This window comes from Pseudoalteromonas sp. MMG033 (genome assembly GCF_057197785.1).
In genome coordinates this window covers 1-50278 of sequence record NZ_JBXVAL010000003.1, presented here as the reverse complement: position 1 = coordinate 50278, position 50278 = coordinate 1, and the positions used below count along the sequence as shown (strand labels likewise).

The window sequence follows — 50278 nt, the reverse complement described above, 5'->3', positions numbered from 1 at the left end:
TACCAATGTATGTAGTTAATCTTCTGGTGGGGAACCAGTGATCTCTCTTATAAATCCAAGCTCTTTATTTACCATGCTAGTAAATACATGATCAGAAATGCAAAGAATGTCTTTACTTAACTCTTTTATGACCCTAGATTGGGCTATTGCTCGTTGCTGCTCTCTAGTTTTTCCGTGTAGTTGTCTTTTTAATTTAGCCAATGCTTGCGCATTCTTTCTGCGAGCAAAAACCTTCTTCCTGTAGGCGTGCCTTTCTAGGGCTTTCAATTCATTTGAGCTAAGGGACAGCAACTCAGATTCGGTGAGATTTAAATAGGCTCTCTTAGACAAATACTTAAGCCGATTTTGCCTTACTTTCTCTAATCGCTCAGGGGATATACCAAGCATTTTAAAAAATAGCGGCGTCACTTCAAATACTTTATCAATCCACTGCCCTCGCTGCTCATCCCAGACCTGCCAATCTTTAGGAGCATTCAATATACACAAATCCTCAACCATATCCTTGAACGCACGGCTCGCACGAGAAATAGAAACTTTAGGGGTGTAAAGGGGATCTTTTTTCGCTTTTTCTAACTCAGCTTTAGAAGTCGTGGTAAGGCCACACGCATCGCTGGCATTTCTCAGGGAAATCTGAACTTGACCAGTTAAAATATTTACGTGACGCGCAAAGCATACTATCAATTCACTTATAGACTTAACTCGATCTGGATAATATGCCTTTTTTCTTTCACTGTTTGCTCTTGCCCACATAGCCACATCACTATGCAATAAATCTCTTTCTCTTGCTTGCTCAACTAGATCAGTGACAAATTTTGGAGGCGGAGCATAAGATCTTGACTCTTCAAATTTAGGGTTTGGGTTTCTGGCTTTGTTACAATAGCCTAATCCGTTGATTATTTTTGTATTACTATCCATTTTTTAACCAAAAATATTGCATGGTGATATAAGGTTTAGTAAAATCAACGTTGATTTGGTTAAAGTTAAATTCGCTTTTTTCGACAAACTTTATTGTTGATTTTGATTTTACTTTTACCGTAAAGAACCGTTAGCGCCAACTAACGGTTTTTTTTTGCCTAAAATTATTTAAGATAACAAACTGTTATCTCGTGATAATTCTGATTATAAACACAATACGTGTTAGTGTCGATCTCTTTATTTATAAAAGCACTCCATTTCATCGCTTTCTTAAGGGGTATTATGCGGAGCACTTCGGCACACTATCAACACTTGTTGAATTTCCATCAAACCTCAGTTAATAATGACTAACTTTTAATGCCAGTCTTAGCATACATGTACGCTTCTCTCGCGCCCCAAAATTTCTCGCGGAAATCTAGCCATTGATCCTCGGTTTCAATAACAACATGCTTTCCATTCTCCAAAAAGAAAGGGAAAGGCTTAAATTCAATACCTTTCCCTTTCAATTCTTTGAACCGACTATGAACAATTTCTATACCGTTCTGGTCTGACTCGGAAATTGAGCAATTAATCTCATTAAAGAAGAACCCCGCCATTTTCATCAATTTATGCTCAAACGGTTTTAGAACCTCATCCACTGTTTTTACAGAAGAGGCTGTAGGCTCTGTCGGTAATAATTTAGGCTCTGCTTTTATTTCATTACCACTTTCGTCATAACCAACGATAGGCAAATTATCGTTGTATTTCTCAACGCCGGATAACTCTTCGAGATAGTCAATGTATTGTTTTGCAAAATCCCACCGCGCAGCCTGAACGTGTTGCTCAGCGTGCTTTTCAAGTGCCTCTGTTTTCCCAAGCTTAATAAGCCGCTCTAAATCTCGCACAGGGGGCCTTGATACCAAAGCAGGTATGCCATCTTCATTTAAGGTAGGCTCACCATTCTCAAGCTGAATAAACTCATAAATTTCGTCTAGTTTGTTTGTCATTTTAAATCCACCCCAGTGATTGTGTGATTTGCGCAGCGCCAAAAATGACATCATTACCGTTATCATCTGGCATAGTTGATTGCGCATTTACATTGTTTATTACACCATCATCACCCCAGTCAGTACCGTTGTGATCTAGTTCTGTATATGCATAGTTAAAAAATGCTTGACCGTTATGTTTAGTTACATAGATCAAAGCTTTAAATGCAGGGCCGTTATTAGTGGGAGGTGTTAAGTCGATTGGGCCGTGCATTGCAAAATCCAGCTTTTTATCTTTCAACGCAGATGATGAAAGAGCATACTCTTTATGCGTTTCAGGGCCGGCGCACGTCATGACTTTGTTTATTAAACTATAACCTAGTAATGCCCCGTGTGACGCTTTGTAAGATTTAGATACAAAAACGTCCCCAAGCCCATGCTTTGCGCCATGCACAACAGCGCTGTTCGCAGGCTTAGTTACCTTCGCTTTTGTTGTATAGTTGTAAATGTAAATTTGGTTCAGAGTCTTGCTAAATGTTCTGGCGTTATTAGCTGCATCGAAATTTGAGGGCGCCGTGCTAACCATAGTCCACGTAGTGCCATTGTCGTCAGTGCTACCCCACGACAAAAAGCTATTTACTGGCGCAGTAAACGGGTATTCTTTGACGTTATTGTTAGGTATCTCTGGTACCCAACCGCCAACCCAACCGTTTTTTAAAGCCTCACATAATAGAATGTTTGCAGGCGGCCCAATCACATCTGTGCGCACATATTCATAAGCAATTGAGGTATTGATATACTGCGGCATCCAATATTCCGCAGTGAGAGATGAACCCGCCGCCGCACCATCGTCAATCGGGTGAGATTGTTCGTTTAGTAAATTAGCTGTAATGTAAGAGGCATATCCTTTGGTTATTCTTGCGGCATAAAACTTATTAGTGCCGTTCGGTTTAACCCAAAATACGTCACCAATCGCGAGTTCATTACCTGCAAGAATATTTGAGCCATACAACACAAAATTGCGTTGTACCGCTGAATAAAAATACACAGTAGTATGTAATTCCTTTGGTGCAAATTTTCGCAAACGTTCAACGCCTCGATAGTCACCTGATTTGACCTGTAAGTCATGCGTTGCAAATTGCTCTAAGCTCAAACGTTTTGCGCTATAACGCATATCACGACACACGCCGCCTTGGCCGCTGGCGTAAATCACATCATAAAATCGACCGTCTGGCCTTCCGTTTGTATGTGTGTTACCCATTTTCCCAAAATTAGCATTCGTGTGGGAATTAGAGCCAAAGTCTCCAAAATCAAAGCACTGAGCCGTATTTGAGACACTTTTTGAATGTTCGCTAAACCATTTGGCTGAACCATTAGTTGCATTATCTTTATTCCAAAAATCAGCCGTGCCAAACTTATTAAAGCTTAGGTGGTATGCTCCTTTATTTAATCGATTTACAGTGCCACACGGCAAGAAATACACCAACTCATCGCTAGATGCAGAAATATTCCTCTGGCTAGTGTAAACGCCTTTATCTGCTGGATTTGTAGAATAATTACTGAGCGCCGAGAAGAAGCCACTTGAAGCGCTTAGATTTTTCTCGGCAGTATCCATTTTTCCATGAGCAGGTACTCTTGATGTATTGTGCGCATCGAAACCAATAACATAATTTAAATTTTCACCTGAATTTAACCAATCACCATTACCCAAACCAGCAAAACTTCGACCACGCACACATTGCTGATAAAACTTGCCCGTTGCGTCATCAAAATAAATCTTGTTGGCTGGGTCAGAGGCTATTGCCATGCGCTGTGCTTCGGTTGCAGTTTGCCAGTTTACCCCTCTACCACGACTCGTTGTATCACCCTCGTACCATGCAAAATATTCAATCTGGCGTACATTGTCATCAGATGTTGTAACACCATTGATGTTTGGGGCGCGGCTTTGAATCAAACCATGTCTATATACAAAAGGGTCGCTGTCGTTAATTTCGCGAAGAACACTTTCAAAACCCCACATATCAACGCGGTCAGTAACCACTTTGTTCGTTGCCGTTTCACTCGCAAACGCAATTGAAGGTGAGCTATGCGTCACTGGAATCCCCGTCGCGCTATCATACGTGCGCGTGCCGTCTTCTGCGGGCGGGAGTTTTATAAAAACATAATTAATATGACACAGTTGTTTTAAATCAAAAAGCAAGCCCGAGATGTGCAAGGTTGAATGCTTTGTTTTTGATCTACCTTGGCCACCAGAGTCAGTTTCAGCAACACCTAATGACATAAGGTTTGGTGAGCTTAACCACGTCCATAACCCCTCACCTGCGGCGGGATTGCTCGCTATGTCGATATGCAACCCCATATTCACAGACCCCGAGGCAGCATACTTTTCTAAGTTTTGCTGCCTGCGCGCTTCAAATTCGACTTTACGCATTGCCCAAGGGTAAGGGTTCACTGCTGCGATCTCACTTTGCAGTTGCTGAAGAGTCTTGATTGTGTGCGTATTTCCGTCCAAATCTTTAAACTGCACTGACCCGGTTTTTGTTTGCCAATCAACCATGGTTTTATAGTTGTCATTAACTATTTTTGATGCGTTATTAAGTGCTGAAACTGCGGCGTTGAAGTCTCCAGAAGTCGGCAGCACGACACAAGGCACTTGGCTTTGTGTCGCATTTGGCCACGGCTTGATAAGCTCGATAAACACACCGTTTGGCGTTGCATATGCTTTTGCAATTTCAACGGGTCCGAATGAACCCAACACCAGTGCGTCACTTGGCCTAATGTTAGCAACACTCTGATTATCATCAATTTTCACAACATTGCTACCGCTGGTAGCATTAGAACTTGCAGAGTTGAACCAAGTCATCTCGTTATCCTCTTAAATAAATTACTGCAACTTTTTTAATTTGATCTGGGGATGTGAATGTCACCGCATGGCGGGCCTGCGCTATAGTGAATTTTCGCTCATTGTCTGGGTCATTTTGCCGCATTGCTTTGCCGCGTTTGTCGCTAGCGCACAGATAGTCATCTGCCTCAATGTCTCCGTTTTGACCACACACATTAAGCGCCCCCTCACCTACCGCGTTGAGTTCGATAACATCGTGTGTATGTTTGTATTCCTCGAAGCGCAATCCACCTTTAAAGCCCTGAAGGCCCGCTGGTTTGTTCTGATTTGTGAGGGGTCGCCTACTCACATAAACCCCACGCACTCCGCGCTGTTCTGCTTGAGTTGAGGGGAACATTTCAAATATTGCGTTAGAATCATCCGCTATGTTAACTAAATGCGAATCGCAAACGATGTCACCCGGCACCAACTCCACGCCTATTGGAAGTAACCCCTCGTGCACGCCTGTGAAGGGCTTAAAACCACTTCCTGCATATACTTTAAGGCGTGTCCAAAGAGCAGTTGCCCCATGGTCATAAGCGGAAACATAAATCGCCGTACCATCGTGCACCCTTGCGTTGATTGCGTAATTGCCGCCGGTCACCCTTAAGCCATCACCATTTGTACTAAACAGCCTCATCGGCGTGGCGTTAACAGAATTACCTGTGTTATTTATGTGGCCTGCACTGTAGTTAGACGATGAACGGATTTTGAAGACCTCGGCAGTTTGGTGATCTGAAGTAATATTCAACGTTCCGCTAAAAGTTCCTGTCGCTGCTGCTAGCTCATTAGCTACCACAGTGCCATCAACAAGCTGATTCCCATGGACTCGCAGCGAGAAAGGCTGCCACCGCCCCCCAATCCATGCTTTAGTTGTCTGAATTGTAGGGTCGCCACTTTTATACAGCGTAACCACATCATGAACGACAGCGCGACCGCCTGTGCAAGCTGCATGAGCTACGGAGTCAGACCAGGCACCGGATGTCGTAGTAGAGACAAAACGGCCTGCACCTCGCGCACCATTCAAGCCGTTTGCGCCTGCTGAGCCTTTATCTCCTTTATCTCCTTTATTTCCTTTATCTCCTTTATTTCCTTTATCTCCTTTATTTCCTTTATCGCCCTTGTCGCCCTTGTCACCTTTAGCGCCGGGCTCACCATCAACACCATCAACACCATCAACACCATCAACACCATCAACACCATCGAGGCCGCGAATATCTCTCTCAGATTCAATCGTGAAATCCCCTAGCTCTATACGTCCACGAAAGACGTGTACAGGGTTAACTGGGTCGCGGTTATCTATGTATGATGTGGGAACAAAAACACCGTCAACCATGACGCCTTGGCGGATGACATCACCAACCAAATCGAGGTTGCCCACCTGCCCATCATTCAACCCGACTATGCCTGTCGAGCGGCCTTGATTGTCGATGAGAAAGCCCCCACGGGCTAAAAGCCGCCCATCTTCGGATTGAAAGGCTTGTCGTATATCTGAAATACTCGCAGCATTGCCTGTCGCATCTTCAATCCGTAGATTTCGCACATACTCAGCTATCGGCCCTTCAATCCAACTGTGACCCGCTGAGACACATAACACCGCGTCATTTTCGTTTGTAATATCGCCATTTTCGTTTACACAATATCCCACCGCTGATCGGGTGTAGCTAACGGCGCTTGCAAGTGTTGCTGTATCGTCTTTCTCGATTTTTGCAATTAAGTCTTGCCGCTGCTCTACCAGCGCAAAGTTCAGCGAAGAGATCAGGCGCGTTGACTCTTGTAGCGCTGCTTCAGCATCGGCAGCAAACGCAGAAAATACTTGATCACGGGCGATATTGGCACTATCGAGTTCAGCAAATGCCTCTGTTACATCACTAAACGCCGCTGTCGTTGTTCGCGTATGAGCCGCAAAGCGCTCGTCCCGACTTACGTTGGCGCGTTTTTCGCTCGCAAATGCTTTGGCAACTGTGTTAATCACAGCACTGTTTTGTTCGTAAAAAGCGCCAAGCTCTATCGTGTGACTTGCAACACTTTCAAGTTCATCTGTCGTTGCTTTTAATTGCTCTTGAGCAACTGCCACCCTCACATCTAATTGCTGTAAATCATTGTCTTTTAGCAATGCGTTATAAGCAGATAAAACCTCGTCTAGCCCCTTTTCATCACTTGCGAGCTGAAGCCCTTGTATTTGTGAAACACTTTGATTAATTTCCCCTTTTATCGCGTCGAGTTTTTCGGATACATTTGAGAACTTTTCATCTACACCATCTTCTTGGGCATTGAAGATGGTTATCTGGTCTTTGATGTAGCCTTCGGCCCCCGCGACAAAGCGAGAGGCCGCGTTCGCCTTTTCCAACGTTCCATTTTCATCAAAAGACTGGAGCGCTGCGGTAATGCCATGACTAGCATCAAACGTAGAAATAGCCTGATTTACTTGGCTAGACGTTTGATAGCCTTTTTCATCGACTTTTAGGGCCGCAAGATTGACAGAACGCTCAACAACGGGGCCATCTACCCACGTACAGCCGCTAGCCTCACAAGCCACTGCATCGTGCACATCAGTGCGATTCCCCTCACTGTCAACACAATGCCCGGTGATTGCTCGTGTAAACTCTTTAGCTTGTGCAACAGATTTATGTCCTTCACTTGTAATTTCAGCGCGTAACGTTTCTGTGCGTTCACTGCTCGCGTGGCGTTCGTTCGCAAACGCACGACCCAAACTGTCGAGGCCCGCAGCGCTTTGATTGTGCAGCGCGACTAATTCCGTAGATTGCGTTGATAACGCACTGACTTCATCTGTGACCGCAGATAATTGATTACTGGCGTGCGCAAGCGTTACGGACTGTTCCGCTAAATCTTTATTGCGTAACAGCTTGTCGTACTCTTCAAGCACTTGATTTAAGCTTTGGTTTTCTAATTCAAGTTGAATGCCCTGAACCTGCGTTACAGATTGCTGTAATTCACCCGATAAAGCATCTATGTTTTGCTCTGCCGTGGCCAACTTTTGATTCACGCCGTTGTCTTCATTTAGATAATGAATAACTTGGTCTCGAATCGCTGAATTTGCGCCATCAATCCACGACTGCGCCGCGTTTGCTTTGACTATCACATCATTTTCGTTTAGCTCTTGCAAAGCCGCACTAATGCCATATTGTGCGTTAAACGAGTCAATTAGCGTTTGTACATTGCTCTGTGTTTGATAGCCATTTTTTAGAACCCACGCAGTCGATGCATACTGCGTCATTCGCCCCGTTCCTGCATCTAAATCTTGCTCAATTGTTGTCGTGCGAGCTGTAATGTCTGCCAGCGCTAAATCATTTGCCCCGCGCTTGCCGATTTCAATAAAATCAACATCACAGTACCCGAGCGAAAATTGCAGCCATTTTATGACGCCCGTGTAACCTGCGGTGCCCGTTGCGTCGATCTGCAACACTTCCCAGTCATGGCCTGCCGGCACTGGTAAGAACAGCTCCCCCCCACTGAAGCGGATATGACCAAACCATGGCTTGTCCGGGTGACGCCTCACTCTCACTCTAAACATGGGATTTTCAAGTGCATCAAGAGCTGTTACAGGACTAGAAAGCGTGCCATGACAAACTAAGTATCCTAAGGCATGGTGACTTTCAAAGCCCACAAAACCTTCAGGCCCACTATTAAACTGCCAGCTATACGCTGGCGTCAGCGCCGACAAAGCCCCTGCGATATGCGCATCAACTTCAGCATGGGTTGTACGTTGCTTGATTTGCCCAGCTTGTAGCTCAAGTTGCGCAGTAGCATCCGAGAGTTTATCTTCTGAATGACTAATCCTACGGGACGCTAAGCTAATGCGCGCGTTCACTCCATCAATTTTGGTCTGAGCTTCACTGAATTGCTTGTCTGTGTAAGAAAACGCGCGATTTACAATAGTGCCCGATTCAGCATCGACAAATACCGCAGCATCAATTAAACGCTCATTGTTTAACGCTCTGCGCTCGTATTCATTACGAAAGTTTGTATAGCCAGCGGTGACATCAAATACCCTTTTCTGCATGTTTAAAAGAGAAAGGGCTGTCTCATCGAGTTTAATTTCATTCAGCTTAAGCTGGGCTGGTATGCCATCGACAAGCGAGCTATCTAAAATCTTTGTAACGTCCTCCAAACCTTGAATTTGCTCGATGTTTTTAGCAACGATAGAAGGGAGGTTATTCTGAGTTTCAGGCCGCAATCTATCAACCTGCGTGTTCAGATCATTAATCAGATTTTGAGCTTCTTCGCTCAATTTAGTCAGCGGAATGCGCTCAATGTGTTCGAGCAAATCACTTTCGCCCGTACTCGCACTAAATTGATACCAAGCGCTTTGGCCAGCGGGGTTTTTAGCGCGAACCTGAAAATCATATGATGTTTCAGGCTGTAGGCCCGTAGTTGTGTAAACATGACCTTGCGCAATCGATGAGGGCTGTGGAGTCTCACCCGTTGTACCCAATCGTTGCCACTCAAACACAGTCCCAATACCTGCATACGCAATCGACGCTTTGAATGATAACGTGTTATAGCTGCGACTATCGATTGATACAGTGGGTAGCGATGGCTGCATTATATCAAATGTAAATGTAACCCATTTTGAAAAAAAGCCGAGGTTAGACTGTGCCCTCACATCAACTTCATAACTGCCCGCATCCAGCGCAGTAAATAAATACTCTGGCTGTGTCGTCTCTGCTGTAAAAATGATGCGATTGGACTTATAGACTTGAATCCCAAACACCGGGTAAGGGGATTGCCATTTTATTAATAGCTGGCCATCGTCTGCCGGCTGCGCAGTGAACCCGGTCGGCACTGACACGTTACGCGGATTGGGAAGACTAGTATCGGGAATAGGCGGGCGGACATTCCCATTTAGCCAGTTGTAAATATACGGCTGGTGCTCACGCAAAGTTACTTTATAAAACCCACTGGACAGACGCGTGCTTTTAACTAAGCGAAACGGTTTTCCCTCAAGCCCAAGCTTGTCATGAAAAACAGGGATAACATCCCCGATCACGTATCGCATGGCAATTGGCTTAAGTGTGCACTCTAGCGCAAACGCTTCACGCGAGATCATAACCAATAAGCGCGCCATTTGGCGCGCTTCATAGTAGTTGGTGATGGTGGGGAACTTTACCCGCTTTTCTAGCAATTCCCCGTTATCTTTGGCTAACCACTCTGCGTACAACTCACTGTCAGGCTCAGGGTACACGGCCTGCTGCGCACTGTAGCGCTTGTCTTCATCGTCAAATTCAACGATGACCCGGTTAAATCGCTTGGACTTATCAGGATCATCATGTTTAAGAGTATCAACAAAATGGTGTTGCAAAATCGGTTTATCAACCGGCGGATCATCTTGCTCAATCACCAGCATTTGCTGGCCGTTCACTTCCGCCAACGAGCCACGCATACCAGATAGTAATATATTGGTGTTATCTAGTAGCGTCTTATCTGTGTCTAGTTGCACATTGCACGTAAACAGGGCTTTTTTGTCCGTTGCGTCTTGATGAACGGGCACCAAGGTATTACAAATCTTTGCCCCCCGAACAAAAGATTCTTTATCAATATCACCGCTTTTTAGGCGCTTGCCATACGGGAAATTGACCAGATAATCATACAGACATTCAGCGGGGTTTGAACTGGCATGCATTCCGCCACTGACAAGGTTTTCAACTTTTCTCCCGGTAATATCCGCTTTGATGTCTGGCTCGCCAGAAAAGGGCGCGTTCTCTCCCGGATACCACTCCAACCTAATGTAACTACACGCCACATCATCAAGGCGGTGAGCTTTGGCCACTGGGTCCCAGCCTGCATGAATTAAATATGGGTCTTGATACCCATCCATGCCCTTCGGGAAATGCTGAGCTTGAGCCCACCAACCACCTGTACTGACTTTAAATCTATCGTCATCAATCGGCGTATCACCCAAATATATTTGGTCAATACTGGTGCACGCTTCACCCCACACAATGATTAAATGTAACAGGTCATTGGGCACCTCATCGCCGTCAGCATCGTTTGTGGCCTTAAAAACAATGGTGCCCTTTTTGGCCCTGACATTGCCGTAAATCACATCAAGTGCATCATTACTACTGGGTTTAGATACCCTAGCGCCACGGGCTTGTCTTTCATTTTGAGGCTGCTCAGGCGCATCAATGAGCCAATTAATTGCGCCGCTAAGAATATTTTTAATAAATTTCATAGTGAATACTTCTTATTTAATGCTTTTCGTAGGGCTGCTCTGCACCACTACCCCGACTGCCGCCACCTACGGCGCTTCCTGCGACTGAGTATTGATTGCTATCCCCTTGCCCCCACTCGATGTCTTCTTGGATCAGGCCGCAAAATTCAAAGCCTTTATCGTCTGGGTAATACATTTGCTGGCTGTTTAAGTTGGTATGTCGCCCTGGGGAGGACTTAAAATCGGCCCAATGTGAAGCAACTTTTAAAGTAAGCGTGGATTTATCAAGCGATATACTGCCCGACCTGCTTGCTATCCGACCCTTGTAAATAGGGAGCACACCCACCACCTCACAGGCCTTTGAGAAATAGACAACCTCAATTTTGACGGGGGCGTTTACATAGTTAGAAGCCAGAAACACGGCATTTAAATCATCAGTGACCGCATGAAAAGTCAGGTTTACGGCCCCCACTCTGGGCTCCCCAGTTTGATCAATTTGGGGAATACTGGAGATATGCCCCGCTTGATACGTCACCCCGCCATATTCAAAGCGCTCTGTACCCGTTGTGAAATACAATGTGCCCTCTGCTAATTCAATCGTAATGAGATGCACATGTGCGCCGCCATTTTCTAGCACGTCAGTCAGCGCTGAATTTAATTCAATCACAATAAGCGCTCCTCAAAATCTAACACTAAGGTTTGCAGACCAGTTCTATTCGTGGCATCGAGATTCAGTTTTTGCACATCTGTTTTTAGCGCCATCTGAAAGCGCACTTTATCTGCCGTCCAAACCCGCCGACCAACAGGGGCCTTTTGTCGCAAGGGCGGGCTAATTGAAATCGTGGTTAACCCCTGAGAATTAACGTTTACAACGTTTTGCACCATGTAGGCTTTTGGGTCCCCGACGAACAGCACAAAGTCGCCGGGTAAAAGGGCGTGAAATAAAGAGGCTGGTGCCCCCTGTACTTTGATTTGGTCACTATATTGCTCGGCTTGCTCTCGAACCGAAGCCGCCTCACCAAGGCCCGGCCCCAGCAATGGGAGCGGGTTTTGTATTTGACATACGTTAAGCCGACCTCGCATCGAGACCGAAAAAGCGAACAACGCCATTAAAGCGCGATACTCTAGGGGTGGCGTCGTTATTTTTAATCGCCACTGGTGAGGATGGCCAATTTGGCCCGCGTATTGCGAGCCGCCATGCGTGGGATCAACATCTGTTTCACTCACGCTTTCGAGTTGCGCCTTTTGGGGCGCAATGAATTGATTGTCTAATACTTTCATAATTTCATAGTTACAACGGCGTGTTTATGTGTTCTTGAATGTCTTGAATAATGTCAATGCGGTTTTGCTCAAACCATCTGTCAAAGCCGCCTGTATCCGTGGCGGTGACATTGAATTGAACGTGTACGTTTTGCGTATTTCCAGCGGCGGCGGGTTGCGCTTTTAACGTGGCAATGTCTTGATACATCTGATCGATTTGGGTAGCGCTGCGCTGCGTGTAAACACGCTCCCCCCTGTCTAGTAGCCATGTGCCTTCTCTTGGCACGTAATCAATACCACTGTGCGCCATACCCATCATGCCGCCGCTGAGCCCTGCAATGGCGGCGGCCATCGGCTGTGTAATTGCAAGGGCGCTGCCCATTGCAGCGGGGGCCAATGCGGGGCCGACAATTGGGATCGCGGCGGTACTCGCAAAGGCATTCATACCCGCGGCTAATGCCATCGCCTGCGCCTGTGTTGTCATGACTGCCCCCGCACTGACCGCAGAGGTTTTATTGAATAACTTTTCCATGGCCCAGACCGCAGCACGTTTGGCGGCCATTTCGGTCAATGCGGCAATCGTGCTGTGTACAACCCCCCGCATGACATTTTTCATTGAGTCACTAAATGACTGCTGCGTCATGACGGCGTTAGCCACACTTTGTCCTATACCTTGCGTGAAGCGGTCAAACGTATTGCCCCACATCAAGTCAAAATTGCTCGTCGTTTGCTGCACCTGCTCTTGCAATCGAGCCATAAAGCCGCCGTGCTGGGCTTCGTACTCAAGTTCAGCTTGTGACTTCAACATTAAGTATTCTTGCTCATTCAGCAATTTCTGCTCGTTGGCCAGCTTGTATTCGTCCACTTTTAATTGCAGCAAGGCGCGCTCTTTGCTCCACTCGTTATCCCGCATCATTTGCGTCACTAAGTGAAACTCTTGCGCTTGCTCAATTTGTGCAGCGTATGGATTTTCAGTGGTGCTTATACTCTCCGCGTATTCTTGTTGCGCCTTGGCTTTCAGTAAAAAATACTCTCTATCTGTCAAGCGCTTTTCTGCGTTCGCGGCTTTGTACGCATCAAGTTCTACTTGCAACTGGGCGCGCTCCTGCGTCCAGCTATTTTCAGACATGAGCGACTTTAGCTGAAAATACTCCTCAGCTTGGGTAATTTGATTTGCATAGGGGTTATCAATGGGCCCCACACTCGAAGGGGGCTTAAAACTGGGTGATTCAACATCTTGAACTTCTGGGCTGTCTAGTGTGAATTGTGTGTTGTTCACCTCGGCCTTTAACTGACGCAACGTTTCAAGTGCGCCGGAAAATGGCTTAGCGATACCCTCTTTGTCTTCGAACGCGTCAACTTGAGCGCCCAAGGTTTCAAGGTTAAACCCGATTGCGCCGAGCTTACCTAGCTCTAAATCATAGCGAGCAATCACGGATTTAGCGCGGCGCTGCTCGTCTTGTGTTAAAGCTCGTGCGCCGGCAGCGTGATCACTTAAGGCTTGCTCAGCGAACTCATGTTCTTTTGTGAGACTTTGCAAGATTTGCTCTTGTGCTTCGTACTCACTGTTTAAATTCCTGAGATTGCGCTTTTGCGCTACATACCAGCCTTTATGCTGGCCCAGCACTTTATAAGAGAGCACTTGCGCATCATACAACATGGTGCTTATGCTCTGGGTTGCCGTTTCCATACTGCCAATGATTGACATCGCAATACTTTTACCGAGGTTCGCAAAGCCACCCTCAGCGGCAGCGGCCTCTTTTAGCCACGCTTGCAGCTCTTTAGTGACATATTTAAAAGCAGGGGAAGCCGCGGCCACTGTATGACTCCAAAGCCCGCCTAACATGGCTTTGAGTGTACTTATTTCACTGTATGTACTTTGGACGCCAGCAATAACGTCTGTGCTCATGACTAAGCCAAGCTCTTTGGCCAGATTTACATTTTGCGCAAATTCGCCTTTATTGCCGACTAACGTCCCGAACATTTGCGCTGCGCTGTCGTTTATCTCATCGAGAAAGAACAGCGCCTCGCTGCTGCTCAGTTTATTAATTTCTTCAACAAACCGTTCAAACTGCTGCGCGGGGTTCATCTGCTCCCACTCGCGCACATCTTGCCCCGTTCGAGCGAAAAAGTCCGCCATTGCGCCGCCACCAGTTAGAGCAAAGTCGGTGATTTTGGCGCTGAGGTCTTTTATGACATCCCCAAATTGCTCGGACTCTAACCCCGCCGCGCGGGTCGCAAACGCATATGCCTGGTATTCTGTCACTGGCAATGAAACATTGGCAGATTGACGCCTGACATCTTCTATTGATTTTAAGGTGCGCTCAACAGCAAATAGGCCCGCACCTAGCGCAATCGAGCCTTGTGCCAACCCTGTGCCAATGCTGCGGGCAGCACTGGCCGTCACCCGCGTTAATGAACCCAATTGTGTTTTAGCTGATTTGACAAACTCAGCGGTGGCTTTACCCGAGCGCTTTAACTCGTTACGTAGCACCGTGGAGTTAGCGCCCAGCATTAGGTTAAGACTGGCTAATGTACTCAAACTTTTTTGGCTCCCAATGACGTCATCAAATACGCCTCTGCCTGCTCGTTAGTCATGCGAGACTTAGAGGGCGCGGCAGATTGATTAATTTGGTCTAATTGAAGGTTTTTGAAAGCGATGATTTGGGCTAACTCAGGATAAGTTAGCCGCTGCTTAAGTTCTGACGGCAGGCAATTTAGTTCTAGCGCTAAATTGACGATAAACGCCTGCAAGCCGTCAGATTTTAGTTTTTTTCCGCCTCCTCTACGTCATCGCTTTGAATCCCGCACACTTTTTGGACCTCAGCGAGTAGCGGCGTTAGCGCCCCAGAATGACTCTCGCCTAGCGTTTTTATATCGCTAGGTGTGAAAACCAGCTTGCCGTCCTCATCACATACCGTGTGCGCAATGATGGCTGCGCTAAAACTGGCCTCTTCGTCTTGCTCTGATAGCACCGTTTTTTCAAGCCTCTCACGCGCGGAGATAGACAGCGGTTTGATGTGCACTGGACCAAAGCCTTTTACATCAAATGTGGTTACTTCACCAATTCCAACTGCGTTAAAAAACGCATTTTTATCAAATTTAGCCATGTTTAGATTGCTCCTGCTGTTTCTGTTTCAATTGCGACTTTAGCTAATAGCATCATTGCTTTGCCCGCTTCTGGCTTTTGCATGACGGCTTTTACAAAAAGCGCTGTAAATTCCCACTTTGCCAAAGCGCCCGGCAACTGGATCTGACACTTACGTCTGTCTCCCGCTTTACCCGCCGCAATGATTTGCTTTTGACCCTCATCATCGGGCTCATAACGACAAATCAAATCACGCTCCGATTCGCTGGCGCGCTTTGATACTACATGTCGCTTTGACGTGTCTGATAAGACTGTAGAGTCAACTAGCTCATAACTCAGTCCAAGTTGGCCAATGTCATCAAAGCCCTCTACAAGCACCATATTTGCAGCGTCTCCGGCACCATCCGCAATGAAAAATTGTGTACCCTCTGGTAATGAACCTGACATATTTACCCCTTATATGAGATGTTAAAATTTAAAATGCGGCGATGAATGCCGCTCCCACTGTCAAATGTGGGCGTTTCTTCAGTTTCGACAATGCCGCCAATTTGAACCCCGCCGAACACGCCGCGAAAGGACGGCAAGAGGTTTTGAATAACGGCCGTCAATGCACCTATTTTCGCCAAATCATCCCCCACCACTTGCACTTCAAAGGCCGCTTTTCTAGGGCCGGTTTGGTCAATGGTATGATCTGGTCTTGATGCAATGACGCGGTAACTCAGCGCGGGATAATTGCCCCCCTCGGAGATAACATTGTGATGCACGCCGCCAACCGACAACGCCGTTATGCTTTGACTAAAAAGCAACTCGGTTATGGCTTTTTCAAGCATGAATTACCCCGCCTTTTTAAGTGCTGCATCAATGCGCCTAGACAATTCAGCACGGGTTGTATTAATTACCCGGTCATCATTTTTTAAGAGCGCTGGACGAATAAACGGCTGCCCTGCAAAGCCCGGGTGAAACCCGTTCACCCCGTCCCCAACTTTGCCGCGGGAACGTTTGGAATTTAGGTTTAAGTCGTGGGGCTTAACTCCTGTTTCCAACCAATAGGCATACACGGCCGCGGGAATGTCTGAGCCCGATTGCTGCTGAAGCGATTTAACGTTGTAGACCCCAACATACACCGCAGCGTCATACAGTTTGTGCGTCTGTTTTTTATTTAGGGTGGATTTCATGCGTACTGAGTTAGCAAGCAACCCTGTGTCTACCCCAAAATTTTGAGTCACGCCCGTTTCAACAGCCCCTTTTAAAATTTGACCGCCGGCTTTCAAGGCACTGCGAAGTGATTTGGGGGCCACGCTCGAATCCAGACTTGCGAGCGCTTTTTCAAGCTCAGCAAACCCTTCAACCCCGCCCCACATTTCCGTCATTGGTTTAACTCCAGCTCAAACGCTAAAGTTAAATTTCTTTGCTCGATATTGTTAACGTGCTTAACTCGGTACGTTTCGTTATGCACTTGGATACACTCTATATCCGCTAGGTCCGCACGATAATCACAGTAAAAAGTGGTGCGCTCCGCCGTTACTTCTTGCGATGCAATATTGATCAGGCCGCCGCTGTGCTGCCTGAACTTACCCCATTCGATACTGTGCGTGATGAAGGTTTTCTTTGAACCAAACTCCCCCTGCACACTTTCGGTGCGCAACATCATTGCGCGGGTAGTTTTATCTGCTGGAGACAATCGTTTAAAATTACTCATGCTCACCCCACAAAAACCCGCTTAAACGGCTTTATTGACGCCTTAAACGCAAGAGATTGCTCTGGCGGCTTCTCCGTTGTAGCCTCGGGACTTACCCATAGCGTTGTCAGCATTAGTAATACAGCGCTTTTTAAACTCCACTGCTTAACCTCCGTTAGTTCTTCGTAAACAATGGCGTCCACTGCGTTTTCAGGGACTTCAGCGCTGGTCATGTAAATATCTCGGCTAATCTCCGAACAAACAATCCCAACCGCCGAGTTTAAAAGCCCCTTAATTTGTTCATCACGGTAAGTGTCTGTTACGCCAAGCTGGCGCTTACCTTCTTCTAATGAAACAAACATAAATACCCCCAATAAAAAAGCCGATAGGTAGATCAGGACCTATCGGCTTTGGCTTACTCTAAAACAAGCTTAAATAAATTCAGCTATCCCAGCGTCAACCAGCTCTTGCGCCGTATCACGCTTGCGCCTTGTTTTATCGCCGCTCACATAGCTTTTATAAGACTGCACAAACACGATACCCACCATTTCAGCCGCCTCAGAAGTAGGTTGATCCAAGCTGGTTGAATCATCTAGTTGGGATTGTTCTTTAGTCACAAACGCCCACGCTTCGCTAAGCTGCTTTGAAGAGGGCTTTAATTTTTTAGGCTTGCCATCTTCGCCCCACATTTCCACCTCTAGCTCTGAAACTTTCGGTTTTTCTTTGAAGTCCCCAGCGATCAACTTGACCACAAAAGGGGCAAGCGCCAAATCAAGCCCAGATAGGTTTTGGGTGACGCTTTCTAACACGGCAGGTTCAGGGTTGATCAGTGTTTCCGACAACTGCTCTCTAATGTCGTTATTGTCCATTGCGATTCCTATTTTTTCTAATTCAATGAAGGTTATTGGTTGAGGTAGTGTGTTGAGTTAAAGGTGACTTTATCCCCTAAAATCAAGCCTTCTAAGTGCCTAAAGCCGATGTCATTTTCATTGACAAGACGTAGTAAGCTCATGTTTTGCTGGTATGCAAATTGTATATTCCCGTGCTCGTCTTCATAGGCAGTCTCTGTACTAAAGTCCACCTGCCATGACCCTGTTTCACCGATGAGCACATCATTAAAATCAGCCAGTACAATCTCGGACTCATTCCCATTGAGACCCAAATCAGCCGGAATATGATTGGTGGTTGCATAAGGCAACCCCTTTAAAAACCCGTTGTCCATTTCAGGGTATTGGTTTTTACCACTGGCGTTTTTCAAGTCTTTTAAAAATCGCGCGGTACGTGGCGCAAGCGCCCACCCCGGAGTTTCCATATTTGAATCAGCTTCCTCTAACGCTAAAAGAAGTGCCCCCAAGTATTCATCAATATTGGTCGCAATGATCTCACCTGAAAACGAAATGACACGCCCCGCATCTAGGGCCGTTTTACGTAAACCAATGGGAGATTCATTCGACCCGTCCCCACGTAAAAATGCTTTATCTTGCGCGCCAGCGGTGGCTCTTACCATGTCATTTAAAACAAGCTGCTCAGTTCTATACCCTGAGCGACCAATTAATCTATTCGAGATTGGTACAAGTGTGATCTGTTCTTTTGCCGTCATTTTCAAAGAACCAAATTTTGACTTTGATACCTTCCCTTTTTGGGTTTCCCCTTTATAGTGAGACTGTGCGCCCCCTGTTTGGCGCGGCATGGTTAAATTACCATTGGGCAAATCAATCACCCTTGCCCCTAATTTCCTGACGACATTTTTAGGGGTTAACATTTCTATCAGTTCATCCGCGAAGTTTTCAGGAACTAATGAACCGCCAGAATCCGCGGCGGTGGTCACAGCCATCGCCACATCTTTATCCCCGATTTCATGTTCCGCGAAGTAGGCCGCATCACTGAGATTACCCTTGCCCGCCGCAACGGACATCGCCAAACGGGCAAACTTCGCGCCCTTGTATTCTTGTAACTCTGGCTTAGTGTGGATTGCAGGGCCGCTCTGAATGCCTACAGGCGTTGCTTTTCCGGCAGCCAAGGCTTGAGCGGTTTCAGCACGCTTGAGCTTGGCCTTATCCTCGGCAATTTCAGCTATGAGCGTGTCAAAATTCGATAGCTGGTCTTCATTCAGCTGCCCCTCGCTTGCCTCAATGTCAGCCAGCGCCTGAACTTTTTCAATTTTTTGATTTAACGCTTCGCGCAAGTCATTTAAGTTAAATTTCATTGGTTTTCCTATATCGCAGACATAAAAAAAGCCGCTTACTAGCGGCTTTGTTTAAACTTGTTTTTAATTTACAGCGCGGCGAGCGCTGCCTGTGCACGAATGCTTCTAGATGTTTTTTTTGTTAGCTTGGCGGCAATTGTATTGATTGCCTCTTGAGGGGTCATAAGGTGATCTGCCAGACCTATCTCAATGGATGATTTCCCCAAAAAGGTATCGGCCTCAGTCTCGATGACGGCTTGACGCTCTAGCCCTCTAAACTCGGCAACATAATCAACAAACATCTGATACGTAACCTCCATAGATGCCTCAGTTGCCTCCCGTTCTTCATCACTGATCTCTATGTCGGGATGACCAAATGTTTTAGTGCCCCCTCGACTGAAAGTGTGGATTTTAATTCCCTCCAGCTCGTATTTTTTAGAAAGGTCTAATCGCTTGTAGTAAACACCAATTGACCCCACCCCCCCTGTGTCACTGATATAAATATCTGTGCAGGCAGAGGCAAGCAAATAAGCCGCGCTAAATGCGTTGTAGTTAATAATGGCGTGTATTGGCTTAGTCTTTGAGGCATTTTTAATAAATCGCGCACACTCAAACGCGGCTTGTGCAGATCCCCCACCAGATTGAAAGTCCAAAACAATGGCCAATGTTTTGCTGTCATTTACCGCTCTAGAAATCTGATTTTGAAGCCGCTCATAAGACATCAACTCTTCACAGGCATTGATCACCCCAGCACGAGGAACCAAAATCCCATGTACTTTGATCACCGTGATTTGGTTGCCAACCTCGGGATCACCTATTGGGTAGGATTGTGGCTCTTTCGCTGAGAGTTTCGCATCACCAGAGATAAGCCCTAACACTCTGGGGGCCATAAACCCCGCGATAGCTTCGGCAAGCGTGTCTTTTGCCATCAATGGCGTGTTAAACACCATTTGCGCTAGGTTCGGATAATTTACTAATTGCATATATCGTTAATCTCCTCTAATTGCTGCTGTGATGCTGTTAGCTCCCCCTTCTCTTGCTGGCGCTTTTTCTTGCGCTCAGCTAACCGCCCTGACTCTTCCATATTCATAGGGGAAAGATAAATATTCCCACCTTCAATGGGAGGTAAATTCTCCATTCTGCGAATGTCGTTAACACTTAACCAGCCCCCTTGTCGGCCCAATGCATAACAATCGTAACGGGTTGCTATGTCGCCTCTGATCAGTGAAGACACATTAAATTCTATGTACAGCTCTTGACGTTCTTTTGCCAAAAGCAAATCACGCATCATTGCCATTTCCCAGCGCCTGATCCACGGCATCATTCCATAGATTAAATAGTTCAATGTGGTTTGTTCGACACTCTTATAAGACTCGCCATCACTGAGCCCCAACATACTCGGCGGCACACCGTATAAACGCGCAATGTCTAGCGCGCTCAATTTGCGCGCGTCTATCATTTGAGCTTGCTCATTGGTCATCGCCATTTGGCGATAGGTCATTCCCTCTTGCAACAACCCAACTTTAAACTTGTTGCGTATGCCGCCTGAATGGCGCGCCTCAAACGAGTTGATAACTCTATCAATGCCGTCTTGCGTATCTATTGGCTCCGCGTCTTTTGGGCGCTCAATAACGCCACTCATTGTCGTACCTTGACTGAAAACCGCGCTTGCGTGCTTTTCAGTTGCCAAAGCAAGCCCAATTGCATCAGGGGCCAACTGAAGCGGAGACGCGCCTGTGAACCCATCTAAACTGAACCCTTTGACATGGTGCATCACTTCGCGCCCAACGACTTGCCCCCCGCCCTCATCTTCACCATTGAGCAAACGATAGTAAGGCAGGCCATCCGAGCCTCTTAATGTCTGGACTTTATTAGGGTGAACCCAAATAAGCTCTTTAACACTGAAGTCCTCTTCACGCTCCACAAGGGCAAAGTGATTACCACCCAAACCCAAATGACCCTGACCCGTTTCAAAGTATTCAAAGGCGGTGTCTTTTTGGTTCGGCTGATTCTTCAGTAAGTCATAAAGCGGATGCTTAGTCGCCTCCTCCCTAGCCCCCCCATCTTGGCGACGATACAAGACACAAGGCAGTTGCGCTAAAGATGTTGCGTTTAACGTGACACAGCGGTTTAAGGGGCTGTTATTCATTGCCGTTGTGGCGTTAACCACCTCGCCACTTGTCGCGGTGCGACCTCCCCCACCAATGAACGACCCTAGAAACGATGGTGAAGAGCTGCCCGAAGTGCTTTTGTTAAATTGACTGGGTGAGAACATTATTGCCCCTTCTTAAATGCAATTGCACGGGCTGTGATATAGCTATGCGCTACGGCAAACCCCCCCGCGGTGATCCAAAACGCGGGCGGGTATACTTGACCTGCACCATAAGATATTGCACCAACACCTAACCACCCCATAAACCATCCAAAAATTTGTTGATAAGGGATGGTAAAAAGCAAGGCTTTTACTCTCTTTAACATCCGACCCCCTTCTTGTCGTAAATTGATCCACTTTCTTTTGTGGGCGTACGAATTAACATCATCGCTTCACCGATGGCCATGATTAACGCCACGGCTCCATCTATCTTGTTCACCGCTCTATTTTTAACTGGTCGTACAATGTCATCATTACCTTGCAAGTGCTTTCCAATAACATTGGAAATATGCCATGTCATAATGGGGTTGCCGTCATGATGGAAGCGGCCCGCTTCAATCGCAGCCTCTAATTCCTTCATGGGATCAGATAAGTTGGTGTAGTTTTGCGTAATAGTGACAACATCCAGATTAAGATCATCTATCAACTCATGACTTAAATTGGTTGCGCCGTGCGGGTCAATGGGCACACTTCTCACAGGAGCTTCTTTGTGAGCAGATTCTATGTCCGTTTTAATTTGACGAAAGTCAACCTCGGCCCCGTCAGTAACATCTAAAAACCCCTGTTCAACGTATTTTTGATAGCGCTCTCCAAGCGCCAGATTTTCGTTATTGAACACCTGTTCTTCAGGGACCCAAAACATAGGACTAATACAATACCAGTGTATTTTCCCCTTTATGATCCGCCAAAACAGACGCGGCCCGGCATTCATATCCAGCTTACGCGCCAAATCAAGAGCCAAAACACTGTCTTTACCCCTGAAAGTAGACACTTTCAGGTTTTTGTCTTCACAGGCTTTCCAACTTTCCATGTTGAAATAGGCGGATTTCGCGGTCGTCCACATGTTTAAATGCTTCACTTTAAATCTATTTGTGAAGCTCGCCCGGTTAATGGCTTTTTGCTGCTGGGCCAACAGATAATCAGCGCCAATACTGACCCCATAATTTGGGTTCGCTTTTTTCAATACCGCGGGATCAGTCCAATCATCATCCTCATCGATACCGTAAATAAGCGCAAAGAGCGCATCATCTTCCGCGCCTTGCAGCATTTCCACGCAGCGCTGTTCCATGTCATAACATGGGCCATCTATGACATACCCCGCCGTGGTGATCACCACCATCATGGCTTGGTCCCGAGACCCCATCCCCGTGTCAAACGTATCGTATTGGTCTGACGTAGGGTGTTCATGATATTCGTCAATAATGGCTATGTGGGGGCTAGATCCATCCCCCGGGCGACCTATTACAGGCTGAAATACCGCCCCATCACTTAGCGTTAGCTTTTTAGCGTGAACACTAATCCCAAAACGCTTGCGCAACGCCCTAGTAATTTCAACCATGAGCTTTGCGGGCTTAAACACCTCCCAAGCCTGACTTTCGGTGGTTGCTCCACAAAACACCTCGGGTGCCGCTTCACCATCGACACAGAAACCAAGTAACGCCAAGCCCGCCGCAATAATGGATTTGCCATTTTTACGCGGCACTTTTAAGTAAACCTCACGGTATCGCCGCAAGTTATTACTTTTTCTTACCCACCCAAATACATTGATAAAAAAGAAACGCTGCCACGGCTCCAAAGTGATTTTTAGCTTTTGCTTACGCCATTTACCTTTGGTGTGCGGTAGCTTTTGAATAAACCGGCACGCACGCTCTGCTTTGTCCCGATCAAATTTAAACGGGAAGTCTTTATCTTTGGATAGCTCTAAATCATTTAAGTGGCGCTCGCACGCTTGGCGCGTCAGCTTACAGACATCAATCTTTCCAGAAACGACATCGCGGGCATATTTGTTGGCAGTGTTTACATTGTTGTAATTGGGCGGGGCATATTTTTTGTTTTTGCGGCTTTTTGACATATCCGCTAACCCCAAAGAAAACTACATGAACAGCATTAAAATAGGAACGCTAGAAACCTCTTACGCGTCAAAACTCGTCAAATTCCTCATCCCCATCATTTTTATTGTCTTTCCCGCCAGCGCCTAGCAAGCGCGCCCTCGCCATTGGAGTTAAGCCAAGTCGATCACCCAATTTTTGCATTTGCGAGATATAAACATTTTGCGCAGTGATTAGCGGGTGCACTTTTTCACCTCCACTGGCTGTGATACTCACGAACTTAAGGGGATCTGACCCAATTTCGTCATCAATGGCCATTACCCGCTGAATAGCATTGCAATAAGAAATTAGCAGCGGAAAGTCTTCCGCCGAGAACGTTTTTCGCTCCCACATAATGCCAAGGTTAGAGTGCCACGCATCTATTGCATGTTTCCCCGTCAATCTATCTGTTGGCACAGGGGGCTTTCTAGTGAGCCGTGTATCACCTACCACAATACCTTTTTGTAAATTACCCCCTCCGGGTGCGCGAATATCAGACATAAAGCGACCTGCAACAAATGTTAATTTAATGATTTAAAAAGGATCTAATTTGGATCAATTTTGATTTCTTATTTCTTGCGTATAAAAATTTCACTGGATGGCGGTACTTATAGGGGGCGTTTTAGCTGGACAATTTCACCCCCCTACCCCTCTGAACATGCAGATTTATAGCGGTGTGTGCGTATTTTCGCCTAATCTCATCCACGCTTTTACCCTTTTCCCAATTGGTTTTTATTTTTGCGCAAGATTTACAGAAGCAAGATAGGTTTTCGAGGCTTTCACCACCGTTCAACGCCTTTGGGATTATGTGCTCGCACACCGTACCAGGTTTAACAATTGACGGCTTTGAGTACAAACAATTCAAACACAAATGTCCTGCGGCCTCTTTGACGCTGGCAGATAATTTCTTCCATTCAGTTGTTTGATAAACGCGGGGGCCTTTACGGCTTTGCGCTTGTTGATATGCGCCCCAGCTTGCCTTGCTTTTATGAGCTTCGCAGTAACCATGCTGAAGCGTTGTTTTATTTGGGCAGCCACGAAAGCGGCAGCGCTTAGGAGTTCTAGGCGGCATTGAATCACCTTTGATTGGGTGCCTCTCCTACAAGATGAGTACCTCAGTAAGCAAGCAAGGGATGAAGTAACTTACTCACTTTAGCACCTGACCGGACACGCTCAAACCGACTCATAGGAGAGACAAAATTAGTTATCTATAAGAACGTAAAACGCTCTTAAATATTTGTTCAAAAAATACAATAGATGTTGCGCCCGCATGACCAGCTATACCCGCCGCAGCCGCAGTAACTAAAGGGGACGCACCGAACTCTTTACAAGCCAGCACTGTAATTACCCCAGCAAAGCCACTTATCACCCATTCCGCGCATAGCTCTCTAAGGTTAAAGGGCTTCTCTGATAATTTGCGTTTACGTATAAAGTTCGCTGTTCCTCCCCATAGGGCCAAGAATACAAAAATCATGTAATCGCTTATAGCTGATAAATAGCTAAACTCGTTATTCATTACAGTACCAGTTGCCTATCGTTAAAAGTTAAAAGAAAGGATCAAGTCGTTCACCAATCCACCTCAACTGCGGCACCGCTATTGAGTTACCAAGAGCCCTCAAGCGCGGATGGATAACGCACTGTTCCGCTGGACGCCCCCGATACGGGATGCGTGTATAGTTATCCTCAAACCCGAACAACCTTTCTTTTTCTATCGCTGTAAATGCCCTGAGATAATCACCTGATAAAGTCGGGTAGCCAGCTTCATTGCAGACAACCACCTGATTATTTGTGACGGTAAGCAAGTCCTTTTCTGTATGAGATGTTATGCATCCTGAGTATGTCTTGCATATGCCTTTTGAAGCGCTTGCATGACATTCGAAGGAGCTTTCTTCTTCGTCTTCAGCAGCCTTTGATAAATAGAACTTTGCATCTGATCGCTGAAAAAGTATCGGCGTTCGATTTGCCCAGTTTCCAAAATCTGCAAGAGCGAACACTCTACGGCGTTGCTGGGGCACTCCGAAATATTTAGCGTCAAGAGTCCGCCACTCAACGAGTGATTGCTTGTCACTGTATGCAAGTCCGGCATTTTGCCACCCTTTTTTTGGGACTGGGAACTCTCGCCCAACAAGAGCCCTGAGAACTTCAGAAAAGTCTCGGCCTTCGTTTGAGCTGAATGCACCTGTGACGTTTTCCCAGAGTGCGAACCTTGTTTCACAATGCTTTTTACACCAATTGATGATCTCAATCGCTTTGTAGAATAAACCAGACCGTGTAACCCCATCTTTAAACCCCTCTCTCTTTCCCGCAATACTTAAATCCTGACATGGTGAACCGAATACAACGACATCTATGCGGCCAAGTTTCTTTATACACTCTTCCGTTATTTGTGTTATATCTCCAAGGTTTGGAATGTCAGGATAGTGATGCGCCAAAACAGCGCAAGGGAAAGGGGCAACTTCTGAAAAGGCCACCGGTTGCCACCCCAAAGGACGCCAAGCAACCGTTGCGGCCTCTACTCCGCTAAACAAGCTAAGATATTTTACTGCCAATTTTGCCACCTTTTATACATTGATGACGCTCTTGGCGTTCTATTTTGTTTATACAATGATGCTCTGGGCACTCTGCTTTGTTTATTTGCTTACAACGAGGACATTTCACCTCTGCACGACCACTCAAAAAAAGCAATCGTTTATTACAACGCGAACACCTAACCTCTTGCATTTAACCTCTATTTTTATCTACATCGCAGCATGATTCCTAATAATCAATTTGTGCTGATTTTTACCAAGCTTCATCTTTATTTCCTTAAAAGCAGCTTCACTATTTAAAACGCCCCACTCCTGACCTACACACCCAAATTCAAGACCAGGCGCAATACACCCCTTAACTTCACTTGGAGTATTGGCAACATGTAAAAGACAATGGGTTCTTTGAGAAGGGCCGTATCTAGTAACCCCCAAAGTAGGTGATTCAATTGCATAGCACTCACCCTTAGAAGGTGATATATGAGGCATAATTACATACTCACCATTTGGAACGCAGCTGACATTGCGCTCATTGTTCTTCCATGGCCGTTCAACCGTCACCGCGACTTTGACATCATCTATGTAAAAATCACTAAACACCCCAAAGGGAAAATGACGCCGCTCTATTACAACTGTCTTAGTTTTTTTATTGTTCATAATAAACCCCTGTAGCAAATTGCTGTGCTAAAACTTCTGCACAATAAGTTGGAAAGCTGGACAAGATTATTACTGAGACCCCCAACTCATCACGGCGATTCATAGCATCTAATAGCTTGGTGTTTTGTTGAAAGTTTCGAATACCAACAAGATAAGCAAAAATGATAAGGGCATCTTGCTGAGCCTCGTTAAACTCACTTATAGAGGTGTTTTCATCCAACGAAATGAAGACATGATACAAGTCAACTGCAATCTGTGACTCAATATTATCAATAATGCGAATAAATAGACCGGTTTGATCATTCAATTCCAAACACTCAGATGGTAATGGCTCAAACAACTTTGGCACTAAAACCTTTAACAGACCAATCATGCGCACCATAAAACTCCCAAAAAAAAACCCTCTATAAAGAGGGTTTTCAAACTTAACCTGAAGGAAATGAACTATCCCCGAGTAAAAGGAATGTCAGGGGCGAACACTGCGGAAATTCCCCCATAACAGAAATCATATAGGTAACCGCCAACCGTGTCAACACGAGGCGTGTTAATAAACAAAAAAAACACAAAAAGTGTTAAACCAATAAGTTCACTTAAAAGCTTCAAAGAATTGATCGTTCAAATTCCATATTGCCCACCAAACACGAGTAAACCACCCTTTTGATTTTAACTGAGACAACTGTCGCAATGATTCCCCTTCTTTACCAAAGTCAAAATTCAGCTTGATAGGAACACTTTGAAGTCTTCCCCTGGAGGAAACAAATTCTTGAAAATGTGCACGCCGAACATCGGCCTCTTCAGTCAAAGTAACAATGCGATAATCACCAGACGGAGAAGTAAAAACATAACCAACATGCTCAAACCCCTGCTGGCAAGAACTTGTATACACTTTGGTAAGCTGCATGATTTACCTTTTATCTGATTACTTTTTCACTCGACTGTTCTTGGTCGCATTCAGCAAATTCTAAGCCAAACGCAAAGCCATTTAAAAACTCATCTAAACCATCAAGGCTAGAACACTCAACTGAGATCTGGTTATCATCGCCTTTAATAAAAAAACGACCGCTATTTATACTTAATTCCAACCCTAGCGCTAAAGATTTTTTTTGTAACTTGCAGTATTTATACGCAATATCAATCTCTTGATTCATAAATTTTTATCCCAAAGTTTTAAATTGCTTCAATTCGAGACATAAACGCCTGCTCATCTGGCAACTTTATAAAGTGAGTGAATGCAACACCATTTTCTGGATAACAAGCGCCGCTATCAGCGCAACAAGTTACAAACTCGGTATCGAAACAATCACCGGTCCAAACTAACAGCTTTTGGTCTTGCGGGCAGTCTTCGTAGGTTTCAACTTTTACCATTTGAGACAGCAATAACTCCAAGCCAAATACGCCTTGCGTTTCAATCATGCGCGAACCGACAAGAACCGGCGCAAGCTCATTTAAGCGAAAACCGTCATAAGCAGTTTTAAGATCGCATGGGCGGCCACTTTCATTAAGGCCTATGTTGACACCTGCACAATCAAATGAAATTGAAGTAATCACAAATGTTTGATTTTTAAAATCAGTATGCTCACAGTCTTCTGTACCTCTAACTATCAAACCTAACTGTAACGGCTCGCCATAACAATCAATCCAACATTCCAACTCATCATTACTAATTTGTTTACTCATGCCTAACCCCATTAGAAAAGTGCACCCGCTGCACAGAGTTTTTAGCCACACCAAAAGACCAACCAATAAAAACAGCCACAGCCAAAAAAACACAAAAAGCAACAGCAACCCAAAGCAAATCCAACACTGTAAAAACAATAAGTTGATCACCCATAAATCAGCCACCCTTTTAAATAAATAACAGTACAAGGTTCCAGAGGGGGCCTAGATGAACACCCATTCCCTTTACACACAACCTCTACAGGATTTATATAACACCACTGGCCAAACTGAACACGAACGGCATCTTTTAAACCCCACAACAACAAACCCGAAAAAAAGACAAGCACCAGCCCGAAAACCAAAGCGCGCTTAAATCCAACATTACGATTAAAAGGCCCTTCAAGCATAAGGCCCCCTTAAAAACTTAGAAAAGCGCCGCGCCTTTTGAATGAGAACACCAACACTTTGAATGCACTTATTCCCGACTGAATGAGCTAAAACCTCGCCTGAGGAAAGATTTATAACTGGCGGCTCAGAATCCCACACACAAGGCAAGCCCATCACATGATTATTCAAAACCTCTTCCCCACCTTCACAGTCAATTTGAGACTTAATTTCTCTGAAGTTTAACCAAGTGCCAGTGCTCATATTTAACAACTCAAGGTTGTTACCCACCCCTCTTTTTAAGGCAAAGTCTGCATAGTAATAACGCATTGCTCACCCCTACTTTTTAGAAGGAGGGAGCCGCGGCGTATCACGACCCACCTCGCTATCATAAAACTCACGCCATTCGGCAACAGTGTCAGGACAGGGCAATCGCCCCTTACTGTGCATGTGGGCAACTGTCAACGCACAAAGGAAATCTTTCTTACAAGCCATAGCCGCCACCCCCTAAAGCGCTTTGGGAGGTCAAAGCAACCCGAACAGGCGGCGCTTCACCTAATGAAGTAACCAAGGCGCGCTCACAAAAGCCCTTCGCAAAATCGCCCCCCTCATGCGCAACCAGCAAAGGAATGGCCACCGCCAACAACTCTTGTATGTATTGCCTATAAGCATCTTCAGACAATCCCTCTACTGCCGGAGATTGAAAAGCGCCATGCAAAGCCCTTTGGATAAACAAACCATCAAGCTCAGAGCGAAATGCTGTAGAAAATGCATCACGCAATACCTGCCCATACTTGGCCTCAAACAAAGCCGCCACCATCACACCCGCCCCATTAATTACTAACTCATTCGGTTTCATTTTTAGGCTCCATTACCATGACTTGCTGAAACGCTTTCTCTTGTGCAAAGAGCTGAAGTTCAGCCCCATCAGTAAACTGAATCTTTACCGCGCCAATCTGCTCATGATGCCCAATGCTTTTAACTTCTTTACCCACTAAACGGTCTAACACTGCTTTATCTGCCATTTGGCCCCCTTGATTAATGTTGTTGAAATAGGTGAAGTTGGTCCTTTCTAATGTGGCGAACCACTGGTAAACCTTCCTTCTCATTTAGGGCCGCTTGGCAAAATTCACCAACCCATAGATGGCCATGTTCTTTAATAGCGGTCCCCAAACCAAACGCCAGAACCAAGCGCATAAACTCATCAAATTGCTGAGGAGACATATCTGAAATGCGTTCAGGACAAAACGCCGCCTGTATCGCCTCAGTCACTTTTGAGTCTTCGTTATCCACCATGTAAATATTCCTCATTGTAAAACTTCTAAAATCTGGCCCAGACCACACGGGCTGTGAGATAGAGGCATCACGCGAATTGGTAAATGTTCGCCTCTGTACCGTCTTTAAATTCCGCGGCGGCCTCTTGTAAATGGGTCGCCCACAGGGTCCATGCAGCACGGCGCTGCCCTTCCCCGACATCAGCCCCCAATGATTCAACATAGGTTTTTTGCACTGGCGTCAGCTCGTGATTGAGCATCAATTCAGCCACCATGGAATCAATGCCCAGCTCTAGTGCACGGGCTCTAAACAACTTGCGGTAATCGTGTGCGGTGTACTTGCCCTGCGACATGGCCAACACCAATTTGCGGGCCTCTGCATAACTGAGTGGCCCCTTTTTGTTGGTGTCCGGGAATAAATACTTACCGCGATAGCCGGCGGCTTTTAATTCTTTGTGCCAGCTCACAAGCAACTCAAATGCAAAGTCACTAAGTAACAATTTATGCTCTTTGGTTTTTGTGATCTCTTCAGGCAGGGTTAGGGTTTTATGCTTACTGTCAATATCGGACCATTTCAGCAATAACGTTTCACCAATACGCGTCCCATGTAACAACAGCATTTGACACAAAACGCCCCCAATGCCTTTTGCATTTAAAACGGTATGGGCCATTTGCGGCTCATCTTGGCGCGCAATGGCACACGGCTTGGCTTTGATTTTTGCCGTCACGACATCTTTAAATTGAATACCCTCAAGTGGGCTGCTTGTCGCTTTGCCACTTTTGACGGCTTGAGAGAACGCACGCTTTAATATTTGAAAATGCTGTCGCACGGTCCCCGGCTGATAAACCTCTTGAAGCGGCCACAAAAGCAAATCCTCTAACGCGCTTTTATCAAATGACACTAACGGCTCATTGGCCAGTCTTGGGATCAAGTGTTTACCAAGTGAGGACTCTATCCCCGCACGGCGCTTTTTACTTAGACTGGTATCTGTTTGACAGCGTTTTTTAAACCACTTCAATACATCGCCCACGGTTTGAAAAAAGGTCAGCTCAGGCATCGCACCAACCCCTAAGCGCGCCATATTTTCGGGCGCTTTATTGAGCATGACTTTAACGGGAATGAGTGGCCAACGCCCCAAATGATGCCAGTCTTGACCGCTTTTCTTTGAGAAGTCGCGTAAATACCACGACCCAGACGTTCTACACCCATGGACGCGTAAATAAAGCGGGTAGCGGGGATCTCTGAACTGCGAATATTCGGAGTTAGCCATATTCTCAGAGATCACCGCCTCGCTTAGTCTCACTGTTAATGTACCTTTTGAACTCATTTTTTATTCACCGTTTATCCACAAAAAATGTGGATTAAAAGCCGTGCAAGTCTTTGTAATATTTTTCTTCTTGTCGACGCTCATACGCATCAAGCGCGGCCTTTTTGGCTTTAGAAATGTTTACATGAGGGGTTTTTTCGCCACACCCTCTCAAGCTCGAAATAAGACTGGTTGTACAATCTGAATCTTTTCTTACTGTCATAAATGACCCTGCTCAATTAATCGACCTGCCACCTTTTTACGCATTGCCGCTAAGTGGCGCTGGTACGTCCTTAAACTCATGTTGAGCCTAAGCGCTTTATCGAACTGCGCGGCATCACACCGCAAGCCCTTAATTACCTCAGCGCCATACTCAACCCTAAACACTGTTACTTCTTTTTCTGCGCCCGCTTGATGGGCCGCCATTAGCGCGCTTTCAATATGCAATTCAGCGCAATCTATAAGCGGCTGGGATGCCCCAGAGCCGCCGTTAAACACATGCCCTTCAGCAAGCATTTGCAATAAACTAGTCTGCCTCGCCTCTTGCCCCGCCGTCACCCAGATAGCCCAGCTTTCAATCAATTCACTCAGGCGCTTTTTAGACACCTGCCTTAACGTAGATGCCAACACCTTGCTATCCCGGCGCATTTACAGCACGCGCCTTTTCCAGTTTTCTATGCAACATTAAAATTTCAGATAGTAATTGCTCCACAGAAACAACCCGCCCCCCAGACTCCCCCCTGGGCGAAAACCAAATGTCCTGCAACTCTATTGCTATGTTGTCGTAAACGTGACCTAGCAGCCCCCTCTCATGTGATACTAGCGCCCCCTTAGCCCTAAGCGCTGCAAGCTCATCCCCCGAACTCGGGTTGATAACCACTGTCAAAAAGCGCTCACTTTTAGAACCAGTTAATTTTGAAATATATTGTTTCCTCACTTCAAAACTGCCCCACCCGGTTAAATCACAAAAGGAAATAACCCCTTTAAACTGACCTTGAAAACACTTCATCAAAGCCTTAGCTTCAGAGCAAAAAATCACCACTAACACTTGGCGCTAACCCCATTCTTTTTTTCGTTATATCTAGTCACCCATACATCGGCGTTTATCTGCCTGCCACTCACTACGATAATTTTTTCTAAAGCCGTAGGGCGTGGAAACCTTTCTAGTCGGTTATAAGCTGCCGCCGTGGTGTACGGGATAGAAAAGTATTCGGCTGCTTTCGATACATTTCCGCCGAGAAACGCAGTAACAAAATCAGAAAAAGTCAATTTTTAACACCATCAAAGAGTTTTATTAAATCTAACACATAGCGTGTTTATGTCAACACACTACGTGTTATAAAAACACACAGCGTGTTCTTGATAAAGGTGTTTTAATTTAAATCTACACACATTGTGTTATTATCACTTTTACTTACGGACACTCTGAGTAATTACATGAACCCAATAAACACAAAAGTAGGTCTGCGTATAAAGTCACTACGCAAAAAGGAAGGACTCACTCAAGAAGGGCTGGGAATGCGTATTAATGAGAAACAGAGCAGACTAGGAAACTATGAAGCAGGGATAAGGGCGATTCCGATTAGCATTCTGGATGAAATTTCAAAAGAATTTAATGTGAGTTTAAGCTGGTTAGTAGGTGAGGATTCATGCGATTTCTTAATCTGCGATCAGACCTCTCAAGCGGCACTCAGAAAAGAACACCTAAATCAGTTAGGGGTTAGTAATGACATCGTTGAAATTAAAATTTCTGAGGATGGTATGATGCCGGAATATAGACCGGATGATGTCACTTATGTAGATCGCTCAAAAAGCACTTTAGAAAACCTCGTAGACGGATTTTACGCCATCGAGTTTCAAGGCAAGAATCTCGTTAGAAAAATTAGACGGGAAATAAACGGCACATTTTCTATTATCAGCCTCAATAGCGAACACAAAAACCTAACCTTATCGGCTGAGGAATTTAAAGACCTTACAGTCATAGGAAAGGTGGTGGCCAACTTAAGATGGTACGACTAAAAACTTAACCTAGAAGGGACTGATCGCCAAGCTCTAACCCAAGGCGACCAGTGTTTGCAACATAATTGGAGAGCCAACATGTCACATTTACAGAGTAACACGACAAAGCATGAAAAGTTAGGGGGAATAGCTTTCAATGAAAATCTAACAAGCGCTATTTTCACTAACCGCATTGGCAGCCTCAAGCGCCTCATTAATTTTTTCATATATCAATCTAGCGCCAACCAATATATGCTTTTCCTCCGGCCCCTCAGTAGCTGCGCAAAGAAGCCTAGAAAGATGCAACGCCTCTTCCATTTTTTCTAGTGCAGAATCCATGTGTTCTAAGTTTTTATTGCTGGAATTGTTATTTCCTTGCTGCATTTCAGTTCCTTATTAGATCAACAACCTTTGTTACCTCAAGTGTAACCGCTTGTAATTTACATTAAATCAATAATGTACTAAAGAGGACTAATCCGTAATTTAAGATACAAGACGAAGGGTTACTCTTGACTTTATTGTTAAATTATTTTAAACAAATTGGCTTTTTATGTTCGGATTTTTTTACCTTACGTTGAAAAAGCAAATTAAGTTGATGGTAATAGAAAGAAAGTTTAAAAAAATGAACTTTTAAAAAAATATACTTTTTTTTCACAATGGGATCGCTCATAACCGAGCGAAGTAAGGAGATAGGTTTGCCGCCCAATAAGTTTCCAACCGAGAAAACAAGACAAGACTCAATCGACCTTAAAAGAATGAGAAAAGAAATGGGAATGACCCAACAGCAAATTGCAGACTTAAAAGGTGTTGAAGTGGAAAAGTCAACGGTTTCCAACTGGGAAAACCCAGATATGACAAATGAACCAATGCGAAGTCAATATGAAGTTATTTGGGAACTCCACAAAAGAAAATGCGGCGGTGTTGGTTTTTCTAAAGAAACCATGAAATCTATTCTAAATTTGATTAGCCGCCTTTCAAAAGAAGAAAAAAGTTTAGTAAAAAAAATGATTAACGATGACAGCAAGGAGTAATAATGTTCGACTTTATTAACCATTGGAATTGGGATGCCACTCCTACGTATGTTGGTGCTTTTTATCTTTTCTCCATCGCTTCTGTATTATTGATAAACAGACAAGATCCTAAAAGGATTTGGATTGCTGCCGTTATATTTTTAGGTGTTGCTATCGACTTTTTTGTATTTAGAACAGTACTTCCTAGAGGAGTTATTATTCATCAAATTGCCTACTCGATTATGGACCTTACTATTATTATTCTACTAAAAAAGAGACTGGCAGTTTGTGAATATGCACTTAAAGTCATTAATGCTAACACTTCCTCTTTTGCACATAAGATACTCACGGATAAAGGAAGCACTAAACAAGAAATATTCATCCGAAATATGTTTAAAGCCTCTATTTTCGTTAACTTACTTATGATCGTGGAGCACTGCATAAGACACCCCGAGTTTTTCGGGATGGCGGAAAACAAAGAGCTTGCACAGAGTTTTGTTTATCTTTTTTATGCATACCCCAGCATTCAAATGGCAATTAATTCGTTGATCGGTCTGGCATTATTCACAATGACTGTAGACGGTATATTTTCAAAGAGAAACAGCATTAAAAGCTATTGAGTTGCATTTTTTTAAGAGATAATTATAAATCCAATAAACAAGGTTCTACTACTTATGAAAAAATTAACCAAAGATATTTTGAATAAAATCTATGGCGGCGGTACTGGAAGCGGAGATCAAGGAGGGCAGCCACAACAAGCAAAAGCAGCCCCATTCCCCTTCCCTTTTCCGCCAATATTTAAAGACATAGGAAATTAATTAGAAATTATTTAAAAGCTTTGCTTTGCAAGGCTTTTTTAACAAGCCCCATTAACGCTTTAGGGTAAACCCTAAACGCTCTTTATATTAGTGGTAAATAAGCGCTTAAATTTACACTCTAGCGAGTTATTCATACTCTAGAGTGTAAACCCCATTAATGGCTAAAAATTATGCTTATGTCAGAATAAGCGACAACAACAAACAAGACGCCAAAGGGCAGCGAGACAGGATCAGTAAATACGCTGAAGAAAACGGGTTGCTTATCACTAAATGGCTCGAATACGAGCTAAGCGGCAGCAAAACGAACAAAACAGAGCGAGGCTTGATAGCGCTTATTGAAAAGCTACAAAAAGGTGATCGGGTTTTAGTAAATGATATTGAGCGTCTTGGCCGGGATTCTATTAGCGACATACTGGAGGTAATCACGCGTGTTATTAATGCGGGGTGTGAAATACATTTTTGTTTAAGTAACGATGTACTCGCTCCAAAACACAAAAATGATTTAGCTACTTTCTTTATCACTATGGGGCGCGCATTTGCGGCGACAGAATACAGCAAAGAAAGATCGCTCAAAGCAAAAGCAGCAGCCGAGCGACGAAAGCAAAACAATTTACCTATAGGTAGAGCTACAGGCGCGATAATAAAAAGCAAGCTAGACAAGACTGAAGGTACTATTTTATTTTGGCTGTCTCAAGATGTACCAAAGTATCAAATTGCTGATAGGCAAGGAGTTGCAACTTCAACACTTGATAAATGGCTTAATCGTCGTGACGAACTTATCTGTATGGCCCGTGAACAAGGTTTGTATGAAAAAGGCATGAGCATTACAGAAATTAAACGGGCATTGAAAGAAAAGCTATTCGGTTAACTCTTTAAAAATAGTGCGCGCTCTTTCTCTACCTTGATCGGTTAGCTGGTATTTCAGCTTTAACGATTTGTTATATATAGCGTGTACAAGTTTGTGCTCTTTCAATTTGTGGCAACTAGCTCTAAAATTACTTGCTGCAATCTCTGAATTTGAGCTACGATTCACCAACTTCAGCAAATCGACGTTTAAAATCGGCTCATTGCCTTGTCTTTGCTCAAGCACAAACAGATAAAATAAAACTTGTTTTTGTATTTTTGATATTCGCATTCATTATTCCTTATCCATGCGTGACATGATTAAGAGATAATACCCTCCACTTATACACTTATCCACAATTTCTTTTTAAAGCTTTTTTATCTTTTTTATCTTTTAAACCTTTTTAGTACCGCGCAAAGCTATGTAAATAAAGGGCTGTAGAGCGATAGCATGGGAATCGCCTTAAGTTATTATGGGAATTATCTTAAGTTACTATGGGCAGTGCCTTAAGTTACCATGGGAGTTACCTTAAGTTACTATGGGAATCGCCTTAAGTTAAATTGCTTTATTAACAGGGTTGTCATGTTAATATGGGTGAAAGTAAAAGCTCCCATAGTTATGAAATGAATAAACTAGCAAAGAAAAATAAAAAGAACCTTGTTACTCAATCAAACGAGATCAGCGAAGCCGCTTATTACCTTTCTTTAAAAGCCAAACGTGTACTATGGATGTGCTTTTCTCAAATAAAAGACACCATTACAGACGGTGAAGAAGATATTTCTAATGGTCAATTTGATGTGCATGTTTCTGATTATCAGAGCTTATTCAATGTTAGCGTTCAGACCGCTTCAACTGACGTTAAAAAAGGGCTCGAAGAAATCTTAAAGAGCACTGTTAAGTTTTACCCAAAAGAGGGGGAGTTTGAAGAAAAAGTGAGGCCTTGGTTAATAGAGCAATCCACAAGAGTAGGAAGGGGCTCTTACCGAGTGGATTTTAACCCGCGTTTGTTACCATACATTGTTGGTTTAACTCAGCAATTCACTAAATTTTATTTGCATGAATGCGGCACCATAAAGAACAGCCGGACGATCAGGCTATACGAAAACTTGTGTCAATGGCGTAGTACAGGAATTTGGGCCGTCACGCCTCAATGGCTGGCTGAGCGCTATCAGCTACCAGATTCACAGAGAGAAAACACCGCAGAAATGAAGCGTAGCTTTATTGAACCGGCGATTCAGAGGATAAACAAAGAAACACCGCTTAAAGTCTCTTGCTCAACAACTTTACAAGGCTCAAAAGTTGAAAAGTTTATCTTTTCAATCGTAGATGAAAGTTAAGCCGTTTCCCATAATATGGACTGCACGGGAATTGGCTTAACTAATTACACTCAAACTTAAGGCATTTCCCATAACACGGGCTTCTATGGGAATGAGCTTAACTAACCATACTTGAACTTAAGGTATTTCCCATAGTGTGGGCCTCTATAGGAATTGGCTTAACTAATCAGACTTAAACTTAAGGTGTTTCCCATAGTGTGGGCTTCTATAGGAATTGGCTTAACTAATCAGACTTAAACTTAAGGTGTTTCCCATAGTGTGGGCCTCTATAGGAATTGGCTTAACTAATCAGACTTAAACTTAAGGTGTTTCCCATAGTGTGGGCTTCTATGGGAATTGGCTTAACTAATCAGACTTAAACTTAAGGTGTTTCCCATAGCTCGCATGGTTGCTGGCCATCGCACAGCATTAACAATACCTTCCATTGATTTTCGGGCATTTCTCGGTAGCTGGACTGTTCAGGGTTACGCTGATAGCGGCGCAAAAGTCTAACGTTTGCTTCAGTGGGAGAAAGACCCAGCGCAGCGCACACGCCATAATTATTGGTGTTTAGGCCTGTTTTTAATTGCTCAATACGCTTGCCGATATTTTCGCTTGTTTTGGCTTCGTAATCGACAGTTACACAGCCGTTTTCAACCGTAATTTTAATTGCTGTCATGCCTCTACCTTAAAATACTTTCGATGTCAGGTAACGAACTGAAAAAGCCAATTAGTTGATCCGCGCTTAACTCACCCATGTTTTCAATCCTGGTTAACTTATCACGGTCATGCTTCAGCAAGTCACCACGCTCAGTCTCGCCGCTTATGTATGTTGTGAACGTATCACCAAGATAATCGAACGTTATGCCGACCGTGCCTGTCTCAGTGTCAATTTGCGCCACCTTTACCGTGCCAATTACTAATAGACGATCATGCAATGCTTGTAATGTTTTACTTTGTATCATGTCTTTGCCTTTTATTTGATGGTCACCTTGCTCAATCAGAGGGGGCTTTCGCCCCACCCTTAACAGCGAGCGTAAACCGCTTGCTGTAGCCCCTTAAGCAACTCGCGCTGCTTATCCAGTTTCTTTTGCTCTAGTTCAATATTTTGTTCTAGAAGCGCCATTTGCTTTAAGTGCCTATCATTCATGTTTTCGCATTTCGCTAAAACCTCCCTGACGTCACCAATCCTAATTTGTTGCTGGCAGCTTCCGATTGCAAAGTAATCGAATGCGCCAGACTCATAGGCCGCTTTGACTCGCTGAAAGTCTAACTCAGGATTTTCACTGAAAACCATGAATGAGTTATTTGCAGTGTAGGGCTGCCACATTGGTTTGCCTACTTGCCCGACTCTGGCGATAAAGAAACTAGCTGTTAAAGAGCGATTGAAGGATTTTACTATCAAGAGACCTCCTATACAGGGGTGTTCCCAGCGAACCCCCTTCGTGTTGGTTCGTATATAATTATAGGGGTGCATTTGCACCCTGTCAATACAATAATTAACTATGATTCATATAATTAAAGATGGTCAATTTTGAACTTCGGATTGCAGCGGAGACAGCCACTCTCCTGTAGCCACGTTAAAAACTTTGACGTTTGAGTTGACGCATTATCAAATTTTGCAGCTTTAACAACAGCATCATATGCACTTAAATCACAATCCAGCGCCACTAATGCCAGCTCTCCACCAGAACCAATGCCATAGGAATGTAAAATCGGCTCTTGTCGCACAATTTTTGCACCGCCTTCGCTTTCATGAATGTAGCCATAAGTTACATACTCACAACCGGCTGACGCTCTAAAGAATTTGACCTTGCCAATGTGCTGAGGCAATAAAGCGCCATTAAGGTGTTGCACTAATTCGTAAATATCAACAGTTTCACCTGTTGCAAAAAGAATGCTCCCATCTTCTAGATGGTGCCACTTATCTGCATTGGAATTGATAGCAACCCCATTTTCAGAAGTCTGCGAGTCACACGCAATAACGAAATTTTCATGGTCATAAAGTATTGATGTCATATCTGCTCATTCAGTTTTTTATTTTTCAAACGCTCAATCTCTTTATCTTTTTTAAGGCACTGAGACTCTAATTCTAAAATTGCCAAGTGGGCTAGTTTTAGATGTGGACTATGCCCCATTCTCGCGCTAAACCATTCTTTAAATTGCTGCGCTTTACTCATAACCCCCCCTATTGAGTTAACTGATTCATGTATCTTATCATTTCACTCCCTACCCATTGGCCAATAGGTTTAGGTACACCGTTACCAATTTGCTTATAAGCTTCGGTATCGCACACAGGAAATTCAAACTCATCATCTAACCCTTGCAACCGCGCCCACTCCCGCACTGAGTAAGGCCTAACGCCCATTGGATAGCGATTATCTACCACTAACCGCGTTGATTTGTCTTTTGCGTAATGAGCGACACAAGTTGGCGCTATATCCCCCTTTTTTGGATCGCTAATAATAGGTAAATCTCTATATTCTCCATTCATACGGGCAGCAATGGCTTTAGGCAGTGTTATTTTAGGCCCCTCTTCAAGGATACTCGCAAGCGTTCTGGGCTTAGCGCTTTGCGGTGGGCGAATTGAGAAACGACGCTTTGTACCAATTATGATTAATCGTTCTCGCCTTTGTGGTAGCCACACGGATGCCTGAATGGGGCAAAACACTTGCACATAGTAATCAGGCATTTTTGTCATTGCCTCCATTACCAGGGGAAAAGCCCTCATACCAGGAACGTTTTCAACCACATAAAACTCAGGTCGAGCAATCGCCAAATGACGCAAAGCGTGCAAAAAAAGCTCGTCCCCCGTTCTTGTTCCGTGAATGTCTGCGATGGGGGAATATTTAGTACATGGGTAAGTAAAAACCATTCCATGACAACTGCTTTGTTCAAGTACCAATTCGTTAGATAAATCACAATGCTTGATGTGATCACCAAAATTATGCTTGTACGTTTTAACTGCGTTTTTATCCAATTCGAAAGCTTGATTTATTTTTATGCCAGAATCTATTAAGCCACTATCAAACAATCCTGCACCACAAAAATAACTGTTAACTGAAATTTCCATATAAACCTTTTTGAATAAATCAACTTTGATTCCTAAAATATAAATCAAAGTCGATTTATTTCAAGGTCTTTTTTACATCATTTTTGATTTATTTTATGAAAAGTACTAGGATTGCTAGATTGCAAAAATGGAAGATAAAACATTGCCAAAGAAGCTAAGCGAAAACCCACATTACGTAGAAGCATTGAGGAACTTTTTAAAAGCTGAACGCAAGAGGCTAGGTGGAACTAGGGCGCTCTATTTAGCGCTGTATGGCACGGAACCTGAAGAAAATGAAGAAAAGCGACTGATTAACCTATTAAATCGCGGCGCGCTTTCTGGTGAATTTATCGGCTTGTGTGTCGATAAATTGGGACTGGCTAATAGGACACTGGGTGAAGCGTTTAATATACATCAAAGTTGATTTTAAAAGCCGCTCAATGCGGCTCTTTGCGCATTCAAATTTAAGGTAATGTAACTTGCTTAATCACTTCATCACCGACTGTTTGAATGATTTTCTTGTTAGTTTCTGACGAGTAAAAAACGCCATCTTTTTTGTAAGCAAAGATCCAATAGGTGTCACCCTCTCCATCCCAATTATCAACAATATATAGTGCGTGTGTTGGTGCCATGATTAATCCCACCGTATTCCAATTCGTTTAAACGTGCTTTAATTCGCTAACAATATTCTCAATTGACCAATCACCCTGCGACTCTCCAATCGCAACGGCTTCGTTATAGATATCATCTAAAGGCGTTCCACTTGCTAGCTTATCTTCAACTTTTTTAATTCTTTCAAGATGAAGTAAGTGTGCAGCTTCAGTGCCTCTTGAGGAACTGCTTTTTATACCGTCTCTTGCTTCTTCCTTCATATTTTCGATTTTTTCTAAAATACTTTTCATTGATGTATTCCTTATCTATTTTTGAAAGTCAATTTTTCCAATTATTCTTGATGATACTTTTTAAGCCACTCGATTGTTGCTAATTCTTGCTCGCCACCTTCAGCTTTAGCAATGGCTTCTAATTCTTCGATTGTTGTATATGCTTCTACAATATCATTTGCTTCTACTGCCGAATCATGGACACAAAGAATATTCAGTGCTGACAGACAGCCCCACAAAAATTCATGATCTTGCTTAGTTTCTACTCTCATCACAAAACCTTTGTTTATTTTTCCAATTCTCAATAACCGTGGTTATTTGCAGCAACGTTACAGACTGAAAAACTATCTATTGAATATTCAGCAGGGCTATACATAAGTAAATCACCCACTGATTCTTGGCTTTGATATATCACACCTTTACGCATTAAATGGATTTCAGATGAAGCTTTGCTTTCAGAAATAGATATTTCTTGAACTAATATTTCTAATGACTTTGGCATTCTTTTAATGCAGCGCTCCAAAGATTTGAACCACTTTCTTTCTTGCTCTGTTAATTCGGTCATATTTTTAGCTCCAATTATTCCAATTATTTGGTATCAACCGGTTGGAGCTGGCCGACCACCTCCAGAAGGGTATTAATTTTGTTAAATGGCACTTCAACGAGGTCACTTATATTTCGTTCATTCCCATATGTATTTAAAAGAACAAAATACTTATGAGAATAATGCGCAACGGCCAAGTTCATACCTGCATTAAAAGTTGTACTACCCTGAACAATATCTTGTTTTAACCTTACGATTGTTCCAAACTTCATAAATCCCTCACGTATTCCAATATCTTCAGATTCAATATTTAAAAAGTTGTAACGTCCAGTAAATCACTACAGAACCATACGCCCAAGTTACAGCGCCGACTATTGCAAAGCAAAGCGCAATTCTTTCATAAACTGGAATATGACAGTACTGATTTTTTAGAGACGAAAATAGTGGACTAGGCAATATTGAAGCTACAGCATTCAGCCGTGAATTCATTTTTGTTAATTCGAGTTCTATCATCACTGAAGCAATTCCGATAAGAGCTCCAAATCGTTCAACCCAAGAGGGAATAGTCTCTCTAGGAGGCCTGATCGAAGGAAACAGAAACAGAACGAGGCCAACCACAACTAGTATGGCAATATAGAAAAATATATGTCTAACGCTTTTTCTCAACTGCTTTTTTGCCTCGTCCCTATCGGCAATTGCTGATGGGTCTGTTTCTGACCGCATAATTGGTGGTAACTTTGGTGGTAAGTTTTGTTTATTATCTGCCATGTGTAATCCCTTGTTTTAGCATTCCAACATTAACTATTCTTACTTTCTTTAACTGCAAGCGCTCTTGATAAAGAGTCTTTTTCTCTCTCTAACTGAGATACTTTACTTTGTAAATCTGATGACTTTCGCTCTAGTTCAAGCAATAAAGTTTGTACCTTTGGCAACTCGCTTGCTTGCTTCTTGTATTCATCGATGTCAGAAATTAGACGCTCAATATTGGCCGCTTGAGCTTCGTTTTGTGATTCTAGCTTGACGTTTTGAGTATTCCTTTCAGCAAGTTCAACGCGCAAATTCTCATTCAGCTTGTTTTCTTGTTCAAACTTCTCTCGTTCCATTTCAAATTTTGCACTATCAATAGAAAGTGATTTGATTTGCTCGCGTAGTGATGCTGTTTCCGTTTCGGCTTTTTCAAGACGCTCATTAGCAACTAACACAAGAGATTCGCTTTTCTGTTCAGCAGCTTTTATGGCGCTTTCAGCTTCTTTCTGTGCTTGTTGAACTTGAGATTCCGCATTTAGTTTTACTGCTTCGAGGTCAGATAAAGCAGTTTTGGCTTTCTGATCTGCTTCGCCAATTTGCTTTTCAGCGTTTAGCGCTCTTGCTTCTGCCAACTCTACACGATGAACACAATCTTTTTCTTTCTCTTCAAGCAACTCAATGACTTCATCACGATCTGTTTTAAGGCGCTCAATTATACTTTTTAAGTCTGCTGTTTTTCGGTCTACAACATTTTGCATTTCGCTTGCGAGCAATTCTGCTATTTTACTGCTGCCAAGTTCATCAGCCATACTTGCAACATCGGCGTCACGCTTATCATTAAAATCGCGCAAGAAACGAGACACGGTTTCTGTTTTACCACCTGTGACTTTCATCACTGCACGTACTGTTAACTTAACACCACTACCTAAAATATCTTGTGCTGCACTTGCAACCTGCTCATATGTAATACCGTTTTTATCTGCCATTTTGAACCCTTAAAAAGTTTTATTGAGCAATATTACAACAACGGAAACAGGAAACAAGTGTTTCCATATTATTTTGTTTCCCTATTAGTTAAAAAAAGGGAACTGATTAAACAGAACCCTTATTATTCCAACATTTAAATTCTGTAATTTGCGATCAGCTGCTCAAACTCTTTCACAAAGTTTTCTTTTTCACTACCAGACACAAATACATTTCCAGAAATTGAAATTTCTGTGTCCATATCTTCACCGTATATAACTTCTGTTCTTAGCTCAAGATTAAGGTTTGCTAATGCTACTTTTTTAAATTTATCTGCCATGTGTATTCCCTCTTTTCAAATATTTCCAATCACATCCAAAGCGAGTCAGCCATGCTTTTAGCGTCAGCTTTCAACGCTTCAATTGCAGTCTCTTTAGACTCACCTTTGCCACTAACAAAGTTATCATCAAAACACTCATGAAAAGGGTTGTAACCTATCTTTTCAAGATCGCTTTCTTTCATTTGATAACTACCAAAAATTGCAACCGCTTGCCGCGCCTCAAAACCATCATTTGTTTGTTCAATGTAAATTTGAGCGCCTGACAAACCCATATATGAACAAGATATAGCTGTTATTTCTGCCATGAGTTCAGTGTTCCAATGGATTAATTCTGTAGTGATTCAGCAAGTTTTAAACCTTCTGATGTCAGTTCGCCTTTAAAGTCATTCCATGCATAACCCTCAATCCAGACTCGGCCAAAAAAATTGTCTGGGCGACCATTACTGTATTGATACTCTATAGTCACGTTTTCAATGAGACCAGCTTTTGCTAATTTTTTTGCTGCATTAAAACACCTTTTCTTTTCTAAAGAAGACTCTAGAACTACCCCTCTTCTACAGCCCCTTCTGTTTAGAGCGTTCAAAAGTACTTTTTTATCAGATTGACTTAATTGCATGATTATTAGACCTTAAAATCAGATTAATTACACGTGTATTTAATATAGCAAATGCAGACTAAATTACAACCTATTTGCCAATAAAAAATACACGTGTAATAATGAAAAGATGAACGAAGATAAAAAGCGCCGAGGCGCACCCAAAAAACCCACCAGTGAGAAGCGCACAGCTCGTTTGGGTGTTGTTCAAGTAACTGAGCAGCAACTAGGTGATTATGAGACCGCGTGGGAGTTGGCAGGTAAGCGTAAATCAGATTGGATCAGGGATACCCTTGATGCAGAAGCCAAACGCACAATAAATAAGCACAAAAAAACCGCTAAATAGCGGCTTTTACGTATTCCAATACTAAAAATTAATTGATTTTGGTGACAGAGCTACACCAAGATCGCGATTAACTGTAGCGCTCACAATTACTGTGATTTCCGCAGGTTTCCAAAATTGCCACCAACGTTTGTTCGTAGAAATATAAAGCGGAATATTCCCGTGAGTTGTCGCATAAATTTCTTCGGATTGCCTTGCCCTGTCAGCACAATACCTTGTTGGCGCTTTTGGTGGAGGTGTGAGCATACAAATGTTCCTAGGTTTCCAATTCGTTGAGAAGGGGCGCTTATGCGCCCAATATGTATGCCTTTAACAGCAAGCCAATAACACCTGCTACAACAACCCATTGAAGCTTTTCAACCAGCGCCAAGCGCGCCTTAACTTCGGCAAGCTCTGTATGAATTTTCATATCCGTTTCAGCCGCCGCTGCTGCTTTCTCTTCGCTCACATTAGCTTCAAGTAGAGCTTGATATAGTTCTTTGTTAATTGTTGACATCATTTTCTCTCCGTAATTATGAATCTGCTTAACTTGTGATTAATTATACACGCCTAGGCGTGTATATCAAGTGTTTTAGTTCATAAAATAAACTTTTCTTATATCTTCATGCGCATTACGATAACGTGCCACTCCGTTATTAACAGTGTTTGGCTTTGTGCCCAGCTCGTTTGCTGCATCAACTTGACTCATGCCATCTACTAAAACAAGCTTAGCAGCTTGAAAAGCTAGGCTTTTTTGGTCTCCACGCATCAGTTTTGCAAGCGTTTCTAACTGCTCTAATGTCATTTATTCTTGTACTCCCAACGCCGGCACTGTTTTATATAAATTGTTTAGTGCATCAGTTAATTTTTGTGGATCAGGTATTATGTATGTATCTGTCATATCGTCGCTGACATGGCCTATTGCCATTTGTATGATTTCATAGTCAACACCAGCATCAGACAACAGGCTAGCTGTGCTTTTGCGTCCTGAGTGGCTTGAGCCTTGTGTAAAGCCGCAGCTCTTAAAAAGATTCCTAACGTAGTTTTCCATGCTTGAACAAACTAGCGTTTCTTTCTGACCATCCTTCGTTTGGTATTTTTTCACGTTAAAAGATAGAGTTACCCAGCGCTTACCGCTTCTAGCTAAAAACAGCGGACTATCTCCATTTAATCCACCATAGCTACCATCAATTGATAGCATAGCACCATCTAATATACGTTTGTCACGCCATGCAAGTACCGCTTTTCGTTGCTGTTTCAAAACCAAAGCACAATCACGACTTTGATCTGTTTTGGTATACTCAGCACTCATTCTAAAAATAGACTTTAGTTCGCCCGATTTAGTAAAAACGTCTTTAACTAACAGTTGGCAAGTTTCACCAATACGAGTTAATGAACCGAATAAAAACCAAATTAAAGCAACGTTCCTCTCAGCTGTTTCACCTCGATTTGCATTAGCTAAAATATGTTTTAGTTGCGCTTTACTCTCTATTTTCCCAGCACCTTTTCTACTTGCTTCAAGTCGCTTTACCGCCTCTGAAACAGGTCTTTTCCGTACTGGTTTATGTCCTTTTGTGAATGGCATATAGCACCAGATTTACACCCTATTCCAACATAGTATATTAAACAAACTCCGAAAACTACAGGCATTGTATTTATTGGTCATATTGGAATACTGCGCAGGGGTAAGTTAAAAGCCTCGCCAGAGGCTTAACAATTATTCATTCAACTTTTCTTCGATAACTTGAAACATGGAGAGCAACTCGGCGATGTCTTTCTCTTGAGCGCTTTTTTGCTTGCTTGATCTTTGCCCAGCCAGAACTTTTTTGTAGTAGTCTGGGTCATCTCTTAACTTCTGTAATAGTTTAGCGCGGTCTCTTTCGTAATACCTTTTTCGCTGCTCTTCGGGCATTTGTCTTTTGTATTCTCGCAAATACTCATTAACCCACTCTCGGTTTTCTTCATGCCATGCTTTGTAGTACGCCTTCACATGGTCTTTGTTTCTATCGTACCAATCTAACCAGTTTTGCTTTTGCTTCGCTCTGTACTCAGGATCTAACCTTTGTTGCGCGCTTCTATTTCGCATGTACTCTTTGTGCTTTCTTTTTGCATCAGGGTTTCGCTCAAGGTAGTCAAGCCGCTGCTGAGCCCTTTTTTGCAAAAAACCGGGCTCATCGGCCTTTTTCTTATGGTAAATTGCTAAAGAGCGCTTATTTGAGTCGATTTTTTTGCATTCTGGTGAGCATATATTGGTTTTGTTTGGGTCCGTAATTGGCCCCCCGCACACAGTGCAGGGCCCCTTCATGCAAGGGATGCAAGCATACTTTGCACTATGAGACTTTGCGTGGGATTCGCAATAGGGTATCCAGTTATTCGGGTAAACCTCCTCTCGCCCACAATCACAACGGATAAGCCAGAGCTTTTCTCGCTTCCTATTGAGCTTGCAGCCAACATGCTGAATCACTGTCATTTTACCAAACTTTTTCCCTTCAAGCGTCATTTTGGAGCAGTCCTTTAATATCTACACCGTAATGCTTACTTAATGCAGCCAGTGCCGAATCAATATCTATTCTAGTCCTGCCAACTACTAACGCATCATCTTGAACCTCAACTTTTTTAATGGTTCTAGGTCGAGTCTTGGCGGCAAGATTTTCAGATCGCTTTATTAGTTCTTTTTGTTCAGACACGCTTCTGATCGCGCCATCCCTGAACACTCTGGAAAGCTGCTGAGCGGGAATGTCAGAAAGCTTGAGTTTTTCGCTGTGCGCTTCACCCTTGTTGTTAGTAACCACATCGACAGTGTCGTCTTTTACTAGTTTACTCTGAAGCCTTAGCGGCAAATTCGCCAGAGCATTTAAGAGGCCTCTTTGCCCAACATATTTAAAAGCCAGCTCAGCCATTAAGCGCTTATTTGCTATCATCTCGATATAAAGCATGGCCCCTTTTCTAAACTCATCCATGTTTTCGCCGCGACGATCTAACTCCCTCCAAACATTGGCCATATGCTCAAAGAGCTTAACGGATACCCCTAAGGACGTCTGAAATGATTTTTTCAGCTCTTCCGTTGTAAATGACTGCAATTGATGTTCACTTGGCAGCTCCGCGTTTAGTCTAGTTAATTGGTTATCTATATTCATTTGCCTTCCATTCCTTTAAGGGCCCACCAAACCCACGCAGGGAATTGGCCTGTTTTTTTCCAGTTTATTACTTGCTGTTTGGTGTATTCAACTCGTCTGCAAAATTCGTTCTGTGAAATGCCGACTTGCGCCAGCATCTCCGAGAACTCCGCTACTTTCCCGCGCGGAAGTCCTCCCAAAGCCCAGTAGCTGAATCTGCGAGCTGGTCCATTGCAAAATCGGTTTCAGCATCACCAAACATGGCAATAAAGTTTTCTTCTGTGAAATACGCTTTTACTTCTTTTTCTGATGTGAATTGAGAGGCTTCGAAAGCGCATACATCGTTTAGGTAAGTTTGAATTTCCATGGTGTTCTCCTTGATGATTTATAGTGCAATGTTGTTTGCTGTTGAGATTAACTATAGGTAAAATTACTTTACCGGTCAAGTTATTTTACCCATGATTTGTGTTTTTTTTCATCAATGCCAATCAACACCTTTCAATGTTGGAATATTATGTATAGCACTTATGCTATACATAACACTTTAAAATTACTTTTAACCTATCCCGCCTATGTATAGCAACTGTGCTATACATAGGGCTTTATTTAATCTATTATGTATAGCATATATGCTATACATAACACTTTAAAATTACTTTTAACCTATCCCGCCTATGTATAGCAACTGCGCTATACATAGGGCTTTATTTAATCTATTATGTATAGCATATATGTTATACATAAAGGAGTGGAAGCATGAATAAGCTAAAGACTGCAAGAGTAATAATGATTGGGTGCCGCAAAGGCGGTGTAACCAAAACAACAACAACCGTCAATCTTGCTTATGAACTAAGCAAACTGGGCAAGAGGGTGTTAACAATTGACTTTGATGGGCAAGGGGACTTAACAAAGTATTTTGGACAAACAGAATCGGATAACTTTATAGGAGATCTTTTACTGAATAGAAAGTTCAAGATTTCAGATGCAATTTATCCAGCAATAGTGAAGGGGTTACCTCAGGATAATTTGCACATTATACCAGGCAAAAGCGGGGATGCTATGTCAAAGCTAGATATGGATATGGTTTCACTCACAAAACGAGAAGAACGCCTTAAAATACACCTTAAAAAGGTAGAGAATGATTATGACTTCATTCTTATTGATACCACCCCCGGAACCTCCGTCCTTGGCCTAAATGCAGTTATGGCAGCAACAGAGTATATTTTCCCAACTGAATTTAAAGAGCATAGCTTAGATGGAGTTGAAACCCTTCTAGAACATATTCAAGACGTTAAGTTCTGTGAAGAAGAGGAAATAAAATTTAAAGTTGTACCATCCAAGATAAGTAAATCTGCCACAAAGGCGCTTGAGTATGGAAAGAGTTATTTATCAGAAAGGTGGCCAAGCAACACTACAAAAACAATTGTTTGGGATCGTAGCTTATTTACAGAAGCTGAAATGAATCATGAACCTGCTAGTGTAACTAATCCTAGTCACCCAGGAGCAATGTTTTATAAGAACTTAGCAAAAGAGGTAACTAGCAATGACTGATTCAGCTTTTAAAGAAATACAGGAGTTAGAATGCAAAAACGCTCTAACAGGACAAGAAAGAGCTAGGTTAAAAACCCTAAAACGGACGATAAAAAAAGAGCAAGCGGCAGAGAATACAGCCAAAACAAATGTTTTTGCCACAACACCAACGACAAAATTACAGCCATTACCAATTAGATTTTCAAAAGGCGAACGCGCAGGGTTAACAAATCTTGCTAATAATATTAAAACAGATAACCCTGAACTGGTTATTGAGGAGCTTGGCAGCTTAAGAGACATTAACGAAACGAAATTAGTAAGGGCTGCGGTTTATTTATTGCAAGAGACTTCTACTGAGAAAATTATAGAAGCTATAAAAAACGTTAAGATTAACATGGTTAGATAGCATTCTAAGTGTGTATAGCAATAGTGCTATGCACACTTAGATTACTTTAATAAAGTATCGGACATATCCCACATTTTTGCTCTCAATGCCCAAAGGGCATGAAGGGCGGAGCCCGCGACTAAATACACAACACTAAAACTTTTAATTATCGTTAGTGGGGCGCACTTTATTAAACTTGGCATAAAAGCTGAAGCCCCCCTTGATAAGCGATTATCACAAACCTTTCAAGCAATTATATCCTAAACCTATTCTTTTGACATCCAGACGACAAGGGGCCCTCTTGTGGATTGGAGAGCATCAAGCGCTTGCGCTTCGATATGCGAACCCACAAGGCATTAATACACAGCTTTGCTGTGCGTTTAATTTAATTAGTTGATTTTAAATAGAAGATAATTTTGCACTTTATGATAGGGAGCACAGAACTTTAAAGAGAATTAGTCTTGCACTTTATATGTATAACTATAGGAAACGCTCTAGGTTGCGCGGTGAGCGCATATAAAAACAATGTATTTTCATGTTAAAGGAGGTTAAGAGCGCCTTGTAGGGTCACATACAAAGCGTTAGGGAACGGAAAAAACCAGCAATTGCTGGCGTAGGGTGATTT

At 43.5% G+C, this 50278-nt stretch carries 72 protein-coding genes; 10 read left to right on the top strand and 62 right to left on the bottom strand.

The features are described 5' to 3' along the window. Positions 1-15: 15 nt before the first annotated feature. The 38 genes from repA to AC2CZC_RS26745 all read right to left on the bottom strand — a co-directional run bounded on the left by repA (position 16) and on the right by AC2CZC_RS26745 (position 32201). Positions 16-915, bottom strand: coding sequence for a plasmid replication initiator RepA (gene repA, locus AC2CZC_RS26930; RefSeq protein ID WP_484585808.1), 900 nt, complete (start codon positions 913-915; stop codon positions 16-18). Positions 916-1262: 347 nt separating this feature from the next. Then, a complete protein-coding gene (locus AC2CZC_RS26925) occupies positions 1263-1901 on the bottom strand; it encodes a hypothetical protein (protein ID WP_484585807.1) in 639 nt (212 codons plus the stop codon). A 1-nt stretch (position 1902) separates the two neighbouring features. Further along, a complete protein-coding gene (locus tag AC2CZC_RS26920) occupies positions 1903-4743 on the bottom strand; it encodes a hypothetical protein (protein WP_484585806.1) in 2841 nt (946 codons plus the stop codon). A 4-nt stretch (positions 4744-4747) separates the two neighbouring features. Beyond that, positions 4748-10957, bottom strand: coding sequence for a phage tail protein (locus AC2CZC_RS26915; protein ID WP_484585805.1), 6210 nt, complete (start codon positions 10955-10957; stop codon positions 4748-4750). Positions 10958-10973: 16 nt separating this feature from the next. Next, positions 10974-11603: a baseplate hub domain-containing protein gene (locus AC2CZC_RS26910; protein WP_484585804.1), complete on the bottom strand. Its 630-nt coding sequence runs from the start codon at positions 11601-11603 to the stop codon at positions 10974-10976. Further along, positions 11600-12217 (bottom strand): hypothetical protein, encoded by a 618-nt coding sequence (locus AC2CZC_RS26905; protein ID WP_484585803.1) that lies wholly within the window; start codon positions 12215-12217, stop codon positions 11600-11602. Before AC2CZC_RS26905 ends, AC2CZC_RS26910 begins: the two co-directional genes overlap by 4 nt. 10 nt (positions 12218-12227) lie before the next feature. Then, a complete protein-coding gene (locus tag AC2CZC_RS26900) occupies positions 12228-14738 on the bottom strand; it encodes a hypothetical protein (RefSeq protein ID WP_484585802.1) in 2511 nt (836 codons plus the stop codon). Continuing rightward, positions 14735-14950 carry a hypothetical protein gene (locus AC2CZC_RS26895; RefSeq protein WP_484585801.1) on the bottom strand — a complete coding sequence of 72 codons (216 nt, stop codon included), beginning with the start codon at positions 14948-14950 and terminating at the stop codon, positions 14735-14737. Before AC2CZC_RS26895 ends, AC2CZC_RS26900 begins: the two co-directional genes overlap by 4 nt. Before the next feature lie 11 nt (positions 14951-14961). Next, entirely contained in the window at positions 14962-15306 is a 345-nt protein-coding gene (locus tag AC2CZC_RS26890; RefSeq protein ID WP_484585800.1) for a phage tail assembly chaperone family protein, TAC, read from the bottom strand. Positions 15307-15308: 2 nt separating this feature from the next. Then, positions 15309-15731, bottom strand: coding sequence for a hypothetical protein (locus tag AC2CZC_RS26885; RefSeq protein WP_484585799.1), 423 nt, complete (start codon positions 15729-15731; stop codon positions 15309-15311). A gap of 2 nt (positions 15732-15733) precedes the next feature. Further along, a complete protein-coding gene (locus AC2CZC_RS26880) occupies positions 15734-16114 on the bottom strand; it encodes a hypothetical protein (protein ID WP_484585798.1) in 381 nt (126 codons plus the stop codon). Between the two features lie 3 nt (positions 16115-16117). Next, the gene (locus AC2CZC_RS26875) at positions 16118-16654 is read right to left on the bottom strand and encodes an HK97-gp10 family putative phage morphogenesis protein (protein ID WP_484585797.1); all 537 of its coding nucleotides are present in this window, start codon (positions 16652-16654) and stop codon (positions 16118-16120) included. Next, positions 16651-16983, bottom strand: coding sequence for a hypothetical protein (locus AC2CZC_RS26870; protein ID WP_484585796.1), 333 nt, complete (start codon positions 16981-16983; stop codon positions 16651-16653). Before AC2CZC_RS26870 ends, AC2CZC_RS26875 begins: the two co-directional genes overlap by 4 nt. Positions 16984-16985: 2 nt before the next feature. Then, on the bottom strand, positions 16986-17324 hold the full coding sequence (locus tag AC2CZC_RS26865) for a hypothetical protein (protein WP_484585795.1): 339 nt from the start codon (positions 17322-17324) through the stop codon (positions 16986-16988). A gap of 69 nt (positions 17325-17393) precedes the next feature. Next, the gene (locus tag AC2CZC_RS26860; RefSeq protein ID WP_484585794.1) at positions 17394-17831 is read right to left on the bottom strand and encodes a hypothetical protein; all 438 of its coding nucleotides are present in this window, start codon (positions 17829-17831) and stop codon (positions 17394-17396) included. Between the two features lie 32 nt (positions 17832-17863). Next, the gene (locus tag AC2CZC_RS26855) at positions 17864-19168 is read right to left on the bottom strand and encodes a phage major capsid protein (protein WP_484585793.1); all 1305 of its coding nucleotides are present in this window, start codon (positions 19166-19168) and stop codon (positions 17864-17866) included. A 68-nt stretch (positions 19169-19236) separates the two neighbouring features. Further along, entirely contained in the window at positions 19237-20130 is an 894-nt protein-coding gene (locus tag AC2CZC_RS26850) for a S49 family peptidase (RefSeq protein WP_484585792.1), read from the bottom strand. Then, positions 20121-21422: a phage portal protein gene (locus AC2CZC_RS26845; RefSeq protein WP_484585791.1), complete on the bottom strand. Its 1302-nt coding sequence runs from the start codon at positions 21420-21422 to the stop codon at positions 20121-20123. Before AC2CZC_RS26845 ends, AC2CZC_RS26850 begins: the two co-directional genes overlap by 10 nt. Next, positions 21422-21625, bottom strand: a complete 204-nt coding sequence (locus tag AC2CZC_RS26840) for a hypothetical protein (protein WP_484585790.1) — start codon at positions 21623-21625, stop codon at positions 21422-21424. The genes AC2CZC_RS26845 and AC2CZC_RS26840 overlap by 1 nt, the downstream gene beginning before the upstream one ends. Further along, on the bottom strand, positions 21619-23370 hold the full coding sequence (locus tag AC2CZC_RS26835) for a terminase large subunit (protein WP_484585789.1): 1752 nt from the start codon (positions 23368-23370) through the stop codon (positions 21619-21621). Before AC2CZC_RS26835 ends, AC2CZC_RS26840 begins: the two co-directional genes overlap by 7 nt. Before the next feature lie 67 nt (positions 23371-23437). Further along, entirely contained in the window at positions 23438-23887 is a 450-nt protein-coding gene (locus tag AC2CZC_RS26830) for a phage terminase small subunit P27 family (protein ID WP_484585788.1), read from the bottom strand. 121 nt (positions 23888-24008) lie between these two features. Continuing rightward, entirely contained in the window at positions 24009-24458 is a 450-nt protein-coding gene (locus tag AC2CZC_RS26825) for an HNH endonuclease (RefSeq protein WP_484585787.1), read from the bottom strand. Positions 24459-24590: 132 nt separating this feature from the next. Continuing rightward, a complete protein-coding gene (locus AC2CZC_RS26820) occupies positions 24591-24902 on the bottom strand; it encodes a phage holin family protein (RefSeq protein ID WP_484585786.1) in 312 nt (103 codons plus the stop codon). A gap of 28 nt (positions 24903-24930) precedes the next feature. Then, the gene (locus AC2CZC_RS26815) at positions 24931-25935 is read right to left on the bottom strand and encodes a DNA cytosine methyltransferase (RefSeq protein WP_484585855.1); all 1005 of its coding nucleotides are present in this window, start codon (positions 25933-25935) and stop codon (positions 24931-24933) included. Positions 25936-26124: 189 nt separating this feature from the next. After that, complete coding sequence (locus tag AC2CZC_RS26810) at positions 26125-26568, bottom strand: DUF5675 family protein (protein WP_484585854.1); 444 nt, start codon at positions 26566-26568, stop codon at positions 26125-26127. Continuing rightward, positions 26558-26950 carry a hypothetical protein gene (locus AC2CZC_RS26805; protein ID WP_484585853.1) on the bottom strand — a complete coding sequence of 131 codons (393 nt, stop codon included), beginning with the start codon at positions 26948-26950 and terminating at the stop codon, positions 26558-26560. Before AC2CZC_RS26805 ends, AC2CZC_RS26810 begins: the two co-directional genes overlap by 11 nt. A gap of 204 nt (positions 26951-27154) precedes the next feature. Then, on the bottom strand, positions 27155-27469 hold the full coding sequence (locus AC2CZC_RS26800) for a hypothetical protein (protein ID WP_484585852.1): 315 nt from the start codon (positions 27467-27469) through the stop codon (positions 27155-27157). A 10-nt stretch (positions 27470-27479) separates the two neighbouring features. Next, the gene (locus AC2CZC_RS26795) at positions 27480-27716 is read right to left on the bottom strand and encodes a hypothetical protein (RefSeq protein ID WP_484585851.1); all 237 of its coding nucleotides are present in this window, start codon (positions 27714-27716) and stop codon (positions 27480-27482) included. A 19-nt stretch (positions 27717-27735) separates the two neighbouring features. Continuing rightward, positions 27736-28245, bottom strand: a complete 510-nt coding sequence (locus tag AC2CZC_RS26790) for a hypothetical protein (RefSeq protein ID WP_484585850.1) — start codon at positions 28243-28245, stop codon at positions 27736-27738. After that, the gene (locus AC2CZC_RS26785) at positions 28238-28399 is read right to left on the bottom strand and encodes a hypothetical protein (protein WP_484585849.1); all 162 of its coding nucleotides are present in this window, start codon (positions 28397-28399) and stop codon (positions 28238-28240) included. The genes AC2CZC_RS26790 and AC2CZC_RS26785 overlap by 8 nt, the downstream gene beginning before the upstream one ends. Before the next feature lie 227 nt (positions 28400-28626). Further along, positions 28627-28941, bottom strand: coding sequence for a hypothetical protein (locus tag AC2CZC_RS26780; protein WP_484585848.1), 315 nt, complete (start codon positions 28939-28941; stop codon positions 28627-28629). A 154-nt stretch (positions 28942-29095) separates the two neighbouring features. Continuing rightward, positions 29096-29470, bottom strand: coding sequence for a hypothetical protein (locus tag AC2CZC_RS26775; protein ID WP_484585847.1), 375 nt, complete (start codon positions 29468-29470; stop codon positions 29096-29098). Beyond that, positions 29457-29636, bottom strand: a complete 180-nt coding sequence (locus tag AC2CZC_RS26770; RefSeq protein WP_484585846.1) for a hypothetical protein — start codon at positions 29634-29636, stop codon at positions 29457-29459. Before AC2CZC_RS26770 ends, AC2CZC_RS26775 begins: the two co-directional genes overlap by 14 nt. A 13-nt stretch (positions 29637-29649) precedes the next feature. Beyond that, positions 29650-29907 carry a hypothetical protein gene (locus tag AC2CZC_RS26765; protein ID WP_484585845.1) on the bottom strand — a complete coding sequence of 86 codons (258 nt, stop codon included), beginning with the start codon at positions 29905-29907 and terminating at the stop codon, positions 29650-29652. 67 nt (positions 29908-29974) lie between these two features. Beyond that, a complete protein-coding gene (locus AC2CZC_RS26760; protein WP_484585844.1) occupies positions 29975-31213 on the bottom strand; it encodes a tyrosine-type recombinase/integrase in 1239 nt (412 codons plus the stop codon). Positions 31214-31247: 34 nt separating this feature from the next. Next, positions 31248-31415, bottom strand: a complete 168-nt coding sequence (locus tag AC2CZC_RS26755; RefSeq protein WP_484585843.1) for a hypothetical protein — start codon at positions 31413-31415, stop codon at positions 31248-31250. Further along, a complete protein-coding gene (locus tag AC2CZC_RS26750) occupies positions 31412-31840 on the bottom strand; it encodes a hypothetical protein (RefSeq protein WP_484585842.1) in 429 nt (142 codons plus the stop codon). Before AC2CZC_RS26750 ends, AC2CZC_RS26755 begins: the two co-directional genes overlap by 4 nt. Then, positions 31827-32201, bottom strand: a complete 375-nt coding sequence (locus tag AC2CZC_RS26745) for a hypothetical protein (protein WP_484585841.1) — start codon at positions 32199-32201, stop codon at positions 31827-31829. Before AC2CZC_RS26745 ends, AC2CZC_RS26750 begins: the two co-directional genes overlap by 14 nt. A gap of 428 nt (positions 32202-32629) precedes the next feature. Here AC2CZC_RS26745 and AC2CZC_RS26740 point away from each other — a divergent pair, with 428 nt between their 5' ends. Continuing rightward, positions 32630-33211 (top strand): XRE family transcriptional regulator, encoded by a 582-nt coding sequence (locus tag AC2CZC_RS26740; protein WP_484585840.1) that lies wholly within the window; start codon positions 32630-32632, stop codon positions 33209-33211. Positions 33212-33355: 144 nt separating this feature from the next. Here AC2CZC_RS26740 and AC2CZC_RS26735 read toward each other — a convergent pair whose 3' ends face one another. Next, entirely contained in the window at positions 33356-33574 is a 219-nt protein-coding gene (locus tag AC2CZC_RS26735; RefSeq protein ID WP_484585839.1) for a hypothetical protein, read from the bottom strand. Positions 33575-33885: 311 nt separating this feature from the next. On the opposite strand from AC2CZC_RS26735, the gene AC2CZC_RS26730 reads away from it, so the two are divergent. From AC2CZC_RS26730 to AC2CZC_RS26715, 4 genes are all read left to right on the top strand, one after another. Continuing rightward, positions 33886-34221, top strand: coding sequence for a helix-turn-helix domain-containing protein (locus AC2CZC_RS26730; protein WP_484585838.1), 336 nt, complete (start codon positions 33886-33888; stop codon positions 34219-34221). Between the two features lie 2 nt (positions 34222-34223). Beyond that, positions 34224-34820 carry a hypothetical protein gene (locus tag AC2CZC_RS26725; RefSeq protein ID WP_484585837.1) on the top strand — a complete coding sequence of 199 codons (597 nt, stop codon included), beginning with the start codon at positions 34224-34226 and terminating at the stop codon, positions 34818-34820. A 54-nt stretch (positions 34821-34874) separates the two neighbouring features. Beyond that, positions 34875-35018, top strand: a complete 144-nt coding sequence (locus tag AC2CZC_RS26720) for a hypothetical protein (RefSeq protein ID WP_484585836.1) — start codon at positions 34875-34877, stop codon at positions 35016-35018. Between the two features lie 157 nt (positions 35019-35175). After that, positions 35176-35886: a recombinase family protein gene (locus tag AC2CZC_RS26715; protein ID WP_484585835.1), complete on the top strand. Its 711-nt coding sequence runs from the start codon at positions 35176-35178 to the stop codon at positions 35884-35886. Here the strand turns inward: AC2CZC_RS26715 and AC2CZC_RS26710 are convergent. Further along, complete coding sequence (locus AC2CZC_RS26710) at positions 35875-36153, bottom strand: chromosome segregation protein ParM (protein ID WP_484585834.1); 279 nt, start codon at positions 36151-36153, stop codon at positions 35875-35877. The genes AC2CZC_RS26715 and AC2CZC_RS26710 overlap by 12 nt on opposite strands. A 332-nt stretch (positions 36154-36485) precedes the next feature. Here AC2CZC_RS26710 and AC2CZC_RS26705 point away from each other — a divergent pair, with 332 nt between their 5' ends. Continuing rightward, on the top strand, positions 36486-37199 hold the full coding sequence (locus tag AC2CZC_RS26705) for a RepB family plasmid replication initiator protein (RefSeq protein WP_484585833.1): 714 nt from the start codon (positions 36486-36488) through the stop codon (positions 37197-37199). A 361-nt stretch (positions 37200-37560) separates the two neighbouring features. Here the strand turns inward: AC2CZC_RS26705 and AC2CZC_RS26700 are convergent, their stop codons facing one another. The 6 genes from AC2CZC_RS26700 to AC2CZC_RS26675 all read right to left on the bottom strand — a co-directional run bounded on the left by AC2CZC_RS26700 (position 37561) and on the right by AC2CZC_RS26675 (position 40251). After that, positions 37561-37857: a hypothetical protein gene (locus tag AC2CZC_RS26700; RefSeq protein WP_484585832.1), complete on the bottom strand. Its 297-nt coding sequence runs from the start codon at positions 37855-37857 to the stop codon at positions 37561-37563. A gap of 4 nt (positions 37858-37861) precedes the next feature. Further along, positions 37862-38143, bottom strand: a complete 282-nt coding sequence (locus tag AC2CZC_RS26695) for a hypothetical protein (protein WP_484585831.1) — start codon at positions 38141-38143, stop codon at positions 37862-37864. A 59-nt stretch (positions 38144-38202) separates the two neighbouring features. After that, the gene (locus AC2CZC_RS26690; RefSeq protein WP_484585830.1) at positions 38203-38583 is read right to left on the bottom strand and encodes a DUF6943 family protein; all 381 of its coding nucleotides are present in this window, start codon (positions 38581-38583) and stop codon (positions 38203-38205) included. 113 nt (positions 38584-38696) lie between these two features. Then, complete coding sequence (locus AC2CZC_RS26685) at positions 38697-39197, bottom strand: hypothetical protein (RefSeq protein ID WP_484585829.1); 501 nt, start codon at positions 39195-39197, stop codon at positions 38697-38699. Beyond that, positions 39194-39358 (bottom strand): hypothetical protein, encoded by a 165-nt coding sequence (locus AC2CZC_RS26680; protein WP_484585828.1) that lies wholly within the window; start codon positions 39356-39358, stop codon positions 39194-39196. The genes AC2CZC_RS26685 and AC2CZC_RS26680 overlap by 4 nt, the downstream gene beginning before the upstream one ends. An 8-nt stretch (positions 39359-39366) precedes the next feature. Further along, a complete protein-coding gene (locus AC2CZC_RS26675; protein ID WP_484585827.1) occupies positions 39367-40251 on the bottom strand; it encodes a DNA cytosine methyltransferase in 885 nt (294 codons plus the stop codon). A gap of 127 nt (positions 40252-40378) precedes the next feature. Between AC2CZC_RS26675 and AC2CZC_RS26670 the strand changes: the two genes are divergently transcribed. Beyond that, positions 40379-40654 carry a hypothetical protein gene (locus tag AC2CZC_RS26670; protein ID WP_484585826.1) on the top strand — a complete coding sequence of 92 codons (276 nt, stop codon included), beginning with the start codon at positions 40379-40381 and terminating at the stop codon, positions 40652-40654. A 40-nt stretch (positions 40655-40694) separates the two neighbouring features. Here AC2CZC_RS26670 and AC2CZC_RS26665 read toward each other — a convergent pair whose 3' ends face one another. The 10 genes from AC2CZC_RS26665 to AC2CZC_RS26620 all read right to left on the bottom strand — a co-directional run bounded on the left by AC2CZC_RS26665 (position 40695) and on the right by AC2CZC_RS26620 (position 44321). Beyond that, complete coding sequence (locus AC2CZC_RS26665; protein WP_484585825.1) at positions 40695-40862, bottom strand: hypothetical protein; 168 nt, start codon at positions 40860-40862, stop codon at positions 40695-40697. Positions 40863-40889: 27 nt separating this feature from the next. Then, positions 40890-41132, bottom strand: a complete 243-nt coding sequence (locus AC2CZC_RS26660) for a hypothetical protein (protein ID WP_484585824.1) — start codon at positions 41130-41132, stop codon at positions 40890-40892. A 41-nt stretch (positions 41133-41173) separates the two neighbouring features. After that, on the bottom strand, positions 41174-41383 hold the full coding sequence (locus AC2CZC_RS26655; protein WP_484585823.1) for a hypothetical protein: 210 nt from the start codon (positions 41381-41383) through the stop codon (positions 41174-41176). A gap of 29 nt (positions 41384-41412) precedes the next feature. Next, positions 41413-41676, bottom strand: coding sequence for a hypothetical protein (locus AC2CZC_RS26650; protein ID WP_484585822.1), 264 nt, complete (start codon positions 41674-41676; stop codon positions 41413-41415). Between the two features lie 23 nt (positions 41677-41699). Then, positions 41700-41927 carry a hypothetical protein gene (locus AC2CZC_RS26645; RefSeq protein WP_484585821.1) on the bottom strand — a complete coding sequence of 76 codons (228 nt, stop codon included), beginning with the start codon at positions 41925-41927 and terminating at the stop codon, positions 41700-41702. Between the two features lie 31 nt (positions 41928-41958). Further along, positions 41959-42423 carry a hypothetical protein gene (locus AC2CZC_RS26640; RefSeq protein ID WP_484585820.1) on the bottom strand — a complete coding sequence of 155 codons (465 nt, stop codon included), beginning with the start codon at positions 42421-42423 and terminating at the stop codon, positions 41959-41961. A 29-nt stretch (positions 42424-42452) separates the two neighbouring features. Continuing rightward, a complete protein-coding gene (locus tag AC2CZC_RS26635; protein WP_484585819.1) occupies positions 42453-43388 on the bottom strand; it encodes a DNA-binding protein in 936 nt (311 codons plus the stop codon). A 134-nt stretch (positions 43389-43522) separates the two neighbouring features. After that, positions 43523-43705 (bottom strand): hypothetical protein, encoded by a 183-nt coding sequence (locus AC2CZC_RS26630; RefSeq protein WP_484585818.1) that lies wholly within the window; start codon positions 43703-43705, stop codon positions 43523-43525. A gap of 29 nt (positions 43706-43734) precedes the next feature. Next, positions 43735-44010 (bottom strand): hypothetical protein, encoded by a 276-nt coding sequence (locus tag AC2CZC_RS26625; protein WP_484585817.1) that lies wholly within the window; start codon positions 44008-44010, stop codon positions 43735-43737. Between the two features lie 20 nt (positions 44011-44030). Next, the gene (locus AC2CZC_RS26620) at positions 44031-44321 is read right to left on the bottom strand and encodes a hypothetical protein (RefSeq protein ID WP_484585816.1); all 291 of its coding nucleotides are present in this window, start codon (positions 44319-44321) and stop codon (positions 44031-44033) included. Between the two features lie 109 nt (positions 44322-44430). Here AC2CZC_RS26620 and AC2CZC_RS26615 point away from each other — a divergent pair, with 109 nt between their 5' ends. Further along, entirely contained in the window at positions 44431-44646 is a 216-nt protein-coding gene (locus AC2CZC_RS26615) for a hypothetical protein (protein ID WP_211013288.1), read from the top strand. Between the two features lie 283 nt (positions 44647-44929). Here AC2CZC_RS26615 and AC2CZC_RS26610 read toward each other — a convergent pair whose 3' ends face one another. From AC2CZC_RS26610 to AC2CZC_RS26585, 6 genes are all read right to left on the bottom strand, one after another. Then, on the bottom strand, positions 44930-45142 hold the full coding sequence (locus AC2CZC_RS26610; protein ID WP_063875719.1) for a hypothetical protein: 213 nt from the start codon (positions 45140-45142) through the stop codon (positions 44930-44932). Between the two features lie 72 nt (positions 45143-45214). Beyond that, a complete protein-coding gene (locus tag AC2CZC_RS26605) occupies positions 45215-45427 on the bottom strand; it encodes a hypothetical protein (protein ID WP_484585815.1) in 213 nt (70 codons plus the stop codon). Then, a complete protein-coding gene (locus AC2CZC_RS26600; RefSeq protein WP_484585814.1) occupies positions 45428-46207 on the bottom strand; it encodes a tyrosine-type recombinase/integrase in 780 nt (259 codons plus the stop codon). Between the two features lie 132 nt (positions 46208-46339). Further along, positions 46340-46783 carry a hypothetical protein gene (locus AC2CZC_RS26595; protein ID WP_484585813.1) on the bottom strand — a complete coding sequence of 148 codons (444 nt, stop codon included), beginning with the start codon at positions 46781-46783 and terminating at the stop codon, positions 46340-46342. A gap of 328 nt (positions 46784-47111) precedes the next feature. Then, positions 47112-47759: a hypothetical protein gene (locus AC2CZC_RS26590; protein ID WP_484585812.1), complete on the bottom strand. Its 648-nt coding sequence runs from the start codon at positions 47757-47759 to the stop codon at positions 47112-47114. 151 nt (positions 47760-47910) lie between these two features. Further along, positions 47911-48105, bottom strand: coding sequence for a hypothetical protein (locus AC2CZC_RS26585; RefSeq protein ID WP_484585811.1), 195 nt, complete (start codon positions 48103-48105; stop codon positions 47911-47913). A gap of 389 nt (positions 48106-48494) precedes the next feature. On the opposite strand from AC2CZC_RS26585, the gene AC2CZC_RS26580 reads away from it, so the two are divergent. Beyond that, positions 48495-49289 (top strand): ParA family protein, encoded by a 795-nt coding sequence (locus AC2CZC_RS26580; protein ID WP_484585810.1) that lies wholly within the window; start codon positions 48495-48497, stop codon positions 49287-49289. Beyond that, complete coding sequence (locus AC2CZC_RS26575) at positions 49282-49674, top strand: hypothetical protein (protein WP_484585809.1); 393 nt, start codon at positions 49282-49284, stop codon at positions 49672-49674. Before AC2CZC_RS26580 ends, AC2CZC_RS26575 begins: the two co-directional genes overlap by 8 nt. The last annotated feature ends 604 nt before the right edge of the window (positions 49675-50278 follow it).

Coding starts and splice junctions, on each gene's coding strand:
- repA (WP_484585808.1), bottom strand. CDS start 915: ATGGATAGTAATACAAAAATAATCAACGGATTAGGCTATTGTAACAAA.
- AC2CZC_RS26835 (WP_484585789.1), bottom strand. CDS start 23,370: ATGTCAAAAAGCCGCAAAAACAAAAAATATGCCCCGCCCAATTACAAC.
- AC2CZC_RS26800 (WP_484585852.1), bottom strand. CDS start 27,469: ATGCAGCTTACCAAAGTGTATACAAGTTCTTGCCAGCAGGGGTTTGAG.
- AC2CZC_RS26610 (WP_063875719.1), bottom strand. CDS start 45,142: ATGATGTCAACAATTAACAAAGAACTATATCAAGCTCTACTTGAAGCT.
- AC2CZC_RS26855 (WP_484585793.1), bottom strand. CDS start 19,168: ATGAAATTTAACTTAAATGACTTGCGCGAAGCGTTAAATCAAAAAATT.
- AC2CZC_RS26795 (WP_484585851.1), bottom strand. CDS start 27,716: ATGAATCAAGAGATTGATATTGCGTATAAATACTGCAAGTTACAAAAA.
- AC2CZC_RS26770 (WP_484585846.1), bottom strand. CDS start 29,636: ATGGCAGATAAAGCAGTGTTAGACCGTTTAGTGGGTAAAGAAGTTAAA.
- AC2CZC_RS26630 (WP_484585818.1), bottom strand. CDS start 43,705: ATGGCAGATAAATTTAAAAAAGTAGCATTAGCAAACCTTAATCTTGAG.
- AC2CZC_RS26635 (WP_484585819.1), bottom strand. CDS start 43,388: ATGGCAGATAAAAACGGTATTACATATGAGCAGGTTGCAAGTGCAGCA.
- AC2CZC_RS26580 (WP_484585810.1), top strand. CDS start 48,495: ATGAATAAGCTAAAGACTGCAAGAGTAATAATGATTGGGTGCCGCAAA.
- AC2CZC_RS26865 (WP_484585795.1), bottom strand. CDS start 17,324: ATGTTTGTTTCATTAGAAGAAGGTAAGCGCCAGCTTGGCGTAACAGAC.
- AC2CZC_RS26715 (WP_484585835.1), top strand. CDS start 35,176: ATGGCTAAAAATTATGCTTATGTCAGAATAAGCGACAACAACAAACAA.
- AC2CZC_RS26585 (WP_484585811.1), bottom strand. CDS start 48,105: ATGGAAATTCAAACTTACCTAAACGATGTATGCGCTTTCGAAGCCTCT.
- AC2CZC_RS26720 (WP_484585836.1), top strand. CDS start 34,875: ATGAAAAAATTAACCAAAGATATTTTGAATAAAATCTATGGCGGCGGT.
- AC2CZC_RS26805 (WP_484585853.1), bottom strand. CDS start 26,950: ATGGTGCGCATGATTGGTCTGTTAAAGGTTTTAGTGCCAAAGTTGTTT.
- AC2CZC_RS26905 (WP_484585803.1), bottom strand. CDS start 12,217: ATGAAAGTATTAGACAATCAATTCATTGCGCCCCAAAAGGCGCAACTC.
- AC2CZC_RS26825 (WP_484585787.1), bottom strand. CDS start 24,458: ATGCCGCCTAGAACTCCTAAGCGCTGCCGCTTTCGTGGCTGCCCAAAT.
- AC2CZC_RS26615 (WP_211013288.1), top strand. CDS start 44,431: ATGAACGAAGATAAAAAGCGCCGAGGCGCACCCAAAAAACCCACCAGT.
- AC2CZC_RS26710 (WP_484585834.1), bottom strand. CDS start 36,153: ATGCGAATATCAAAAATACAAAAACAAGTTTTATTTTATCTGTTTGTG.
- AC2CZC_RS26700 (WP_484585832.1), bottom strand. CDS start 37,857: ATGACAGCAATTAAAATTACGGTTGAAAACGGCTGTGTAACTGTCGAT.
- AC2CZC_RS26840 (WP_484585790.1), bottom strand. CDS start 21,625: ATGTTAAAGAGAGTAAAAGCCTTGCTTTTTACCATCCCTTATCAACAA.
- AC2CZC_RS26705 (WP_484585833.1), top strand. CDS start 36,486: ATGAATAAACTAGCAAAGAAAAATAAAAAGAACCTTGTTACTCAATCA.
- AC2CZC_RS26670 (WP_484585826.1), top strand. CDS start 40,379: ATGGAAGATAAAACATTGCCAAAGAAGCTAAGCGAAAACCCACATTAC.
- AC2CZC_RS26860 (WP_484585794.1), bottom strand. CDS start 17,831: ATGGACAATAACGACATTAGAGAGCAGTTGTCGGAAACACTGATCAAC.
- AC2CZC_RS26750 (WP_484585842.1), bottom strand. CDS start 31,840: ATGCGCCGGGATAGCAAGGTGTTGGCATCTACGTTAAGGCAGGTGTCT.
- AC2CZC_RS26870 (WP_484585796.1), bottom strand. CDS start 16,983: ATGAGTAATTTTAAACGATTGTCTCCAGCAGATAAAACTACCCGCGCA.
- AC2CZC_RS26625 (WP_484585817.1), bottom strand. CDS start 44,010: ATGGCAGAAATAACAGCTATATCTTGTTCATATATGGGTTTGTCAGGC.
- AC2CZC_RS26920 (WP_484585806.1), bottom strand. CDS start 4,743: ATGACTTGGTTCAACTCTGCAAGTTCTAATGCTACCAGCGGTAGCAAT.
- AC2CZC_RS26780 (WP_484585848.1), bottom strand. CDS start 28,941: ATGCGTTATTACTATGCAGACTTTGCCTTAAAAAGAGGGGTGGGTAAC.
- AC2CZC_RS26620 (WP_484585816.1), bottom strand. CDS start 44,321: ATGCAATTAAGTCAATCTGATAAAAAAGTACTTTTGAACGCTCTAAAC.
- AC2CZC_RS26915 (WP_484585805.1), bottom strand. CDS start 10,957: ATGAAATTTATTAAAAATATTCTTAGCGGCGCAATTAATTGGCTCATT.
- AC2CZC_RS26790 (WP_484585850.1), bottom strand. CDS start 28,245: ATGAGTAAACAAATTAGTAATGATGAGTTGGAATGTTGGATTGATTGT.
- AC2CZC_RS26605 (WP_484585815.1), bottom strand. CDS start 45,427: ATGACATTAGAGCAGTTAGAAACGCTTGCAAAACTGATGCGTGGAGAC.
- AC2CZC_RS26745 (WP_484585841.1), bottom strand. CDS start 32,201: ATGAAGTGTTTTCAAGGTCAGTTTAAAGGGGTTATTTCCTTTTGTGAT.
- AC2CZC_RS26760 (WP_484585844.1), bottom strand. CDS start 31,213: ATGAGTTCAAAAGGTACATTAACAGTGAGACTAAGCGAGGCGGTGATC.
- AC2CZC_RS26590 (WP_484585812.1), bottom strand. CDS start 47,759: ATGAATATAGATAACCAATTAACTAGACTAAACGCGGAGCTGCCAAGT.
- AC2CZC_RS26665 (WP_484585825.1), bottom strand. CDS start 40,862: ATGGCACCAACACACGCACTATATATTGTTGATAATTGGGATGGAGAG.
- AC2CZC_RS26650 (WP_484585822.1), bottom strand. CDS start 41,676: ATGACCGAATTAACAGAGCAAGAAAGAAAGTGGTTCAAATCTTTGGAG.
- AC2CZC_RS26600 (WP_484585814.1), bottom strand. CDS start 46,207: ATGCCATTCACAAAAGGACATAAACCAGTACGGAAAAGACCTGTTTCA.
- AC2CZC_RS26775 (WP_484585847.1), bottom strand. CDS start 29,470: ATGAAACCGAATGAGTTAGTAATTAATGGGGCGGGTGTGATGGTGGCG.
- AC2CZC_RS26740 (WP_484585840.1), top strand. CDS start 32,630: ATGAACCCAATAAACACAAAAGTAGGTCTGCGTATAAAGTCACTACGC.
- AC2CZC_RS26575 (WP_484585809.1), top strand. CDS start 49,282: ATGACTGATTCAGCTTTTAAAGAAATACAGGAGTTAGAATGCAAAAAC.
- AC2CZC_RS26925 (WP_484585807.1), bottom strand. CDS start 1,901: ATGACAAACAAACTAGACGAAATTTATGAGTTTATTCAGCTTGAGAAT.
- AC2CZC_RS26695 (WP_484585831.1), bottom strand. CDS start 38,143: ATGATACAAAGTAAAACATTACAAGCATTGCATGATCGTCTATTAGTA.
- AC2CZC_RS26725 (WP_484585837.1), top strand. CDS start 34,224: ATGTTCGACTTTATTAACCATTGGAATTGGGATGCCACTCCTACGTAT.
- AC2CZC_RS26830 (WP_484585788.1), bottom strand. CDS start 23,887: ATGTCTGATATTCGCGCACCCGGAGGGGGTAATTTACAAAAAGGTATT.
- AC2CZC_RS26675 (WP_484585827.1), bottom strand. CDS start 40,251: ATGGAAATTTCAGTTAACAGTTATTTTTGTGGTGCAGGATTGTTTGAT.
- AC2CZC_RS26640 (WP_484585820.1), bottom strand. CDS start 42,423: ATGGCAGATAATAAACAAAACTTACCACCAAAGTTACCACCAATTATG.
- AC2CZC_RS26880 (WP_484585798.1), bottom strand. CDS start 16,114: ATGCTTGAAAAAGCCATAACCGAGTTGCTTTTTAGTCAAAGCATAACG.
- AC2CZC_RS26890 (WP_484585800.1), bottom strand. CDS start 15,306: ATGGCTAAATTTGATAAAAATGCGTTTTTTAACGCAGTTGGAATTGGT.
- AC2CZC_RS26810 (WP_484585854.1), bottom strand. CDS start 26,568: ATGAACAATAAAAAAACTAAGACAGTTGTAATAGAGCGGCGTCATTTT.
- AC2CZC_RS26645 (WP_484585821.1), bottom strand. CDS start 41,927: ATGAAGTTTGGAACAATCGTAAGGTTAAAACAAGATATTGTTCAGGGT.
- AC2CZC_RS26680 (WP_484585828.1), bottom strand. CDS start 39,358: ATGAGTAAAGCGCAGCAATTTAAAGAATGGTTTAGCGCGAGAATGGGG.
- AC2CZC_RS26845 (WP_484585791.1), bottom strand. CDS start 21,422: ATGTTCTCACCCAGTCAATTTAACAAAAGCACTTCGGGCAGCTCTTCA.
- AC2CZC_RS26850 (WP_484585792.1), bottom strand. CDS start 20,130: ATGCAATTAGTAAATTATCCGAACCTAGCGCAAATGGTGTTTAACACG.
- AC2CZC_RS26685 (WP_484585829.1), bottom strand. CDS start 39,197: ATGACATCAATACTTTATGACCATGAAAATTTCGTTATTGCGTGTGAC.
- AC2CZC_RS26655 (WP_484585823.1), bottom strand. CDS start 41,383: ATGAGAGTAGAAACTAAGCAAGATCATGAATTTTTGTGGGGCTGTCTG.
- AC2CZC_RS26735 (WP_484585839.1), bottom strand. CDS start 33,574: ATGCAGCAAGGAAATAACAATTCCAGCAATAAAAACTTAGAACACATG.
- AC2CZC_RS26785 (WP_484585849.1), bottom strand. CDS start 28,399: ATGGGTGATCAACTTATTGTTTTTACAGTGTTGGATTTGCTTTGGGTT.
- AC2CZC_RS26820 (WP_484585786.1), bottom strand. CDS start 24,902: ATGAATAACGAGTTTAGCTATTTATCAGCTATAAGCGATTACATGATT.
- AC2CZC_RS26765 (WP_484585845.1), bottom strand. CDS start 29,907: ATGGTGGATAACGAAGACTCAAAAGTGACTGAGGCGATACAGGCGGCG.
- AC2CZC_RS26660 (WP_484585824.1), bottom strand. CDS start 41,132: ATGAAAAGTATTTTAGAAAAAATCGAAAATATGAAGGAAGAAGCAAGA.
- AC2CZC_RS26875 (WP_484585797.1), bottom strand. CDS start 16,654: ATGACGGAAATGTGGGGCGGGGTTGAAGGGTTTGCTGAGCTTGAAAAA.
- AC2CZC_RS26885 (WP_484585799.1), bottom strand. CDS start 15,731: ATGTCAGGTTCATTACCAGAGGGTACACAATTTTTCATTGCGGATGGT.
- AC2CZC_RS26755 (WP_484585843.1), bottom strand. CDS start 31,415: ATGACAGTAAGAAAAGATTCAGATTGTACAACCAGTCTTATTTCGAGC.